Raw genomic sequence first — 48870 nt, forward strand, 5'->3', positions numbered from 1 at the left:
AGAGGGGATTAAACGAGCATACCAATGGACTGTTAAGACAATTTTTCCCCAAGGGAACGAATTTTAAAATCGTTAAGCCAGAGGAGGTGGAAAGAGCCGTAAACTTGATTAACAATCGTCCTCGAAAATGTCTTGACTATCAGACCCCCAATGAGGTATTCTATAAAGGTAGATCAGACAGTGATGCAATTCAGACTTGAATTAGCCAAGTAAAATTACCAATCGTCAATCAAAATCATCAGCGTCAGCGAGACTACAGGAGTTATTATAACGAAGAAACTAAAAATATTATTAGTGAACATCTAAAGGAAGATATAGAACTGTTTGGATACTCTTTTTAGTAAAAGATAGCTTTAGATACTTATGCAACTTACGGCCTCCCTTGTCCTTTACAAAAATGACCCAGAGATAGTTACTCAAGCAATTAAATCTCTGTTCAGCACACCCATAGAAATTAATTTATCAGTAGTAGATAACTCTCCTACTGATGAACTAAAAAAAATCTTTGATGATTTTCAGGAATACGATATAGATTATTACTTCAATAATGGTAATAACGTTGGTTTTGGTCAAGCACATAACCTAGCTATTACTAGAGCTAAAAAATATGATTATCATTTAGTTATCAATCCAGATGTCTATTTTGATAATAATGTGATCACTGAACTTATTCACTACCTCGATAAACATCAAGAGGTGGGATTGATTACTCCAAAAATATCTTACCCGAGCGGGGACATCCAATACCTTTGCAAGCGTCAACCTACGGTTTTGACTTTATTTATTAGACGTTTTATTCCTAAAAAAATGCAGTTTCTTTTCAAAAAGAGATTAGACTGGTATGAAATGCGAGATATCAGCTATAACCAGATAATAGAAGTACCGATTATTAGTGGTTGTTTTATGCTATTTAACAGAAAATATTTAGATGATATTGGCTACTTTGATAAAAATATGTTCATGTATTTTGAAGATTATGATTTGACCCTTAGAATGTCTAAAAAATACAAAACCATACTTTACCCCCATGTAAATATTTATCATCATTGGGCAAGAGGAGCGCACAACTCTACTAAACTGGCAATAGTTTTTGCTCAATCGGCTGTGTATTTTTTCAATAAACATGGTTGGAAACTTTACTAAACTTAATTGAATAATTAATAATGAAAAACGTTTTAGTTACAGGTTCTACCGGCTTTATTGGCAGCCACTTACTGCCAACTTTACATCAACATAACTGCCAGATAACAGCTGCAATTCGCCAGAAATTTGAGTTTCCTGCATCCCTGTCAATTAAGGCTATTCAGGTGGGTGAAATTGATGATATGACCGATTGGCAAGAAGCATTGCTAGGCATTGATACCGTTATTCATCTAGCAGGACGCGCTCATATACTTCATGAGACTATATCCAATCCAGAAGCAGCATTTATAAAAGTTAACACTAAGGGGACTATTAACCTAGTGAAGCAGTCGCTAAAAGCGGGAGTTAAGCACTTTATTTTTGTCAGTTCTATTCATGCTATGGCTGCCGAAAGTGATAATATTCTTAACGAAAATTCTCCCTGTCACCCCGATAGTCCCTATGGTCGTAGTAAACTGCAAGCAGAACAAGCTTTAATTCAACTAGCAAAAGATAGTGACATGACTTGGACGATCCTTCGTCCTACTCTAGTTTACGGACTAGGCAATCGTGCTAATATGGAGCGCTTGATGAAACTAATTAAACGGGGATTACCTTTACCTTTTGGTGCGATCAAAAATCGTCGTAGTTTTGTCTTTGTGGGTAACTTAGTTGCTGCCATTATTACCTGTTTAGATCATCCTAATGCCGCTAATCAGATTTTTTTAATTAGCGATAACCAAGCTGTTTCTACTCCCCAATTAATTCGACTCATTGCTCAACAAATTCAACAACCCTGTCAATTGCTGCCCGTCCCCACTACCTTACTTAGATTCTTAGGTTATCTGGGTGATAGGGTAGAATCTATAACAGGGAAAAACCTCCCTTTTAATACCTATAATATCGATCGCTTGCTTGGTTCTCTTGCCGTTGACTCTAGCTATATTCAAAAAACCCTGAATTGGCAACCTCCCTTTACTTTAGAGCAAGGATTAGCCCAAACAATTCAGCCAGAAAATTAGTGATCAGCTTGTCAAAAAGACTTCATAATTCAAGTTCCGCTTTGACAAAATCGGCAGTTTTATGGAGAGAAAACCCTACTTTAGCGGCTATCATCTGCATAGCGCGATTATCCCTTAAAATTTCCCCTTCGATTCCCTCTAATCCTTCCTTTTTGCCAATAGTGACTAAACGCTGTAGTAATTCTGTACCAATTCCTTGACCTTGATAGTCATCCCTAACTAATAGGTCAAATTCCGCCACATTAACGCCATGCAGTTTATTTAAGCGTCCTATAGCGATAATTTCTAGCTCTTCCGTCTGATCTTTATTAATCTCTACCACTAAGCTCATTACTCGATCGTAGTCGATAAAACAAATGCGCGTAAGACGATCATAAGCGGTTTGGCGATCGAGATTGACAAGGTGAAAATAACGATAATAAATAGTTTCTTCCGAGAGATAATGGTGAAATTGTCGCACTAAAGGCTCATCCGCTGCCCGAATCGGACGAATTAGCACCTTTAAGCCTCTTTTCGTCGTCCAAAGCCCTATATAATGTTCGGGATAGGGACGAATCGCCGGATGAGATAACTTTTCTGGGGTAGTAGTTGGAGGATGAAGAAGGATAGAGGCGGAAAGGGCGATTAATTGCTCTGAATCGGCAAAAAAGGGATTAATATCGATAGTTTTAATGCGAGGTTGTTCACTAACCAGGTGACTAAATCTAACGATTATTTGCTCCAAATTCGCTAAATTAAGCGATTTAAGCCCATTTGTCCCGTTAAAAGCCCGATAAATCTTGGTTTTTTCTAAAAGTCGGCGAGCGAGATTAGTATTTAAAGGAGGTAGAGCGGTGGCGTAATCTTGAAAAATATCGACTAAACGGCCACCAGTACCGAAAATTATCACCGGTCCGCACTGATCATCGTAATTAGAGCCGATAATTAACTCATATCCTCGATCGATTTCTAACATCGGTTGAATAATCACCCCGAGAAAATGCTCCCCACCTACTTGTGCGCTAACATTAGCTTTGATCACCTGATACGCTTGCACCACTGCCCTAGGGGAAAAAAGCGGCAATTGTACCCCACCCACCGCGCTTTTATGGATAATCGTCCTCGAATGCAGTTTCATCACCACGGGATAACCGAGAGATTCAGCGAGATTAACTGCTTCTGCGGCACTTTCGGCGACTTTAGTGACAATAACAGGGATTCCATAAGCTTTCAGTATATCTAAAGACTCTAGCTCACTGAGAATTGTTCTATCCCCTGCTTGCTCAATAATCTGGCTCACTAAAACTCGATCGGAGCCATTTTCCTGAGAATTGGTTAAAATTGGCGTTTGATAAAGACCGCGCAGATTCTCTTCATATTTCCAGAGCAAATTAAACACCCGGGCTGCCGAATCGGGATAGCGATAGGTGGGGATACCCTGCTGATTTAATAACGCTACTCCCTCTGCAATGCCCTCTCCCCCCATCAAACTTGCTAAAATAGGTTTTTTGCTGTTTTGAGCAATTAAAGCGATTCTACGGGCAATTTCTCGCAGATCGGTGTTAAAGCGAGGCGAGAGAATCATCAACACCGCGTCGGTATGTGCATCCGCTAAAGCGATCTCTAGGGCGCGAGCGTAGCTATCGGGATCGCTGCTGCGACGCAGATCGATGGGATTTTGGGGGACGATATCCGCGGGAACAAGAGGCGCTAGTTTTCCGATCGTTGCGGGGGTAAGGGTTGCCAGTTGTCCATCTTCCGCCAGTAAAGCCGAGGCCGCTAAAAGAGCGGGAGCCACACCATTGCTGATGATTGTCAAGCGTTTTCCCCGGGGAAATCGGGGAATTTTCGCTAAAACTTGCGTGATATTCAAGAGATCGGCCAGTCTTTGTACTTCCACGATGCCACAGCGAGCAAAGGCAGCGGAGAGAGTTAGCTGATCGCTGGTTAATTTGCCAGCATGGGAAAGAGAAGTGGGGTCAAAGTCGGTACTGTGGCGACTAATGGCGATAATTGGTTTATTTAGGGCAACTTCTCGGGCTGAGGACAGAAAAGAGCGGGCATTATTTAGGGATTCCAAGTAGATAACGATGCTTTTGGTTTGGGGATCGTCTCCCAAATAATAGAGTAATTCGCCCCAATCCACATCTAAAAGGACTCCGAGGGAGATAAAGTGACTAAAACCGACATTTTCGCTTAAACTCCAATCAAGCACGGAAGCAGCGATCGCACCACTTTGACTAATCAGGGCAATTGAACCGGGTTTCGGCAGGATGGGGGAAAAGGTGGCGTTAAGATTTTGGCTTATATTGCAGATTCCTGAGCTATGGGGACCGATGATGCGTAATTTTTGACCAGCGATCGCTTTAATTTCCCTAAGTAAATTTTCCCCCATCTGGCCGGTTTCCCGAAAACCCGTGGAGAGAATCAGGGCGCATTTAACCTTTTTTTCGACAGATTGGGCGATAATAGCGGGAATTTCGGGGGCAGGGGCGGTGATAATTACCAGATCGATCGCCGCCTGGATATCCTCTAAACTGCTATAGGTGGGAAGATCGAGCCAGTTTTCGGGGTGAGGATTAACTAGATAAAGGCGGTGCTGACCGGGATTATGATGGAGATTATGTAAAAGAGTGCGATCAAGTTGGGGATTTTGGCGATTAAATCCCACCACAGCGATGTTTTTTGGCTCAAAAAAGGCTCTTATGGTTTGATGTTCGCCACCACGAGGCTCTAAGATGGGATTTAACATAAGTAAGCTAGGAGGCATTTAAACTGGGTATTGTTAAGTGAGCTAAAAAAGCGGCTAACCCTTACTTTTCCAGTGTTCTGTGGCGTTCCCCGATCGACCTAGACCAATTCTAGCTGTTTAATCAGGGTTCGATCGGTGTAATTAATTTTGTCTAGGCAGCGATCGGCAATAAAACAGCCCTAGCCGATGAACATTTTCCCCAAGAGATCTAGTAAACTAACTGATGCTGTAAATATTTAGAGACAGACGATGGAACTGGAATATCCCGAGGATTTGAGATACCTAGAAACCCACGAATACGTCAGACTCGAAGGTGAAATCGCTACCTTGGGAATTAGTGCTTTTGCCGTCGATCAATTGGGTGATATCGTGTTTCTAGAATTGCCCGAATTGGGAGAGGCGCTGGAAGTAGGTAGTAGTTTCGGCACGATTGAATCGGTAAAAGCGGTAGAAGATCTTTATCCTCCCGTCTCGGGAACCGTAGTTGATCGCAATCAAGCGATGATTGACTCCCCCGAATTAATTGCCGATGATCCCCACGGGGAGGGTTGGTTATTAAAAGTGCGGGTAGAAAATCCCGATACTGCCTTGGCTGATACCCTCTCCGCTAGTGAATACCGCGCCCAAGTAGCAGGAGAAAGTTAACTAATATTAACAACACGGAGCCAGACCCTCACACTATCATAGGCATAGAAAGAATTAAAAATCCAGGAAGCGATCGAGTCTTCCTGATTTTTGTCTCTAAACCGTGCTGAGACGAAATTCTTGCCCGAATCGAGTCAGGTTTCACTATTTACCCAATCTATGCTAAATCCTAATCTCGCGGCGATCGAACTTTCCAAAGAGGAGATTCAACGCTACTCTCGACACATTATTCTGCCCGAAGTGGGCTTAGAAGGTCAAAAAAAACTAAAAGCCGCCAGTGTTCTCTGCATCGGCACCGGGGGACTCGGTTCCCCGCTTTTACTCTATCTAGCGGCGGCTGGCATCGGTAGAATCGGTATTGTTGACTTCGATATCGTCGATAGTTCCAATCTGCAACGTCAAATTATTCACGGCACTTCTTGGGTAGGCAAACCGAAAATTGTTTCCGCTAAGGACAGAATTCTAGAAATTAACCCCTATTGTCAGGTGGATTTGTACGAAACCCGCATAAGTTCCGAAAATGCCCTTGACATTTTAGCCCCCTATGATGTAGTCATCGACGGGACGGATAATTTCCCCACCCGTTATCTGACTAATGATGCCTGTGTTCTTCTCGACAAACCCAACGTCTATGGCTCAATTTTCCGCTTTGAAGGACAAGCAACCGTTTTTAACTACCAAGGCGGTCCCAACTACCGCGATCTCTATCCCGAACCGCCACCACCGGGGATGGTTCCCTCCTGTGCCGAAGGCGGCGTTTTAGGGGTTTTACCCGGAGTAATCGGCACAATTCAAGCCACAGAAGCCATTAAAATTATCCTCGGCGCTCCGGATACCCTCAGTGGTCGTTTACTGCTTTACAATGCTTGGGAAATGAAATTCCGCGAGTTAAAATTGCGTCCGAATCCTATCCGTCCCGTCATTGAAAAACTAATTGATTACGAACAATTCTGCGGTATTCCGCAAGCGAAAGCACAAGAAGCAGCAGAACAGCAAAAAATGACAGAAATGACCGTAGTAGAGTTAAAAGCACTAATTGACAGCAATGCCAATGATTACATTCTCATCGATGTGCGTAATCCCAACGAGTACCAAATCGCTAAGATTCCCAACTCGGTATTAATTCCCCTACCCGATATCGAAAATGGTGCGGCAATTCCCAAAATTAAGGAATTAGTCAACGGTTATCGTCTTATCGCCCATTGTAAGATGGGGGGACGTTCCGCTAAAGCCCTCGCTATCCTCAAAGACGCAGGTATCGAAGGAATTAACGTCAAAGGTGGTATCAGCGCCTGGAGTCGTGAAGTCGATTCCACTGTACCAGAATACTAATTTTGGTCCCTGGGTTTTGGGGTGTTAGGGTTTTGGGGTATTAGTCAAATTCCCCCATCTCCCCATTCCCCCATCTCCCTAGGGTTGATTCAAGGTAGGGTTGATTCATGAATCAACCCTACCCCATTCCCCCATCTCCCCACTTCATAATTCATAATTTCCTCCCCCCATTATTGCCCGTGAATCTGTTAAAATCAAGGCGAGTTAGCCTTAAAATCTTCGGTGTGAGCAAACGATGAAAAACCATATTAAAAAAATTGCTAGTTGGAGCGCGATCGCTACTATTTCCCTTGGCTTAGTAGAAATGAACCGAACAGCGATCGCATTTGGCAATAATAATCAATTTAGTGCCTGTATCAGTCAGATTGTCCGCACGGGAGTCAGTCCCCAAGATGCCGCCACCGCTTGTTCAGAAGCATTAATTCCTAAAGAATTATCCCGCTGTGTGGTAATGATTAAATCCAAAACCCCGATCGATGGTAATCTGGCTCTGCAAGCTTGTTTTCAAGTGCGTCGTCCCATCGACCTAGGTCACTGTGTGGTCGATATCCATCGCGCTGCCCCCTTATTTGCCGCTAATTCCCTCAAACAAACGGAAACAGAAACAGCCAAGGAACCCGATAAATTAGGGATTTCTAAACAGGTTTTAGATTCCTGTCGTCAAAGTTTATTACCCGGGCGCTTTTCCGAGTGCGTTATCGCTGTCAGTCGTGGTGTGGACAAAAATAACCCCTCCCAAGCTTTACAAACCTGTTTAAGTGCCGAGGATTTCCCCAGAGATCTATTCCCCAGTTATCCCCAAAATCAAGACCAGAGACTTTAATCAAGATTATTTGGCTCTCTTATTTTGGTAATATACGGAAGAACCAGAAAACGTTAAAGATTGAACCATCAATCAGACGAGTTCGGCGGCTTAGGAAAGGTACACTTAACCGTAATATTTAAATTACTTTTAGCGGTTCCTTTAGTAATATAAGGGATTCCTACCTCACCGCCGATTTCCACACCAAATTGTAAAGTGACTTCCTCAATGTTGGCAATGGCTAAATTGCGAAAAGCGTTTAAAGTGTAAGTAGTGTAAGTACGAATTGTATCTTCAATTGTCTGAAAATTCTGCAAAATTTGCTGTTTATCTGGTATAGAAGTTCCCCCTTTAGCAACTCTTCCCTCGGTTTTTACTGTCTCGGCAGGAATTTCTAGGTCATCGGTGGACTCTATATAAATTAGGGTGTTTTCGTCAATTTGGATCGGAGTTAGTCGAGTCATAAATAATGCAAAAATTGAAAATTAACTTTTTTCTTAACTATTTCTTGGCTCTCCCGTACTTGTGATGATAAGAAAAGATTATCTAAGGGAGGGCCTATGCTTTCCTTGCAGTTTACCAAAAAATAACCTAACATAAAAAACATTTCTATCCCTTGCTGACTGTCTATGGCTCGCTACGCCCTTGTCATCGGCATTAACCATTACGATAACCCCAATTTCCTGCCATCTTTGAGTAAACCCGCCAAAGATGCGGAAGCTGTTGCTAAATTCTTGGAGAATACTGGGACATTTGCCAATGTAGAACGCCTACCCAATTGCTGGATTGCCGCAGAAAAACGCTACGAAGTTGTTCCAGGAAAGGTAACGGGGAATGAAGTCTTGCAGGCCTTAAAGAAAATCTTATCGGGAGAGCAGACCAAAAATCAAGAAGTCTTGATCTACTTTTCAGGACACGGGTTTCGCCTGATCAATCGCATCGGTGACGGGGAAGCCTATCTCGCCACCTCCGATAGCCAACCCGACGGCAAAAATGCCATTTCTTTAGACCGAGAACTCAATCCTTTATTACGGCGTTCTAATTTGAGTAATCTGGTAGTAATGCTAGACTGTTGCCATGCGGGGGCGTTATTGCCCGAAAATCGGGAATTAAATCGCACTTTGCTAGAACCTAGCCTCTCAGCGTTTAAGGAGAAGCAAGATTACTACCTAATCGCCGCCTGTCGGTCAGAACAGGTGGCTTGGGAAGATAAGAAATACAGTTTGTTCACCGCCGCCTTACTGAAAGGATTGTCCCAAAAAGAGGCGGACCCAAAAACGGGAGAAATTAGTGCCGATCGCCTGTTTGATTTCGTTTCGCGGGAATTGCGCGGGAAGGGTCAAGAACCGATTCGCATGGGAGTTGGGCGATCGCTAATTCTGGTCAAATATGGGGCGCAACCTCAAGTTAAAGAGGTGAAACCGTTACTAGATGAGAAGGGAGAATTGCGCTGTCCCTATCAAGGATTGCTGGCGTTTACTAAGAAGGAACGCCCATTTTTCTTCGGACGCAAGCGAGTGGTGGACGACATCAAATCTAAGCTGGATCGGCTAAATTTTGTCCCTCTGATTGGTGCTTCTGGAAGTGGGAAATCTTCGGTAGTTCTGGCGGGATTGATACCCTGGTTGGAAGAATTAGGATGGCAAATTCTCGAACCGATCAAGCCTGGATTTAAGCCGTTGACAATGTTGGAAAGCCTGCTGTTACCCTATTTTCGAGATGATCAACAATTGCTGGATCAATGTATCAATAATCAAGACAGCGAAGGCTTAAAACCGCTATTAGAGCTTTTTCCCCGCGAACACAAATTCTTGCTGGTGGTAGATCAGTTTGAGGAATTATTCACTTTTGCTCTAGCGGAACAGCGCGATCGCTTTATTGAATTGATTACTCAAGTTGCCACAATTCCAGACTCTCCTCTGGCAGTTGTCGCTACCATGAGGGCGGATTTCATTGAACCCTGTTTGCGTTACGATTCTTTGCGACAACTGATTCAAAATAACGCCGAATACCTGCCAGATCTAAGGGGATTAGATTTGCTAGAAGCTATCACCGAACCAGCCAAACTGCAAGGCTATGAAGTTACTAATGATTTACTCAATAAAATCCTTGAAGATATTAAACAAGAACCAGGATTTTTACCATTATTAGAGTTTGCTTTAACCCAGCTTTGGCAGAAACGAGATGAAGCAAACCATCGGCTGACTTTAGATACTTATGAGGCGATAGGTGGGATAGTAGGAGCGTTAAATTGTCAAGCTGATAAAGTCTATCAATACAAGGATTATGAAAAAGACTCACCGCAGCAGGAGCGAACGGAAGCAGAAAAAGCTTTAATTAAGCGAATTTTCTTGAATCTTCTGCAAATAGGAGATGGGGAAAAAGATACCAGATTGCGTCAATCAAAAGCCTTTATCTTGTCTTTAGCTGGAGATAATCAAGAAGGACAAAAAGTTTTAACAGAACTAATTGAAGGAAAACAAGGATTAGTAAAAGGTCGCCTTTTAGTAACGGGAAAAACTGAACGAGAAGAAGAAGCTTGGGTAGATTTAGCCCATGAAGCTTTAATTGAAAAGTGGGACAACCTGAATCAGTGGCGAAACGAAAATCGACAGGGAAGAGAATTAGCCAAACAGGTGGATAAAGATGCCAAAGACTGGCAAAAAAGTCACAAATCCCAGTATTATTTGTGGTCGGGTGACAAGTTAGCAGATGCGGAGAAAGTCCTGCAAGAATATAAAGACATAGTGAAAACCACGGACTTGGCTCAAGAGTTTCTCCAAGCTAGTAGCCAGCAAGAATTATATAATTACCTCCGCAGTTCAGACATTGATAATTTAGAGCGAGAGACATTAGAAAAGGAAGCAGCCAACAAATCATTTTTAAACCGAGAAAAGTTGAGAAACTTACTCGAATATGAGCAGGAAAAAGCACAGATAAGGCTGTCAGCTTCCTGGTTACTGAAGCAGTGGGGAGAGGAGGTTCCTATCTGGACAGCAGAGGTTGATAAGCAAGGAAATATTGCCCTCTCAATCATCGCAGAAAACGACCTGCCAACCACAGTAATCGAAGAGTTAGAAAGTGGAATAAACCTAGAAATGTTGGAAATTCCCGGTGGTGAATTTTGGATGGGTTCTCGTGAAGGAGAAGAAGGAGCATATCCAAATGAACGCCAGCCACATAAGGTCAAGATTTCTACCTTCCTCATCAGTAGGGATGCAATAACTCAGTCCTACTGGTGGGTGGTGGCTTCTTCTTTCCCCAAAGTTGAACTAGATCTCAATCCAGATCCCTCACAATTTAAAGGCGACCTTCGCCGACCTGTGGAATCTATCACTTGGTATGAGGCGGTAGAATTCTGCCAGAGGCTATCGCGCTGGTCTCTGGAAAAAGGCCAAGGCTATCAATACCGCTTACCCAGTGAAGCAGAGTGGGAATACGCCTGTAGGTCAGTTATCAGTGAAGAATCAATTCAAAATCTAAAATCCAAAATCCAAAATCCGGCCTATCCTCCCTATCATTTTGGGCAGAAAATTGACCCAGCTTTGGCGAATTATGCAGAAACCGCTCGTGGAAGGACGACTCCCGTAGGAAGGTTTCAAGCGGCGAATAGTTATGGACTCTACGATATGCACGGGAATGTTTGGGAATGGTGTGCAGACCACTGGCATGATAGTTATGAGGGTGCGCCTGATGATGGCAGTGCCTGGCTGAGTGAGAACGAGAATAATTATCGGCTGCTGCGCGGTGGTTCGTGGAGCTACAACCCGCAACACTGCCGTTCTGCCACCCGCCACCGCAACTACCCCGTCAGCAGGACCTACAACATCGGGCTGCGGGTAGTTGCGTCGTCGAGGACGGTTTATTCAGTTAACAGTTAACAGTTTGCTTGTGCCAAGGCTCTGGCTTAGTATATAACATCTAGCGAGCAGACTACCTGAATAATTAGCGAGCAGGATGCTCGCATTCCCTTAAATCTAAGGCACTAAATTAGCTGTTTCAATCCAGTATTATGCTATACTTATTACAGGTATAAACTCGTAAATTGGAGGAAAAAGCCATCAATAATGATACCCACTCCCGAACAGATGCTTACTTGCATTAGAATGTGTCAAACCCTGTCTAACTTCTATACCGATATTCATCTATTTCGGTATGATGAAAAAAGAAAGGAGATTTATATACTAGCAGGTGAAACTCTTAGCTTTATCATATTAACTAACGGAAATGTGGAGTTTGAAGATGAATCATCAACCTGATTTTTACCAAATGTCTCGCCCAGAATTAAGAAAATATGTCCTCTCCCATCGAGAAGATGATGAAGCCCTAAGAATTTATATGGATAGAATGCGAACTGAATCAGGTGTAACTAGATTTACCCTTACTCCTAGTCAAGAAGATATGAAGAAATTAGAAGAATTTCTCAAGGCAAAAATGGATAAATAAAATCAATTTAACTTGCTTGTACCAAGGCTCTGCTTTAATGTATGCTTCAGGTAGAACCTGGGAACGAGATGAAAAAGACGAATCACCGATTCTTCAACAGTACCAAAATCGCTGCATCTCTAATAATCATCAGTTATAATAAAAATGCCAGCAAAAGATATTTATCATGATACCGTGAGAACTGCCTTAGACAAAGATGGCTGGACAATTACCCATGACCCCCTAATTATTCGCTGGGGAAAAAGAGATTTATATATTGACTTGGGAGCAGAAAAAATTATTGCCGCCGAAAAAGACAATCAAAAAATTGCCATTGAAATTAAAAGTTTTGTTGGCAAATTATCTATCGACGACTTAGAAAAAGCATTAGGACAATATATTTTATACTATGATTTATTGACAAAACTAAAATCTGAAAGAACTTTATATTTAGCAATTCATCAACAAGCTTTTGCCGATATTTTTGAAGATCCTATTGGTCAAGTTTTATTAGACAATAAACGATTAAAATTATTAATTTTTGACGAAATTGAGGAGGTTATTTTAAGATGGATAGTTTAGAAAAAATGAGAAAAATTATTATTGAATCTCTCCGTTATTATGCAAACTTGCGCTATGCTACTGGAGAGGTAAACCGCCTCCTCATTATTGACAAAGACTCTGATAACTATCTAATTCTCTTAGAAGGTTGGGATAACCGAGAAAGAGTACATGGCTGTTTACTGCATTTACAAATTATTAATGGTAAAATCTGGATACAACGAGACGGAACCGAAGACGGTATTGCCACTGATTTATTAGCCGCCGGTATTCCTAAAGAGCAAATTGTCCTTGCCTTTAAACCCGAACATATTCGACCCTATACTGAATTTGCTGTAAAGTAAGCTATAGAATGAAATTCTAGAAGGTTATGAGTATGGTTCTGGTATCCAACGGGCAATCAGCTATTATTCGTACAGAGCGTGGATTGACAATCGCCGGTACGCGAATTACCCTTTATGATGTTATGGATTACCTAAAGGCTCAGTATCCCCCCAAGCTGATTCGTGAAAAACTTGGTCTTAATGATAGACAGATTGATTCAGCCCTAGCATACATTGAGACTCATTGTACTGAGGGGGAGAGAAATTTTCCGTCTTTATACCTTTATCCTCTTCCTACCCAACCAGATTCTTGAGGCTATTTTTTTCTCTCTTATCTTCCCTCAAAAACCCTATATATATGGGCGCACGGATTCCCATTATATAAAAAGTCTAAAGCAAGTCTCGCCATTTGTCAAGGGTTTTGACAATAATTTTCCGGTTGCCGTTTGCCAAGCTCAGAACTAGGATAGGAAAGAATAAGGTATTATTGCAGCCAGAGAGGCTTAGACTGTGACCAATGTAGCGATCGATGTCCGATTAACCGAGACTTCTCTGTGGCAATGGCAAACATGGCAAGGATTGCCCTATCTTACCTGTAATCTCTTAGAGGACTGGTCCCACGGCTTTTTTACCCGTCATTATTACCCCCAAACCCCGGAAGCTTTTACGGCTGCTCTAGGGGCAAATGTACCAGTTTATCGGGTCAAACAGGTACATGGCGATCGCCTATTAAATCCCCAAGGGATTACTAACCCAGAAATAGCCGAAGCGGATGGAATTATTACCGATGCTTCCGGTCAAGGGATTTGGGTGGCCAGTGCTGATTGTACGCCTGTACTAATAGGCGATCGCTCTAGCGGTGTTGGGGTGGCGATTCATTCTGGATGGAGAGGGACAGCTAAGGGAATAGTTGTCAAAGCAGTTAAGCAGTTATTAAACTCCGGTAGTTGTTTAGATAACTTAGTGTTGGCCCTGGGGCCGGCAATTGCCGGGGAAGTGTATCAAGTAGATAGAGAAGTTGCCGCAGAAGTGGGTTTAAGTTTATTTCCTCAAGAAACCAATCCCGACCAAATTCTGGCGAATTTATTTAACCTCTCCCCTTCCCCCTTATTTGCTGACGAGGAAAAAGGAAAAGTTCGCTTGGACGTGCGAAGGGTGATTTATCATCAACTACAACAGTTAGGAATTAGAGATCAACAAATTGCGATCGCTCCTTTTTGTACCTATCAACAAGAGGAGCATTTTTTCTCCTATCGTCGGGAAAAAGCCAAAAAAATCCAATGGTCTGGCATAGTTAGTCGTTAATGATTACTGCACACTGATAACTGAAAAATCCCCCCTCTCCCATGCGTATTGTTTTTTTCGGAACCCCGACTTTTGCCGTCCCCACCCTCAAAAAATTATTAGCCAATCCCGATATAGAAATAATTGCCGTCGTTACCCAACCGGACAAGCGCCGGGGAAGGGGTAATCAATTAATCCCCTCACCGGTGAAACAAATAGCCATAGAACAGCAAATACCAGTTTTACAGCCTAAAAGTGTGAAAAAAAATGCTAAAACCTTAGATTTTCTCAGACAATCGCGAGCGGATGCCTTTGTAGTAGTTGCCTACGGACAAATCCTCTCCCCAGAAATTCTAGAGATGCCGAGATTAGGCTGTATTAACGTTCATGGCTCAATTTTACCGAAATATCGGGGAGCAGCCCCCGTGCAGTGGTGCATCGCTAGGGGAGAAAAAGAAACCGGCATTACCACCATGTTAATGGATGCGGGCATGGACACCGGACCGATGCTACTCAAAGCCTACAGCCCGATCGCTCTTTTTGACAATGCCGAACAGGTGGGAGCAACCCTAGGCCAAATGGGGGCGGATTTGCTACTAGAAACCCTCTCTAAGCTCGATCGAGCAGAAATTACCCCAATTCCTCAAAATAACGATGATGCCACCTATGCCCCTTTAATTCAAAAATCTGACTATCTAATCCACTGGCAAGATTCGGGCCGGACAATTCACGATCGAGTCCGGGGTTTTTATCCTCATGCGCTAACCACTTTCCGGGGACAACCCTTTAAAGTGATGGCCACTATTCCCCTAGACGATCCGGAGCAACTGCCTCGAGAATTACAGACAAAAGACCTTTCTCATCTAAGCGGAGAAGTGGGATCGATCGTGGCTCTCTGGAAAAATTTCGGGCCGGTAGTGCAGACGGGAGCGGGTTTATTATTATTAAAAGAAGTGCAATTATCGGGAAAACCTCCGCGTTCTGGTGGGGATTTGGTCAATGGTTCCCGTTTAACTATTGGTGAGATTTTCGGTCAATAGTTTTCGGGGTATGGCTTTCCTTTGCTCCTCTATGCTTCACCGGCGAAGATTTTTTTTAACTTGCGAAAGCGATCGGAATAACTTCTTAATACTTCGATCGCAAACATGGGGGTTTCCTGCACGGCAAATAAAAACTGCGGTTGATTGAGATAGGCTAATTTACAATCAGTTTTGGCAATAGCTGTGGATTCTCGCAGTTTATCCCCATGCAGGAGCGCTCCTGCTCCGAATACGTCCCCTTTTTGTAGAGTTTCTATCAATTGCCCCTTGATATACATCTCCACCTCTCCACTAAGAATACCGTACATTAACTCGCCCTCCGTGCCATCGGCAAAAATAACCTCACCAGCTGGAAAAGTGCGATCAGGATGATTTTCGAGAATTTTAATCGTTTCTACGGGACTTAACATGATTTAACAAGAATTTTTCGGGTTATCTCTCCCATTTTCCAATACATTGAACTCCCCGATCATCGTTTTTGTATCTAAGAATACTTGAAACTTCTCTACCTGAAAAAGATTCGGTTTGACTTTCAGAAATGCTTTGTTTAATCCTTGTCGGGGAGGGAAAATTTCCGTCTTCATACCTTTATCCTCTTCCTACCCAACCCGATTTTTGAGTCTATTTTTTTCTCTCTTATCTTCCCTCAAAAACCCTATATATATGGGCAAACGGATTCCCATTATACATAAAGTATAAAGCAAGTCTCGCCATTTGTCAAGGGTTTTTCTGAAAATCTCCCCACTGCCTTGACAAAACACTGGGGTTAAAACTGTTCGATCGCTGCTTGCGTGATTTCTGCGATCGCGGCTAAACTGGGACTGACTTGGCCGATATCGGTGGACAACCAGAGAAGATACTCCACATTACCCGCAGGTCCGGTAATGGGAGACCAAGTTAAACCCCTATAGAACCATCCTAGGGCTTCTGCGGCCTGTAAAACCTGAAAAATTGCCCCTGCTTGGTCTTGGTAGTCGCGAACTACCCCTTTTTTGCCGACTTTTTCCCGTCCCACCTCGAATTGGGGTTTGACCAATAAAATCGCCTCTCGCGGTGGATTTAATAGCGTCCACAGGGTCGGTAAAACTTTGGTCAGGGAAATAAAGGACAGATCCATAACTGCTAAATCGGCGGGTTTTTCCTGTCCGTATAACTTTTCTGGGGTTAAATAGCGAAAATTAGTTCTTTCTAGTAAAATAACTCGTTGATCCTGCCGTAAACTCCAGGCCACTTGTCCATAACCCACATCGACCCCATAAACCCGTTTTGCTCCTTTTTGCAAGAGACAATCGGTAAATCCCCCCGTGGAAATGCCTCCATCTAAACAAATGCGATCGCTGACATCAATGGCAAACAATTCTAAGGCCTTGGCTAATTTTTCGCCCCCCCTTGACAAATAGGGCAGTTTCTGCTTAACCTCGATCGCCGCTGACCGATCGATTTCTGTGGCCGGTTTATCGATGATTTGGTGATTGACTTTCACTTCTCCAGCGCGAATTAATCGCTGTGCCTGTTGACGGGAATCACAGAGATTTTTGGCTACCAATAATAAATCTAATCTTTCTTTCGGCAAGGAAGGCCTCCCAATAATCAGCGCCTAATTCTAAAAAATACCTTATTTTTCCCCAAGCAATCCCAGAAGGAAGATTATAAGTAAAGATAGGGACAAGCGGAACCCATCAGCCAAATTTTCGCTGCCATCACGATATTTTATGGATAAAGATACTCGATTCGCCATTTTAGTCATTGGCATTCCCTTTCTAGGACTAGCTTACTGTGGCTTGATCTTTGCCGTGATGATTTATTGGGTGTGGGCCCGGGAACATCCCGTAACCATGGCCACTTTTTTCGTCCTTGCTCCTTCTTTGATTTCTGGCTCTATCTGGCTGTTAGCTTCCTATAAAGCCCGTCAAAAGCAGCGTTTGGGTTTATAGTTGAATGTAGAGGCCGATGGCATTCGTCCAAAAAGAATCAACTGGATTTTAGAACTTGGTTTAGGTCTTTAGTGTCAACCTCGGACTAACCGATGGCGATCGCTGTCAGGGATTGGGAAAAAAACCAAAAAGTTTAGCAGCCCCTCCTAAAATGGCGACAACTAGGGCGATAAAAATCCCCCGGTTGGTAAATTCCTGATAAGCAACCCGTGTCGTTAGTCCTTTAATTTCCGTAGTTAGTCGCTCATCTAAAGCTTTAATGTCCCCTCTGATCTCCGATTGTCCTATTTCTACTTTGGTTAACCGTTCATCGATTTTGTCGAATTTTTGATTGACATCTCTTTGTAGGGAGTCTATTTTCCCCTCGATCCTTGTCAGAACAGCTTCTAGGGAATAAGTAACGGTTTCGTTAGCCATTTTCTGTCTCCTATATTTTCTTTAATTGCGATCGCTGGTGAGATTGGGGATACCTAAATATGTCAGTTGTCTTGGCATGGTGCGATCGCTCCAGCTAGTTGTGCAAGTGAGCAGTTAAGGGATTGACATAGCTTTAATGTTTGCGATGGGTTCATTCTCGGTTCCCTGTAGCCTGTTTCCCAATTGCTCACGGTTTGCACTGTCACACCTAACCGTTCCGCTAGTTTTCTTTGAGTTAACCCAGCGTTTTCTCGTAATTTCTGCATACGCTGTCCTAGTTCCCTATCCGTCATTATATCTCAAAAATCATCTAAAAATACTGTTGACATTATATAACTATCATTATACATCAAGAATATAAAGGAAGACGACCGCCCTTCGCTGACTTGCTGCTAACAAAACAATGAAGTTGTTGAATAAATCGGTTTTACTTACCGTTTCTGACTTAGTGCGTCCAAAAAGAATTAATAATCATTCTTTAGTCAGAATCAGAGCAGCACAAGGCTGACATTTAGGGGCTGGGCGCGATAGGATAAAAAAGTGCTAGATAAAAACCCCTCTCCCTTACAGTCCCTAGTTGCGGGTCACTGGTTCAAGCTCATCTGTGGAGCTAGTTACCAAGATTTGCCCACGATTCGCAACCTCGCCTTGGCCTATACTATCGCCGGGGCTGATTGTATTGATGTGGCTGCCGATCGAGCCGTGATCCTTGCGGCCAAGGAAGGCATCGAAACGGCGGAAAAAATCGCCGGATTCTCCCCAAATCGACGACCTTGGTTAATGGTCAGTCTCAATGACGGTGAAGATCCCCACTTTCGCAAAGCTGTCTTTAACCCGCAACTCTGTCCGGTCGATTGTCCCCGTCCCTGCGAAAAAATCTGTCCCGCTTATGCTATTGATGGGGGGGGAGTGATTGAACAGCGCTGTTATGGTTGCGGTCGCTGCTTACCCGTTTGTCCCCCGCAGATAATCGAGACAAGATCCCGTGTCTGTCAACCCGCAGAAATCATCCCCTTAATTATCGAAATGGGAGTCGATGCGATCGAAATTCATACCCAAGTCGGTCATGGAGAGGAATTTGCTCGACTCTGGCAAGCGATCGCACCTTTAACTAAAAACCTAAAAATCCTCGCCATAAGTTGCCAAGATGATGAATATATCATTGATCACCTCCACTATCTGCGAGAAACCATTTCACCCCTAAGCTGTCCTCTGATTTGGCAGACGGACGGCCGACCGATGAGCGGCGATATCGGCAAAGGGACCACCCACCCGGCCATTGATATGGCCAAAAAAGTCCTTTCCAGCAATCTAGCCGGATTTGTGCAGTTAGCCGGGGGAACCAATGACCACACCGTGACCAAATTACAGCAACTGGGACTGAGAAAAAAAATCGCTGGTATTGCCTATGGAAGTTACGCCCGTTCATTGATTTTGCCAATTTTAGAGCATTTAGACCAGCCTAACCTTGAAAATGACCCCCAATCTTACCAAGAAGCCCTTAAAGCCGCTTCTATGGTGGTTGCTCAATTAAAAGCCTAGCCTTGGTCAAAAAACTATAATATTTTTTTAATTGACAACTAACCCATAAATGTGTTAGACCCCAAGAAAATCTTGGAAATAAAAACGGCCAATTATCGCCAAAACCCTTTACTATTAATGCCAGAAACCCTACCCTCCTCTCGGATGCCAGTGACCGACGATTTAAACAAACTCTTGGCAATTCTACCGGCTCGGATTCGCGGCAAAATCGAGGAACACCCGCGGCAGCATCAACTAATCGAAGTAGTTATGGATTTGGGACGCATACCAGAAGCGCGTTTTCCCGATGGGGCGATCGATCTGGGAGACGAACCGATCTCAAAAGAAGAAATCCAGTATTCGATCGCCAGGGTGGGCAGTTTTAGCGGCGATAATCGCGCTGGGATTGAACGCACCCTGCACCGGATCAGTGCCATTCGCAATCGAGACGGGGAAATTATCGGTTTAACCTGTCGTATCGGTCGGGCTGTTTTTGGTACGATCACCCTGATTAACGACCTAGTGGAAACAGGAAAATCCCTGCTGCTGCTCGGTCGTCCGGGGGTAGGAAAAACCACCGCTCTCCGGGAAATAGCCCGAGTTTTAGCCGACGATCTTAACAAACGGGTAGTAATTATCGACACCTCCAACGAAATCGCCGGAGATGGAGATATTCCCCATCCGGCCATCGGTCGCGCTCGTCGGATGCAGGTGTCCCGTCCGGAATTGCAGCATCAGGTCATGATCGAAGCAGTGGAAAACCATATGCCAGAGGTAATCGTGATTGATGAGATCGGTACGGAATTAGAAGCTCTGGCCGCTCGCACGATCGCCGAACGCGGGGTGCAGTTAGTGGGAACGGCCCACGGCAATCAACTGGAAAATTTAATTAAAAACCCGACTTTATCGGATTTAGTCGGGGGAATTCAGGCAGTAACTCTCGGAGACGAAGAAGCACGCCGCCGGGGTTCTCAGAAGACCGTTTTAGAACGCAAAGCACCCCCCACCTTTGATATTGCCATCGAAATGTTGGAACGTCAGCGCTGGGTCATCCACGAGGACGTATCTACTACTATCGACCAACTGCTGCGGGGACGGGAAGCAATTGCCCAAATCCGTTGGGTAGATGAGGAGGGAAAAGTACAGGTCGCTCAGGAAGAACCAAAACCGGAAAACCTCACCCCTTTGCGCGGCAATTATCTGCCAGAAATGGATAAACCCAAGGGATGGCGGGCCGATGGCCGGATGACCCCCGTGGCCCGTTTCCCTGCGGGCCCTCTCAACCGGGAAAACGATTTTGATCGCCTCCTCGAACAATCTTGGCTACAGGAGGAACCGGAAACGGAAAAAGTCCGCGTCCCCGGTCCCAATGGCGAAGATTGGCCGGTTTATGTCTATCCCTACGGAGTCAGTCGCGCTCCGATCGAGCAGGTAGTACAGGCCCTAGATTTGCCGATCGTTTTGACCAAAGATTTACAGGAGGCCGACGCGGTGCTGGCCCTGCGTTCCCACGTTAAAAATCAGTCAAAATTGCGGCAAATTGCCAAAGTAAGACAAATTCCCATCCACGGCATCAAATCCAATACCCTGCCCCAAATTTCTCGCGGTTTAAAGCGGATTTTGGGCATTGATGACCCGATGAATCAGGAAGGTGCGGATCTGCGTTTATTTGCCCGCAGCGGTAATGATGACGAGATCGAAGCTTTGGAGGAGGCCCGGTTAGCGGTGGAACAAATCGTTATCCCTACCGGCCAACCGGTGGAGTTACTGCCCCGCTCGGCGAAAGTGCGGAAAATGCAGCACGAATTAGTGGAACATTACCGTCTCCAATCCGATAGCTTCGGAGAGGAACCGAATCGCCGTATTCGCATCTATCCAGCTTAGGAATCGGGAATTTGCAGCGACGCACCCTCATCATTATCGGTACAGGGGCGGCGATCGGTGCGGTGGCCTCCCTGATTATCCATCGTCCCCAATCGGGGGCGGAATTGCGGGCTAAAATGCCCCTAGCTGAAAGAATTAAGCTCTGTCTCGATCTGGCTAGTTTAATTCTAGCCAGATCGACTATCTCGATGGTTATTTGGGGAATTCTCTATCCCTATCTTACCCATCCAGAGCCATCGGGTTTTAACAATGCCTTGGCTGAATACCAAGATTTACCCTTTTTGATGGGGGAAGTGGCAAACTATTAACTGTTACCTTTGAATGGGAAAAGACTGTGGATATTCGCTTAATCGTTGTCGATGTGGATGGAACGATCGCCGGGGATAACAATCAGGTTGATCCGGCCGTGGTGCAAGCTGTCTCGGCCGTCCAAAAAAAGGGGATTTCCGTCGCTATTGGCACTGGTAGGATGTACCGCTCGGCTTTACGCTTTCATAAACGCCTTAAATCCACTTTACCTATAATTGCTTACAATGGCGCTTGGATTCAAGATCCTGTTTCCCAAGTTCACCATCGACATACCCCTATTTCCCCCGACTTGGCGATCGATCTTTTGGATTATCTCGAACAACCCCAATGGAAGGAGAAAATCTCCCTTAATTTTTATATGGACGATGTGCTTTATGTGCGGCAATTAAACGCGGAAACGGAATTCTATCGCCAGCGATCGGGTATTATTGCCGAAGCAGTGGGGGATTTACGCAAAGTCGCCCACAAAACCACTAAAATCCTGGCCATGGGGGAAGATAAGCAATTTATCGCCGAGATTTGGCAGCATTTACAGCAACGCTATCAAAATCAAGATTTATACTTTACCCAATCGAGTCCGACTTTTTTTGAAGTTACCCACGTTGAGGCTACCAAGGGAAGCGCCACCCAATTTTTGGCCGAAGATATCCTAGGATTACAACCAAAAAACGTTATGGCGATCGGTGATAATTTTAATGATGTTTCTATGCTCACCTATGCGGGTGTCGGTGTCGCTATGGGTAATGCTCCCCAAGCCGTTAAGGATCAAGCCGATTGGGTTGCCCCCAGTGTAAACTTAAATGGGGTGGCTGCGGCCTTGGCAAAGTTTGTTTTGATTTGAGCAAGATTTGACTTTTTACTGGAAAACCAACATCCTTTTCACCGAGAAAATTATGACTATTAATACGCAAACTGTTACGATTTCTAACAAAGATATTGACATAGATGCCTATTTAGCCATTCCCGATCGAGTGGGAATTTATCCAGCAATTATCGTGATTCAGGAAATATTCGGCGTAAATGACCATATTCGAGATGTCACCCGCAGAATTGCCCAAGAAGGCTATATAGTGATCGCTCCTGCCATTTATCAGCGATTTGCTCCTGGTTTTGAAACGGGGTACAGTATGGCAGATATCGAAATCGGTCGTCAGTACAAGGAACAAACCAAAGCAGCCGAATTAATCAGCGATATCCAAGCCACCATCGATTATCTTTATAGTTTGCCACAGGTGCAAAAAACCGGTGTCGGCACGATCGGTTTTTGTTTTGGTGGTCATGTGGTTTATCTTGTCTCCACTCTAGAGGATATCAAAGTTACTGCCTCTTTTTACGGTGCAGGAATCACCACGGGAACCCCCGGGGGTGGTCAAGGGACAGTGAAGGTGACTCCCCAAATCAAAGGGACAATCTACGCATTTTTCGGGGTGTTGGATACCAGTATTCCTCAAAAGCAAGTGGATGAGATAGAAAACGCATTAACCCGTTATCAAATCCCCCATCGAGTTTTCCGCTATGAAAACGCCGACCATGGCTTTTTCTGCGACCAAAGGGCTAGTTATAATGCTAAGGCGGCCAAATCTGCCTGGGGTCATGTGCTAGAGTTATTTAGCCTTCTTAAATCTTAATGGTCTGACTCCTCAAGCTTCAGCTTACACTGGAAGCAGCTCGAAATCATACTTGTAACTATTCTATTTATCATGACACCGAACCCAGCCTTTTCCATGGACGATTTTGCCAAAGCTCTTGATCAATACGATTATCAATTTGAAAAAGGGCAAATCGTGCGCGGGAGAGTCGATCAACACACCTCCGATGGAGCATTCATCGATATTGGCGGCAAATCCTCCGCTTTTATTCCTTTAAGGGAAATTTCCCTCGAAAATGTTATTTCTATTGCTGAAGCTTTACCCATAGGTGCAGAATTCGATTTTCTGATTACCCGTGGACAGGACGCGGAAGGACAAGTTACCCTGTCTCTGCGGCAATTATTACTACAAAAAGCTTGGGAAAATGTCAGGGAAATCTCTGAAAGTGGCAAGTCGGTACAGCTGCGCGTCACGGGGGTGAATAAGGGGGGAGTGACGGGAGAAGTGGAAGGATTAAAAGGATTTATCCCTCGCTCCCATTTAATCGAAAAAAATGATTTAGATTCCCTGATCGGACAACTTTTAACCGCAACTTTTATTCAAATCGATCAAGAAAATAATAAATTAGTTTTATCTCAGCGAGAAATTGCTCGCGCTAACGCTATCAGTCAATTAGCTGTGGGTAAATTATTAAGTGGCACTGTGGTTAAATTACAACCCTACGGTGTCTTTGTCGATTGCGGTGGAGTGACGGGATTACTCCATGCTAAACAGGTGACAGGAGCCTCTTTTAATTCTCCCATGACTTTCTTTAGAGTTGGTCAAGCAATTCAAGTGGTAGTCGCGGAAATTGACGAATATAAAAACCGCATTTCCCTATCCACAAAAATCCTCGAAGCACACCCCGGCGAAATTCTCGAAAACTTTGCAGAAGTCATGGAAACAGCAGCAGAAAGATTAAAACAAGCTCAGGGAAAAACCCCAGAAACTTAGTGTAGGGTGGGTTAGGCGACAATAATTTAGATACTTTACCACCTATTTAGTATTCGCCGTAACCCACCATCAGTTATCAGTTATCAGTTATCAGTTATCAGATGTGAGTTTTAAGTGGACAGTCTTAAGTAGGAAATTGCCGTTTTCTTTTCGCTGATTGCTGTTTTTTACTTTTTCCTTGATCAAGATGTTTCAAGAAAAGATGTTTCAAGATCGGATAGCAATTTTAGGGACTATGCACGGAAAAGAGCGGGTGATTGCACCGATTTTAGCGCAAGAAATAGGCCTTAAGGTGATTGTACCCGATAATTTTAATACCGATCGCTTTGGCACTTTTACCCGGGATATTAAGCGCATCGGGACACAAATTGAAACCGCTCGCAGGAAGGCACAACAAGCGATCGAGCTTTCGGGATACGATATCGGAATTGCTAGTGAGGGTAGTTTTTATCCCTATCCTAACTTGCCGTTAGTTTCCTGTAATCGTGAATTGATTTTATTACTCGATCGAGTCCATAATCTAGAAATAATTGGTCAAGCAATAGTCACGGAAACTAATCACGCTCACCAAACTGTCACTAATCTAGCAGCTGCTTTAGAATTTGCCGAAAAAATAGGGTTTCCTAGTCATGGTTTAGTGGTGATGTTTGATAAAAATTCTCTCGACTCTGAGCATATTTTTAAGGGAATTACTGACCAGAAAAATTTCGTTAAAATTGTTGAAGATATTCTTGACAAAAACGGCAAAGTACACCTAGAAACCGATATGCGCGCTATGCACAATCCCACGCGGATGAAAGCAATTGCAGCTGCGACAGCAAATCTTGTTCAAAAACTTAATCAATTATGCCCTAATTGTGGTTGTCCGGGGTTTGATATTATCGAAAGAACATCGGGTTTACCCTGTGGTTTATGTCACTTTCCCACCTCTTTAATTAAACTGGAACTATACGGTTGTCAAAGGTGTGATTATCGAGAGGAAAAACTCTTTCCCAACGGTGAAAAAACCGCCGATCCGATGTATTGTCAATATTGTAATCCCTAAAGATAGCTTTTCTATGGAAAGAATTTTAGAACCAGAAGTAATGGATGATCGGGAAGAAGCGATCGAATATGATGCCATGGACTTCACGGAAGTTAATACTAATTTCGCCAAAGAAGCCGTACAATTAGCCGGTATTAATGCTAGGGTCTTAGATGTAGGAACTGGTACTGCACGCATTCCGATTATACTCAGTCAACTACGTCCCCAATGGCAAATTATCGCTATTGATCTGGCCGATTCTATGTTAGAAATTGGTCAAAAAAATATCCTTAATGCTAACTGTCAAGAACAGATCAAATTGGAGAAAGTTGATGGAAAAAATCTTCCCTACCAATCCGAGCAATTTGATTTAGTTATTTCTAATAGTTTAATCCATCATCTCGAAAATCCTCTGCCTTTTTTACGCGAAATTAAGCGAGTTTTAAAACCGAATGGGGGCATTTTTTTAAGAGATTTATTCCGTCCTGATTCCGAGGAAATAATCCAGGGGATGGTGAGGGAAATCGATCCTAATTTTTCTCCCCGACAAGCGCAACTATTTAAAGATTCTCTCCATGCCGCTTTTACCCTAGCAGAAATTGCCGATTTAATCCAGCAGTCGGGATTAAAAAATATTAAAATTTATCAGTCTTCTAATCGTCATTGGACAGCCATAAAAACAAGTAAAAACTAATCACTAAATCAGGGGAAAATTGAGTCATGAAAGTTGGATTTTTGGGAACAGGATTAATGGGAACGCCAATGGTAGAAAGATTATTAAATCAGAAAATTTCTGTTATTGCCTATAATCGCACCTTAGAAAAATTAGCACCTTTACAGCAGTTGGGAGCCAAAACAGTTAACTCTCCTGAACAAGTAATTCAGGAGGCAAATTGTCTGATTTTAATGTTAACTAATGCCGCCGCTATCCAAGAGGTTTTAGGATTAAATTACGAGCAATCTAACTTCAATAATCGGACTATTATCCAGATGGGAACCATTGCCCCTTCTGAAAGTAAACAACTGCGAGATCAAATTGTGGCTAAAGGGGGAGAATATCTAGAAGCACCCGTGTTAGGAAGTATTCCCGAAGCTAAAAAGGGGACTCTCTTAGTTATGGTGGGAGCAACGGAGAAACAGTTCCATCAATGGTCAAATTTATTAGCACATTTTGGTCAAGAACCGATGTTAATCGGGGAAGTGGGAACCGCTGCGGCATTAAAATTAGCTTTAAATCAATTAATTGCCACTCTAACCAGTGCTTTTGCTTTGAGTTTAGCTTTTTTATCCCAGCAAGGAGTAGATCTAGAAAAATTCATGACTATCCTGCGTCAAAGTGCCTTATATGCGCCTACTTTTGACAAAAAATTAACCAGAATGTTAGAGAAAAATTATGCTAACCCTAACTTTCCCACTAAACATTTACTCAAAGATGTCAATCTCTTTTTAGAGGAATCGGAGAAGTTAGATTTAACCACTTTTCCCCTAACAGGAGTAGAGCGTCTTCTGGAAAAAGCTTTAGCAATGGGATTAGCAGAGGAAGATTATTCAGCTTTATATGAGGCGCTGAAAAAAGAATTATAAACCGCTTACCCACATCAAAAAGACTCTCTTTGGTTTGTGTAGGAAGAAAAACCGATAAAAGGCTTTAAATTTTCCTTAAGCTTTGTTGAGGTGGACAGAAGAGGGGGTTAGAGTGGGAAGTGATGGAATTTTGGGCATATTTTCCTATGACGTTGACTGAATTTGGATTATTAGCGGGTTTACTTGTCCCCGGTATCCTGCTCTCGATTTTGGTGATGGTGAGTTTTGCCAAAGGGGGTTAAAAACTGATAGAGACACCGATGAAAGTGTCTCTATCTTTTTGGGGTGAGGATTAATCTATTTTTGGTTTTTTGCCCAATTTAATTGATTCTGTAGCTAACAAAATTGATTCTAAATGATGGCGCTTCTCCACTTGACCGAGGAAATAACCCGTCATCATCGCTGAAGCGAGAAGATTCGCCAAATTCTCGCGGTCAGTGGTAATTTGTACCGCAAAATCCTCTGAGGGCAACATTCCCACCAATCCCCTGACGTTTTGCGAGATAATATCTTTAATTTCGCTACTGACGGATTGGGCTATTCTCTCAAGGGTTTCAGGATGCTGCTGCTGGAGATACTGCATCAGACAGTTATCATTTTGTTCTTCGGTTTCCCAGGGAAAAAAATCAGGATTAAAAGTCATCAGAACTTCCACGCTGTAGTGGTTATTGGATCTAGGTTAACAAATCGCTCTTCTTGATTGCCCGAAGTCCCCCCTATCTTCTTCAAGTTTAGCTCAGTGATCAGAAATATTTACCCTTAATATACCCTCTCCCTCCTTATTCCTGATCGGTAGCTTCTAGAATACCCTGTTCCCTAAGATTGTCAACCTCGAAATATTGATGAAATTTATCGGTTAGTTCTAACCAGTAGGATCTACCTTCATTTTGCTTGCGTTTTCTCACAAATCCTCGTTCTACCAAGTCCTGAACCTGTTGATAGGCCGTACTGCCGCGTAAATTAATTAAATCCGCTTGTAAAATCGGTTCTTTTATTGCGATCGCTGCTAAAGTGCGGAGGGTTCCCGTGCCTAATTCGGCCGGGATCAGGTCTTCGATCAAATTCTGATAAGCTGACCGCAATTGTAAACTATAACCGAGGGGGGTTTCCACCACTTCCAAGGCACTATCCCGGTGGGCATAATCGGACATTAACTCGATCATAGCATCTTCCACCGTCAAGCGATCGCTGTTGGTTAATGTCACCATCTCGGTTAAGGGGACAGGCTGCCCTTTTAGGTAAAGTATCGCTTCTAGACGGGTAGCTAGTCTGATCTCTTGGTGGGCTTCCGCGCTCAATCTCGACTACCTAAGTTTAGACACTAAGCTAATATTCTACTAGAAAACGAACGAGAAAATTATGGAAACTTTTTGGAGTCAGGTTTTAGACTTTTGTTATCAGGCTACCGAGCAGGTGGGCGATCGCCTAGTAGCTGATTTTGGCAAATTACAGGCCACCAATAAAGCAGATGGGACTTTAGTGACGGCTGCCGACCGTTGGTCCGATGGCGAATTGCGATCATTAATTGCCCGCACTTTCCAGGATCATGGAGTCTTAACCGAGGAAACTACCCATATTTTCCCGGATCAAGAATGGTCTTGGGTAGTGGATCCAATCGACGGCACGACTAATTTTACTCGCGGTATTCCCATCTGGGGCATTTCCCTGGGACTTCTCTACCGGGGGACTCCTGTGTTCGGATTTGTTTATCTCCCCTGCCTGAAACAGTCCTATTATGGTTATTGGTACGGTGAGACGGGTTTAACCGGTCCAGAGGGGGCCTACTGCAACGGTCAACCGATTCACACCAGTGACGATTTTCCCAGCAAAAATCATCTGTTTAATCTCTGCGCTCGTAGTACAGGTGTATTAAAAAAACCCTTTCCCTGCAAAGTGCGGATGATAGGAGTGGCTAGTTATAATCTGCTTTTGGTTGCCGATGGCACTGTCTTGGGAGGAGTGGAAGCAACCCCGAAAGTCTGGGATATTGCTGCGGTTTGGGCAATTCTACAGGCCGCTGGCGGAGTATTTATCTCTTTAGGAGAAAAGATTTTTCCCTTGCAGGTGGGGGAAAATTATAGTGATCGATCCTATCCCTGTTTAGCCGTGGCTCGATCGAATTTAGCGCCAGTTTTCTTGCCTTTAGTCGGTTTTCTCAAGGATGTTGCTTGAATGGAGAATTGCTCAGGTTAGAATAGCTGCATTTATTGGTTTTATCTCTATTTAGGGCTTGCTGAATAAATCTAAAAACCTTGTTGGATAATATCTTTAAGCTTGTTTGAAATCAAAAACTGCCAGCCCTTGGAGTGATCAGGGGGGAAATTTAGGCACTTTTTGCCTGAAAATTAGGTAATTGACCCCCTGAAAATCGGTAAAACCCTACATTCCACACCCTACACCCCACACCCTGCCCCCACGAATTTATTTCATGAGTTTTGATACTTCCTCTCTCAGCGAACGCAACGATAAAGCCGAAGTCTATCAGCCGGTAATTATTCGCCTCGAAAATGTGTCTAAAATCTACGGCAGTGGCGAAACCATAGTTAAAGCCCTCAATAACATCAATTTAAGCCTAAAAAAAGGGGAATATTGCGCTATTATGGGGGCTTCAGGTTCGGGAAAATCCACAGCCATGAATATTATCGGCTGTCTTGATCGTCCCACCTCGGGGTCTTATTATCTAGAAAATCTGGACGTTTCCACGCTGCCGGATGGGGATTTAGCTCAGATTCGCAATCGTAAAATCGGCTTTGTTTTCCAGCAATTCCATCTTTTACCCCAGATGAGTGCGCTGGAAAATGTCATGTTACCGATGATTTATGGTGGGGTTTCTCCTCAAGAAAGAAAGGAAAGAGCGATCGCTGCTTTAACGAGGGTAAAATTAGATAATCGACTGCACAATAAACCCAATCAATTATCGGGAGGACAACAGCAGCGCGTCGCTATTGCTAGGGCAATTGTCAATCAACCCATATTATTACTTGCTGATGAACCGACGGGGGCCCTAGACTCGAAAACTACCCAAGAGGTGATGGCTATTTTCTCAGAATTGAATAACAGTGGTATTACTATCGTGATGGTAACTCACGAGGCTGATGTGGCGCGTCACTCTCAGCGCATTATTTGGTTTAAGGATGGTGAAGTGGTTTATCCTAATCTCGCACCGACGGATTTACACGAGGTGATTGGGTAGGGTAGGGATTTTTCAGTTATCAGTGAAAAGAAAACGGCAACTTCCTAATTAGATATCTGTTAGGGATTGGGAAGAAAACCAAAAAGTTTGGCTGCCCCTCCTAAAATGGCAACAACCAAAGCGATTAGAATCCCTCGATTGGTAAATTCCTGATTAGCGACTCTTGCAGTTAATCCTTTAATTTCTGTGGTTAGTCGCTCATCTAGGGCTTTAATCTCCCCTTTTAACTCTGATTGTCCTATCTCTAGCTTGTTAACATCCCTTTGTAGAGAGTCTATTTTTCCCTCAATCCTTGTCAGAACAGCTTCTAGGGAATAAGTCACGGTTTCGTTAGACATGGGCTAAACTCCTATATTTTGCTATGTTGCAATCGCCTTATTTAGGGGTTGCCACTGAGTAGAGAAAATCTGATGCTGACGGTGATTATTGCCCCGATACCGGCACTAATTCCCCCAACAATCAGAGGTAAAATTAACCCTCGAAATCCCTGTAAGTCAGAAACAGACTTAACTAAAACAGATTGTTCATTTTCTACTTTTTCTAATCTTTTATCGATGCCCTCAATCTTAAAGCCTAAGGCTTTAATCTCCCCTTTTAACTCCGATTGTCCTATCTCTAGCTTGTTAACATCCCTTTGTAGAGAGTCTATTTTTCCCTCGATCCTTGTTAGAACAGCTTCTAGGGAATAAGTCACGGTTTCGTTAGACATGAGCTAAACTCCTATATTTTGCCATGTTGCGGTCTCGCGTAGCGAGCGCGTTGCGACCGCCTAATCTTCTTTGGGCGCGATTGCTCCAGTGGGGACTAATTCTGATAATTCTACAGGCTGTACTCAGTAGCGATCGCATTAAAATAATCACACAATCAATTAAAAGTATAATAATACTAAATCCATTGAGTACAGGCTAGTTATGAGGAGAGGCACTCATGCAATAGGCAATAGGCAAAAGAGGGAATAAATAATCATTCTTTAATAACCGGATTTAATATTAGTAAAAATTATCAATTGAATGTTAAGAAGTGCGGAAATTGGGATTTAATACTGCTCACTTAAAACTCAAATCTGATAACTGGTAACTGGTAACTGATAACTGGTAACTGGTAACTGGTAACTGATAAATCCTTAGATTTCGGGGGCTTTTAGGGAATAAAGGGAGAAACTAGCGGTTTTTGCCTTTGCCTGTTGCACTAAACTGGGTACAGAATTACGCGCTAGGGCGGTTAATTTATTGGTAGTAGCATCGTAAATCGTCGTGGCCACTTTGGGATAGAGTCCAATGCCGATAATTGGCACTAATAGAGAGGCGATAATAAAGACTTCCCGGGGTTCCGCATCCACTAGGGCATGGTGTTCTTCTAATTCCTTATTTTCCGGCCCGTAGAGAATTTCTCGCAACATGGACAAGAGATAAATCGGAGTGAGAATGACACCGATAGCCGCTAAAAAGACGATAATAACGCGGAAAGTGGGACTATAGGCATCACTGGTGGCAAAACCGATAAATACCATTAATTCCGCCACAAAACCGCTCATCCCGGGCAAAGCGAGGGAAGCGAGGGAACAGGTAGTCCACATGGCAAAAACTTTCTTCATTTTCTTGCCGACACCGCCCATCTCGTCTAACATCAGGGTATGGGTGCGATCGTAGGTACAACCGACCATAAAGAATAAACTCGCCCCAATCAGTCCGTGGGAAATCATCTGTAACATCGCCCCGCTTGTACCAATATCGGTAAAGGAAGCCATACCAATCAGGACAAATCCCATGTGAGAGATGGAAGAATAGGCAATTTTGCGCTTAAGATTGCGTTGGGCAAAGGAGGTTAAGGCGGCGTAGATAATATTAACTACCCCTAAAATCACCAAAACGGGGGCGAAAACGGCGTGAGCATCGGGTAACATCCCCATATTCATGCGTAGGAGCGCATAACCACCCATTTTAAGCAAAATTCCCGCTAGTAACATATGGGCAGGGGCAGTGGCTTCGCCGTGGGCATCCGGTAGCCAAGTATGAAGAGGGAAAATCGGCAGTTTTACCCCGTAGGCAATCAGAAAACCAGCGTAGAGGAATAATTGCAGTTTCAGGGGGAAATCCTTGCCAGCAATAGTCACCATGTCAAAGGAGACGGTATCGCCATAAAAAGCCATCGTCAGCGCCGCTACAAGGATGAATAGAGAGCCTCCGGCGGTGTAAAGGATAAATTTGGTGGCCGCGTAGAGACGGCGTTTACCGCCCCAAATGGAGAGGATCAGATAGACGGGGACTAATTCTAATTCCCAGACGAGGAAGAACAGTAACAAATCCTGTACGGCAAACACCGCAATCTGTCCCCCGTACATCAACAGCATCAGGAAGTAGAATAGTTTCGGTTTAAAAGTCACCGGCCAAGCCGCTAAGATAGCTAGAGTGGTAATAAATCCCGTTAAGATAATCAGAGGCATGGAGAGGCCATCGGCTCCTAAGGACCATCTTAGGTCAATTTCGGGCAACCATTGGTAACTTTCCACTAATTGCAGATTGGGATTAGCGAAATCGTAACTGCTATAGAAAGCGTAGATAATTAGGGCAAAGTCGATTAATCCCACCGTCAGAGCAAACCATCTCACGGTTTTACCGTCTTTATCGGGAATTATGGGAACCAATAAAGCGGCGACGATAGGAAAAAGGATGATGACAGTTAACCAAGGAAAGTTCGTTAGATTCATCGGCTGTTTTAATATTTATTTAATCGTCAGAATCGAGAAATTAAGCTAGGGCTTTTTGGCGGTTTTACCTAGCAAAACCGCCTTTTTTTCGCTTGTTCTCGCGGTTACATTTGACTGTACCTAAATCAATCTAGCAATTATTTTCCTGTCCTTGTCTGTTAATATTGTTAAGTTTCAAGAGACTTCTGGCCTAATTAGGGTTTGCTAAAAAAGTTTTTCGGTGGGGGCAGGGTGTGGGGTGTGGGGTGTAGGGTTTTATACCATTAACCCATCCTACAAATAATTGTGCCTCCCTACTTAATCGGGCAAATCAAAGAGAACCCCCGTCATATAACGCTCTGCCCATTCCCAACCGAAGGCTTTTTCTAGTACACGACGAGTTTTATCGTTTTTTTGCTGTTGACTACAATAATCCCGTTGTCCCTGTAAATAAATGCGCGCTTCTTCCCCGGAAAGGGGCTGACTTTCCTTAGCACATTTGCAGTGAATTGTCAAGAAATCTGTTACTTTTTGTAAAAATTGTCGTTCCTCGGCGGCGGTTTCGGGACGAATAAACAGACAATATTGGGAGAAAATATGACCCCAAGGCGGCAAATCACGAGCTTGGGCGAAATCGACCGCAGGTAAAGCCGCTAAAGCTTGATTATAGGCACTAGAGAGGGTTTTATCGCCACTGGTGGGAGAAAGATCCACAATAGCGGCACTGATTCCCGCTTTGCCGGAGACTATATCACATCCAAACATCGGCAGCGGATATTCTGGACGGGGGAACATGACACAGTGAAGTATATCCAAACCATTGCCCAGTTTAGCCAGTTCTAGGTGCATTTTGCGGAACTGGGGAGTTTGATAGCAGCGATTCTCGATAATTAATTTTTCCCCTTCTAAACGTCCCTCCACATAGCCTAAACCTTCCGGCAACTCAAAGGGCGACAAATCAAGATAATTTTCCCAGTGGGAGAGAATTGCTGTGGCTAATTGTCCAATCAGGGGATGAAGCAACGGTAAAATTTCAGGGTTGGTAACGGCTATCATAGGTCAGTTATCAGTAATCAGTAATCAGTTATCAGTTATCGTCTCCCTATCTCCCTATTTTCCTATCTCCTGACATCTAAAATCCACTTTACCCCATGGAGCGATCGAGATTAGAACTGGGAAACATAAAATTAACTTTTTGATCCTTCTCCCAATTTACCCTATGGTTAGCAGTGCCGCTCGTCCAAGACCTTCCTTAAAAACCCTCTGGCAAAAGATAGAATCTTCTCCGTTGCCAGAAACCGAGGAATCGATTATTTTAAGAATTCTGGTGCAAGCTTTAGTAATCGTCGGTATTATCGCCACCGATGTGGCTACCGATAGTTATACCAGTATTTGGGCTGTTCCTCTCAGTATTATCGGCGGAATCTGGAGTTGGCGACGCAGGCAAAAGCGCAATATCGGGGCAAAATTTTGTATAGCGATCGGAATGTTGGTAGTTTTGGCGCTATTCTTGGGGGATATCGTTGCGATGCAGGATAGTCGTATTGCTCTAACACAATTACTAATTCAACTGCAAATTCTCCATAGTTTTGACCTGCCCCGACGCAAAGATTTAGGGTATTCTATGGTAATCGGTTTAATTCTCTTGGGAGTCGCCGGGACAATCTCCCAAACCCTCGCTTTTGCGCCTTGGTTAATCCTATTTCTGTTTTTATCCCTACCTACCCTAGTTTTAGACTATCGTTCTCGTTTAGGTTTAGATAATCTCAATCAGAGTCTCCCTTTCTTCTCAAAGAAATCCCCGCGTCTAGCCACAAAAAAATTAGTTTCCCCGCAAAATTCCCCCCTTTCTCCCAAACGTTTTGGGATTTTCTTTCTGACAATTCTCCTCTTGGGATTGACAATTTTTGCTCTGATGCCGCGTTTTCCGGGTTATCAAATTCAATCTTTTCCCGTCAATAGTCCAGCAGGTATGGAAAATCAGGGTTTTGAACAGGGAAACCGACAAATCGTTAACCCCGGCTATGTGCGCGAGGGTGAAACGGGGAATGGTGGCGTAAATGGCGGTAATAGTCCCACTACAGGGTCAGGACAGCTAGATCTTACCTTTTATTACGGTTTTAACAGCCAAATCAACCAAAATTTGCGAGGAAGTATGACTCCCCAGACAGTCATGCGGGTACATTCTCAAGCCCCCGGATTCTGGCGCGCCATGGCCTTTGATCGCTATACTGGTCAAGGGTGGCAAATCTCGCGAGATCAAGAAGTAGAGGATTTAAATCGCAGTAGTTGGTCCTATCGCTTTTTTGTGCCGCTACCCGCAACCCAGGCCAAAACCCATCAGGTAGTCCAAACCTACAGCATTGTCTCCAGTTTACCGAATATTATCCCTGCTCTTACTTCGCCCCAGTTTCTCTTTTTTCCCACTCGACAGGTATCTTTGGACCGAGAAAATAGCTTAAGGTCGCCGGGGGGGTTAGCGGAAGGACTAACTTATACTGTAATCTCACAAGTGCCGGAACGTAATCGCAGCCAATTGCGATCGGCCCCAGAAACCTACCCTAAGTCTATTCTCAAGCATTATTTACAAATTCCTGCCGAAATTGCCCCGAAAGTCAGCCGAAAAACCGAGGAATTGCTGGCCAAATCTCCCAAACCTTTAACCTCTCCCTACGAGAAGGCCCTATATTTGGCCCAAGCATTGAAGCAAAACTATGAATTAAAAACCGATTTGCCCTTTTTAGCCGAAAATGAGGATTTAGTCTCGGCCTTTTTGTTTCGTTTTCAGGGGGGTTACGCCGATCATTTTTCCACCGTGTTAACGATTATGTTACGCTCGATCGGTATTCCTGCCCGATTAGCCACCGGTTTTGCCCCTGGCCAGTTTAATCCTTTCACTGGCTTTTATGTTGTCCAAAATACGGACGCTTACGCCATCACAGAGGTGTTTTTCCCGGGTTACGGTTGGTACACTTTCGATCCTATCCCAGGCCACGAATTAATTCCCCCATCCTTTGAGGAAGCGGAACCTTTTAGCGTCCTCAAGCAATTTTGGCAATGGGTGGCCGGATGGTTGCCTTCTCCAGTCACGGGTTTTCTCGGTCTGATTTGGGAAAATGTTATCGTTACTATCGGTCAGTTATTGACCTGGTTATGGCGCTTTATTTCCGGCAGTCTTTTCGGGGGAATTCTCGGTGGTTTAGTCGGGGTCGTCTTCGCCTACGCTGGTTGGTTAGGATGGGGACAGTTCCATCGTTGGCGTCGGGGTCGCAAGTTAGCAAAACTACCACCGATCGAGCGTTTATACCAGCAAATGTTAGGAATCTTAACAGAAGCCGGTTATGGTAAACATCCCGCTCAAACCCCTTTAGAATACGCCACCGCCGCCCGCCGCGTCCAACCGCCGCCAGTGGCGAATATTATCGAGGAGATTGCTCGCGCCTACGTTGATTGGCGTTATGGCGGGAAATCGGCTAATATTGAGAGTTTACGCCGACGTTTTCGAGAGTTGCTCAAGCTAGTGAAAAAGTGAGCTTGAGCCTATAGTTAGGGTTTGCGGCAAAAAGTTTTTCAGCAAATCCTAAATAATTAGTCTTTAATAACTGGATTTAGTATTACTTGGCGATCCTTTGATAAATGGCGATCGCATTGCGCTAATCCGATGGCTTCGACTAAAATAAATATGCTAGGATTGGGGTAATTTATCTGGATCAAGTTATTCCCTAGCTTAAATAAATACTCATTCCTCCACTGACAAGATATCATCATGGATCTACCAGCCTTTGATCATAACCTTCATCAGTCCGATACTACCCACACTTTACATACTCATGCGGATTCGTCGCTGGATTTGCACGACCACCAAGATTTGTTAAGCGACCCTAATTTGGGAGTTCACCACGATCCCTTTGTCCCATCTAATATCAGCATTTATGAGCCTCATCATATCCATAATGCTTTTGAGCATCAGGGTTTAGCAGATTATCAACCCCATCACGCTAATGGTTTATTAGACCATCAATATTCTCAAGTTGATCATCCTTCTCATTTTGATCAAGGTTTTGAGAACCAGCACTTAGCAGATTATCACCCTCATCATGCTAACAGTTTCCCAGACCATCAATATTCCCACGCAGATCATACTTCCCATTGGGATCATCTTTCACAGCGATCTGGTTCTGAGACGGCTTCTGAGTTATTAAGTAAAGCCAATGAACTAGAGAAAAAAGCTAACGATAGTTTAAGTAGTTCTCAGAGTCACAGTAAAGAAGCCGATTGGCATCGTGAGCATAAAAACCAGTCAGATGCCTCTAGTCATGGGAAAGAAGCCCAAAATGCGATGGCTGAATCTGAGAAATATCAGGCGGAAGCTCAAAAGTTAAGGGAACAGGCGAAAAAAGTTTAAGTTTCAGCCTTGAAAAATCTCGTATTTGCTCAAAAGTAATTATCATTAACTTATTGTGGATAATTTTAAAATATGCCCTTAGATAAGATAGCTGCTGATGCCTTAATTTATGCCGGTGGTGCAGCTTTTAGTGCGCTGGTATCGAGTGGAAATAATGCTTGGTCAGCATCAGAAAATCGTAAATCTTCTGAAAGTATCAGTCGGCTAAATCGGGATTCTTCCGAAGAAATTGCTCGATTAAGTAGAAAGCATTCCGCAGAATTGCAATATAATCAATTAAAATTTTCCGTATTGCAACAAAGAGAAAATCAAGAATTTCAAAGAGAATTAGCTGAACTTAACCACGAAAGAGCGAAGGAAATTGAGGCTTTTCGGGCGCAGGTTAACTTTGCGATTAATCAAAAAAATCTGGATTTTCAAAAATGGCGTTTTGAGCAGGAAAAGAAGATTCAGTATGATATTTTGCAGTTACAGCAAGATTTTCAGCGTGATTTGACCCAAATTCAGCATCAAAATGCTTTAATACAAATGCGGGAAAGGCTTAGGGAAGATAAATCGCCTATCGCCAATTTAGCATCTGATTTACTGGAAAATTCTTTCGCTCATGGCATAATGCCTTTAAAAGTGCTACTTGCACCCCCTAGCTTAGATTACGATCCCAGTTCAGGCAAACCCTATCAAGCTAGTTATGAAGGGTTTTTGTCTAAGGAAATTGAGCAATTTCTTCATCAGGGTTATTTGAATAGTAAGCAATATCCTGTCCAGTTATTAGATAAAGCTTGGGAATCCAATAAGCGGGGCGGGGGGTCGGCTTTGCAAGCGCTTCATGCACAATTAAAAAGTATTCCTATTTTAGTTTTAGAGTCTGAAATTCCCTTGGGGGAACTCAATTTTCGTGCGGGTTATTGGTCGGGGGGCGATGTTTCTTACACGCAGGCGACGATTTTATCTGGTCAGTCTGTTGCTGATTTACTGAATAATTCAGCGAAAAAAAGGGCTTTGGAGTGGGAAATCACTCGCCAGAAGTTACAATCTCTGGGTAAGGATGAAGCCTATATTAAAAATATGGGCGGGGTGAACGAGGAGAATTTACAAATTTTCTACAAGGAGTTAGCTGAAAAAGAAGAGTTAGAAAAGCATGGCATTGATACTTCTAATCTGCCAATCGGCAAAGAGTATAAAATTACAGACCAAGACTACAAGAGTTTTTATAGCTATCTGGCAGTATGGCACTGTTTAGTCATTGGACTTTATGCGGATATTCTCTTTCTGGGAAATTCTTGGGAAAATACGCCTTTGTTACCGAGCTTGATTCCCTATTTGTTGGAAAAGTACAAGAATCATTCTTTTTTAACGTCGGAGTTTTGGCAGATGGGAATTTCAACCGTTGTCAAAGCTTACGGGCAGTTTTACGATACTTTAAAATCGGATGCTCCCTCTTGTTTGCCTGAAATCCGCATGAAGTTGGCGTTATCTTTGGCTAATTTACCAAGTCAGTATCAGTATTTGGCTTTAGAGCAAGGTAATAAGGCTTTTTCAGATTGGTTACGAGCTAATGATGCGCCTTCGGACAAGGTTTTTGATCTCGACAATGACGCTGATTGTCAGCTTTTGAAACGGATTATTTATCAAGAAGATAAGCCGTTTTTAGAGTCTTTGAAGTTGTTATTAGAGAAGGTTAAGGATGCGGACGGGATTGATGGGAGCCAAAGTGCGGGGATTAATAGTCTTTTGGCAGGTTGGCAATTCTTGAATCGTTTTGGTAATATTCCCCACTTACCCGCAATGGAAGTAGTAAGTGAGCCGATGGTTGTGGAGGAAAAACTCAAACATGAGGAAAAGACGATTACTCCTATCGCAGACTTTACTAAATTAGATTATTTGTTGTCTCAACAAGCGTGGAAACAAGCAGAAGAAGAAACTCTTGCAATGATGTTTAAAATCGTGAATAAGAGTAAGCGAAGTGATTATCTAAGTGGGCAAGACTTTCTGGATTTTCCTCGTATTGAGTTAGAAATAATTGACCGATTATGGAGAAAATATAGTGATGAAAAATTTGGATTTTCAGTACAGAAAAAAATCTGGATAGAGATAGGCGGTGGAAGAGGAGTAGTCTATTACCACGGCAGGGTTTACTCACTGGATCAGAATACTTTGCGTAAATTTGGAGAAAAATTAGGTTGGAGACGCGAAATTGATAAAGAAAATTGGTCTTTTGATCTAACTAATAATCTTATAGAAGCACCACAAGGACACAGGCCATGCCTAATAATGGGGTCACCTTCTGACGGTGACGGTATTGATGTGACCGGTTTGATATCTCTTTACTCCTCCTTAAATTATGAGGAACAAGAATAATAGCTTTCTCTCATTAATAAGACATGGGTATTTTGAGAGTTCACAGAATGATTGTTGTTCCTTAGTAGGTTTTCGTGTTGTTTGTGTTCCATAGAATTTATCACGGCTTCCATGCTTGTGAGTTAATCCGCAAGCGCCGGATCGAAGCTCGACGGGCCGAGATTGCTACTAACGCTCAGGAAGTGTTTAGGGTTTGCTGAAAAAGTACGGGCGAAGCATTCGGATAGAAAATCTCCGGTTTCACCGATAGGTTACTGCCCGAATGCTTCGCCCCTACAGGGCGCGGGCCGATGAAGACGCGATGACTAAACGCTTTGTTATCGATACCAATGTTATTATCAGTTAATATCGAGAGATTACGCCAACGTTTTCGAGAGTTGCTCAAGCTAGTGAAAAAGTGAGCTTGCAGTTATCTTAATGGTGAGGTAGGAAGTTTTCGTTTTGGGGAGTCGATCGCCGGTCGTCCATAGCAAATTAGGTTACACTTCATCTTGATGAGAAAGGCTATAAACAAGACTATGTTAAGAAATGTAACCAAGGACGAAACCCTTACTGTTGCCTTGTCTGCACAGTTAACTTTATTTTTGTCCGACTACCGATAATTCTCAGCCAGTAATTTATAAGCAGATCAATGTCATCTTGTCAAGTATTTGAACAATCAATTCAGATTAAAGCTAGTGCCACGACGGTGGAGCGTTGTATCACGGATTTAGAGTTAATGCGTCGTTGGTTGAATCCGGTGTTAGTTTGTGAACCTATCGGCGATTGGAAGACCGATATCGGTGGGAGAAGTCGTTTTTTGATTCAAATTCCCCTAATTCAGCCAACGCTAAAAAGTACGGTGATTGAGAGGGAACCGGGGTTAATTGTCTGGCAATTTGAAGGCTTTTTTCGCGGATGCGATCGCTGGGAATGTCAACCCAATGATGACGGCACTTGTTTAATCAATCGTTTTGAGTTTGCGATTCCTAATCCGGTTGTGGGGTGGGGATTCCAGCAATTCGCCGCCAAATGGACTAAAAAGGATATGGAAGCGCAATTAAGAAGATTAAAACGAGTAGCCGAGGAAATTTATCTACTTTCAGCAACAAGTTAAGCTGATGGGGTGGTAAGCGGGGGGTTTTGGGGATGGGAGAATACCCTCACCCCCAACAGCTAACCCCTGATCCCTAATCGATCGAGATCGACTGGGGACTGTTGCCGTTATCCTGATTATTGTCGTTAAAACTGACTAATCCCTGCTGTTCTAACCATTTTTTGAGGGGATCGTCCGAAAGTTTCAAGCGCAGTAATCCAGAGGCAAAACCACCGAAAAAAGCGATCGGTTGTTGAATCAGTTCTTTAACAACGGGTTGTAATTCATCGAGAAACATCTTATTCTATCTCCTGATATTGTCACACCTATCAATGTTAAGTTAATTGAAGTGATTCTGTAAGACTAGCATGACTGAAACTTCCGACACGGTGAAAAAATCTTTCCGGCTAACCCCGTTTATTTTCCTGGGAATACTGCTCATCTGGCTAGGAATTAGGTTAATTGCTCCCGATAGCGTTAGTTTATTCGCCGGTACTCGTCCCGATTATTTGGGAGTCAGGGAGGGTAAACTGGCTCCTTGTCCAGTCACTCCTAATTGTGTTAGTAGTCAGAGTCAGGATCAGGCTCATTCGATCGAACCCCTTAGTTATCAGGGTAGCGGTGAAAAAGCGATCGAGCAATTAGCTAAAATTATCGCCTCCCAACCGAGAACTAAAATTATTAACCAAGATAGTAACTATCTCTACGCCGAATTTAGCAGTCAATGGATGGGATTTGTCGATGATCTAGAATTTTCTCTTAATCCTAGCAAAAATGCGATCGATGTTCGCTCCGCCTCCCGGTTAGGAGAATCGGATTTAAATGTCAATCGAGAACGAGTGGAAACCCTGAGAAAACTCTTTTCAGTGATCAGTAAACAGTAAACAGTGAAAAGTAATCGGGTGCATCTCAATTTTGTAGAAATATCTATACTACATTTGGGCGCACGCGATGCGCCCCTACCATTGGTGCGATAATATTATTATTGTAGGGGCGAATTGCATTCGCCCTCTTTAAATGACTTCTGCTGCTCACCTATATGTCAGAGAAAGTCACCAATAGGAGATGCACCCAATCAGTAATCAGTAATCAGTAAACGGTGAAATGACTCAGAGAATACTGACTCGGAGAATAATATAAGAAAAATTATGTTTCGTCCCCAACCGATACCAGCAAAAGCAGGACAGGAATCCGTCTGGGATTATCCTCGTCCCCCGCGCCTAGAATTATCGCCTAAACACCTAAAAATTATCTTTAATGGGGTGATAATTGCCGATACTAAAAGCAGTTATCGAGTTCTAGAAACCAGTCATCCTCCAGTTTATTATCTACCGCCCCAAGATATTAAAATGGAATACCTGCAAGCCACAGCAGAAAAGTCTTTTTGTGAGTGGAAAGGTCTAGCGGGATATTACAATATCACCGTTGGGGATCAACAGGCAATTAACGTCGCTTGGTATTATCCAGATCCGACACCAGAGTTTCAAGCAATTAAGAATTATCTGGCTTTTTATCCCGCCAAAATGAGTGCTTGTTATGCCGATGGGGAATTAGTACAACCGCAACCCGGCAACTTTTACGGGGGATGGATAACCTCCGATGTGGTTGGTCCATTTAAAGGCGTTCCCAATAGTTGGGGCTGGTAATCACGTTAAGTAAGTAGGGTTTGCTGAAAAAGTTTATTGGTGGAGTCAGGAGCCGGTCGTCAGGAGATTATTTTTATTTATTCTTCCCACACCCCACTTCCCCAAAACCCCACACCCCACACCCCACACCCCACACCCCACTTCCCCAAAACCCCACACCCCACACCCCACACCCCACACCCCACACCCCACACCCCACACCCTACACCCTACACCCCACATCCCCTTAACTCCTAGTTTCTACTTTTTACGAGAAATTATGACTATATCCCAACCCGATCTAGAACCCACTTGGATGACGATTATTCGCCTCTTGCGCTGGGATAAACCCGCCGGTAGGTTAATTTTGATGATTCCCGCTTTATGGGCGGTATTTTTGGCGGCAGACGGGGTGCCACCGCTACCCTTGATCGGGGTGATCATTTTGGGAACTTTGGCCACTAGCGCCGCTGGCTGTGTGGTTAACGATCTTTGGGATCGGGATATAGATCCACAGGTCGATCGCACTCGTAACCGTCCTTTAGCGGCCAGAGCTTTATCGATCAAGGTTGGTTTGATTATCGCTCTAATTGCTTTCTTTTGCGCCGCAATTTTAGCTTTATATCTGAATTTCCTGAGTTTTTGCCTATGTTTAGCCGCCGTTCCCTTGATTATCTGCTATCCTCTCGCCAAGCGTTTTTTTCCTGTACCCCAATTGGTTCTTTCTCTCGCTTGGGGTTTTGCGGTTTTAATCTGTTGGAGTGCCGTCACCGGGTCGTTAGATAGTAATACATTTATATTATGGGGAGCGGTGATTTTTTGGACATTGGCATTTGATACAATTTATGCTCTGTCCGATCGAGAGGATGATCTCAAGGTTGGTATTAACTCTAGTGCCATATTTTTCGGCAAATACGCCCCGGAAGCCGTGGGGGTCTTTTTTGCCATAACAGTAGGTTTATTGGCTTGGGAGGGGCAAAAAATGCAGTTATCAGCCTCTTTTTGGCTAGGGTTGGGTCTAGCGGCGATCGCTTGGTTGCGTCAATACTGGTTGTTACGTCAATCGGATTTACCCAAACCAGTTTATGGTCAAATGTTCGGTCAAAATGTTTGGGTCGGTTTTATTTTATTAGCGGCTATGATTGCGGGGAGTTATTTTTAAATAAGTAAATCGAGTAATTTTTGACTCTTTCGGTCTTCCCAAGCGTTTTTTAAGCTCGATCACTATAAAATCAAGTTAGTAAATTACCGCCCCTTAACTAATGTCTAACTCGAAATCCGATAACGTTTGGAATCACAAACCCCGTTGGTGTCAACCTTGGTCGATTTTATTGACAGGAATTACCCTAATTGCTGGGTGTTGGTTTTTAACTCAGCGTCTCTGGTTAACCCTACTCCTATCTATTCCTATACTCCTCTGGTGGTTTGTCTTCCTAATTCTTTATCCGCGGACGCTGCAGCAACAGTTAAACACAGAAAGAATCGGGGAAAGCATTGATTAAAACAGGAAAGACAGGACAGGGATTTTTATCCTGTAATTGACTACTTTCATCTCCGCGAAAAGTGTTCCAACGGAAGGGAGCTTTTTTTTCACTCGACATCCATAAAAGTCTTTTTGCTCGCGTCATCGCTACATACAAAAGTCGGTATTCTTCAGCTTTTTTAAGTTGTCCAGCTTCTAACCAAGCGCTTAAAGGTGGGGGAATAATTGGTATGCTGTCGGGGTTTAAATAGCGTTGATGAACCGCTGCTCGAATTTGCGCCCGGGCCACTTCTGCGAGGGTAAAATCTCCCAAAAATTTCGCCCCATTGGGGACCCAAGGTTTGCCTGGGATAATATCTTCGTGAAGAAAGGGAATAAAAACATAATCCCAGTCTAAACCCTTGGCTTTGTGCATAGTAATAATCGTCAGTTGTCCGGGACGAGTATAACAATCGTCGTTATCTTCTTCCACTCCTTCAAAGCGCTCAGAGGCGATAATTTCATTAAGAGTATTAATTGTATTTTTGAGAGAACTATTACCAGCAGTTTCCTGATAAATACGGGCGGTTAATTTTTGCAAAGTTGCTAATTCTGACCCCGAATATTGGAGAGTCATAGCGAAAAAAGACAGGAGTTGATAATGGGGTAATTCTAATCTAGCTTTTAGTAAACTGCAGCAATAACGACGGGCGATTTTTTCGTTAGATTTCAGTTCAGGATCGAGGGGAGTGGGATAAAGAAATTGTTCGGGATAGGTAACTAAAGGATTTAAGTCTTGGGCAGTAATTAAACCCCTCAATTGTAGCACTTCTAAAGCCGCTTTGAGATAATCGGGAGAGTGGGGACGTTCTACAAAAGCCAATAGTTTCAGCATTTCGGCGGGAATTTGGGAAAAGCGATCGATCTCGTTAGCTTCAAAAATTCTGATTTGATAACTTTTATAAAAATGGGCGAATTTTTGAGCAAAAAAGTGTCCTTGTCGATTTTCTCTAACGAGGATAGCGGCATTATGTTGAGGGTTTTCTTGAAGTAATTTAACTAGACGTTTTTCAATTAATTCTACTGTTTGATAAATGTCATCGGGTTGATAAATTTCTAATCCTTTTCCCTCCTTGACTGGATTAGGTTGGGGATCTTCGGCGCTGACGGGAAGAATCGCTTGAACTCGAAAAGGAGCCTCGGTAACTTTATGATTATCTTTTCCCTGTTTCCAATCTCGATCGACCCATTGTAAAACTAAATTAGCAGCTTCAATAATTTTAGTATTGCTGCGACCTGCTTGGTTCATAGTCGATAAATTGCCTTCGCTTTGACAACTTTCACAAAACCAATTAAAGTAAACAGGATCGGCGGGGGTAAAGGTGGAATTAATGGCTTGATTGGGATCGCCGACGCGAATTAAATTAGGTATTTCCCCGTCATTATTTTTTGCTAAAATAGTAATTAGTTTTTCTTGGAGAGGACTAGAATCCTGTGCCTCATCTTCAAAAACTCCAAAGACAGATTTTTGCCATTGTCGGCGAATTTTTTCTTCCTCTAATACCCGCAAGGCTCCTAAAATCATGTCATCATAATCTATATAGTTTTTCTGACGCATCAGGATTTCATACTGTTGGTACAAACCACTAGCAATAGCGAGAATTTGATAATTATCGTCGGTATAGTGGCTTAATTCCCAAACTTGCTGCGGTGATAATCCCGAACTTTTTAGCTCATGAATGGCCGTATAGGCAAGACTAGGTAAAATTTCGGTTCTCAGCACCGATTGACGGCGTAATCTTTCTGTTTCTTCCCCATCAAATTCTACTCCTTCTAATAACTTTTGATAACGAATTGGATCAGTAATTAGCCATTTTTCCACCGAGTTTCTAATAATTCTATGGCTAGGAGTCGGAATAACTAATGTAGAAGATTCGAGGTCTAATCCCGATAATTCTGGGTAACGACGGGCTAATTGTAGGGCCAGTCCGTGCAGAGTTTGGACGCTGAAACCTTGGGCCGAAAGTTGTAAATCTTGCAAACGTTGTTTAATTTTAGCTTTAATACTAGCGGCAGCCGAGCGGGTGTAGGTGACAATAATTAACTGTTTTTTAGCATGAAGTTGCTCACGAGCAATAACCATAGCGGCAGCTACGGCCAAACTGTGGGATTTTCCTGCCCCCGGCACCGCAGAAATGGCCATTTTTCCCCCTTGCCAATCGGCTAATTCCTGTTGTCCGGCTCGCAGTTGTTGCCGGAGATTGACCAGTAAACTTTCTCGATTAATTACTTTAGTTTCGCTCATTATTCTACGCCAATTTTATTTTTAGTTTAATTGTATTACTAATTATAGTTTCTTCTTAAACCAATTGCTGTAAAAGTTAGCTAGAGATAACTAGAATGGGGAGATGGGTTTTTTCAGTGAACAGTAAACAGTAATCAGTGAAAAGAAAGTAGCGAAGTTTTCACCTAACACTGTCCACTTAAAACTGTAATCTGATCACTGATAACTGATAAGTAGGTAGGTATTGAAAACTTTCAGATCCCCCCGCCTATCGGCACCCCCCTTATCAAGGGGGGCAGGGGGGATCGAACCTAAAATCCATTTGTAATTTAATTATAACCAGCTACTTAACTGATCACTGATAACTGATATGTAGCCAATTTTGTTGTACTTCTACCCGAATTTTGCCGGTTAAGGAGGAAGTGGCATCGCGATTAACACCAGTAATGAGATTAACCACTGACTCAACTTCGGCAAAATTAGGCGATGAGGGTAAATATTGAGCTAAAAATAAACGAATCACTCGTCTTTGTATCGCTAGAGGTAGAATTTGTAAAGGGGAGCGATCGAGTCTTTGTTGATCTAGATCGATAACTTGACGAAAAATATCCCGGGCAATACTATCTAAATAATCGCTTTCTGCTTCCAAAATTTCGGCAGTTTGGGCGAGATGTTTTTCAATTTGGGGGTTTAAATTAGTTTGCAGGTACGGTAATAATTCCAGACGGATGCGATTGCGAGCATAGCGTAAATTCTCATTAGCTCGATCATACCAGATCGGTAATTCTCGACTTTGACAAAAAGCGAAAGTTTCCCCGCGAGTGACATTTAAGAGGGGACGGACTAAAAAAATATCTGAGGTTAAACTTGTCAACCAAGTTAAGGCAGAAAGTCCATCACTACCCGCCCCGCGCATGAGATTATAAAGAAAAGTTTCCGCTCGATCGCTCCTCGTGTGTGCCGTGAGAAGATAATTAAAACCCTGTTCTTGGGCGATTGTTTGTAAAGCTTGATAACGCCATTGTCGGGCCTTGGCTTCCGTTTCCGCCATGGGGGGTGCGGTGGTAATATAAACAGGTAATTGCCAAATTTCGGCGATTTTCTGCACATGATCCACTAATCCTCGGTCGGAGGACCAACGGTGATCACAATGAGCGATCGCCAGTTGCCAACCCCAACGAGGGCGCAAATCCAGCAATAATTGACCTAAACATAGAGAATCCTGACCTCCCGACAATGCCACTAACAGAGACGCATTTTTAGGTAGTAATTGTCCCTTTTTCACCGTGGTTTCCAGACGAGTATGGAGAGGTGTCCAAAAATTAGCCAAAATTTTTAGATTTATTTACTTGACAAATGACAGATAACTAGAAAAAGAGAAGGGAGAGGGAATTATGAATTATGAATTATGAATTGGGAAGTATTTTCAGTGAACGGTAAACTGATAACTGATAACTGATAACTGATAACTGATAACTGATAACTGATTTAACCTTGCCAATTAACCCAATCTTGTGGTTTTAGGAAGACATCATAGAGTTTTGCTTCTGGGGTATTGGGTGCAGGTTGATAACAGTATTCCCAACGGACTAAAGGAGGTAAAGACATCAAAATTGATTCGGTACGACCGTTAGTTTGCAACCCAAAAATTGTGCCACGATCATAAACTAAATTAAATTCTACATAACGACCGCGACGATAGAGTTGAAACTGACGTTCTCTGTCACCGTATTCCGTCGAGTGCCGTTTCTGGACAATGGGAACGTAAGCGGGTAGAAAAGCTCGGCCACAGTCATTAATGAAACTAAAAATTTCTTCCCAGTTGCGGGGTTGTTGGGGAGATAATTTTTCTGAATAGATAGCGGCATCACTTTCGGCAAAGGGACCCCGATAGAGAGGGTCTAAACCGTCTTGGTAATCAAAAAAAATCCCGCCGATGCCTCTGGCTTCCTGACGATGATTGAGATAAAAATATTCATCACACCAGCGTTTAAAAACGGGATAATATTCGGGATGATGTTGGTCGCAAACCTGTTTAAAAGTGCGGTGAAAATGACTAGCATCTTCTTCAAAGCCATAGTAGGGAGTTAAATCGGCACCACCGCCAAACCACCAAACTGGGCCAGCTTCAAAATAGCGATAATTGAGGTGAACCGTGGGAATATAAGGATTGCGAGGATGCAAAACCATCGAGGTTCCCGTGGCGTAAAATTGATGACCGGCAGCCTCGGGCCGTTGTTTGGCAATGCTAGGAGGTAATTCTTTCCCCCAAACTTCCGAAAAATTCACCCCTGCTTGTTCAAAAATTGCCCCTTCCCGCAAAACTCGCGAACGTCCGCCGCCACCTTCAGGCCGTTGCCAACTATCTTCGATAAATTTTGCTTGTCCATCCACTTCTTCTAATCCCTGACAAATTTCATCCTGTAGGGATTTCATAAATTCACTGACGCGGCTACGGCTGTCACTGGCCGGCAAATTGGCAAGGGTGGGGGTTGTGGTGAATGCAGTCATACTCAAGGATCAAAATTGATAACTCAGTGATTATATTACTACCGGGTGATGAAACGGCCGCTCTTCGATACTTAACTTAACATTTAGAGGGATTGGCGGTGGGGAAGTGGGGAGCGCCGGAGCGCATATTAGAGTTAGTCCCGCTCCGGGGACAATAACACAGATACCCAACTTCTACCACCATGTCCTCCCGTCGAATCATCATCGGTGACGTTCACGGTCAATACGATGCTCTTTTGCAGCTAATGGAAGCAATCGCGCCTCAAGAAAAGGAACTGGTTTATTTCTTGGGCGATTTAATTGATCGTGGTCCTAATAGCGCCCAAGTGGTTGAATTTGTTCGTCAACACCGCTATCGTTGTCTATTAGGCAATCATGAACAGATGCTGCTAGAAGTATTGGGCAGCCAAGGAATGATGGGGGAAATGTTGCCGGCTTGGCTTTATAGTGGCGGTCATGCTACTCTCGTGAGCTATAACCACAAAATACCGCAAGATCACATCGATTGGCTGAAAACCTTGCCTCTTTACCCCGATTTAGGCGATATTTGGCTGGTTCATGCCGGTGTTTATCCCCATTTACCCCTAGAACTGGACTTCCCCGTTGACAAAAAGCCATAACCTATGCTGTAGGAGGGATTAAGAGAATTTCCGCCGCCCCGTTACTGGGTACAAATCAGGGAAACTCCCAATAAATCTAACGCTTTTTGTTGCAGTTGAGTCGGTCGAG

General features: G+C 43.4%; 51 protein-coding genes and 2 pseudogenes. 35 read left to right on the plus strand and 18 right to left on the minus strand.

Annotated features, from left to right (window positions below; all coding sequences use genetic code 11):
- The 3 genes from IM507_RS10360 to IM507_RS10370 form a co-directional block, all read left to right on the plus strand.
- Positions 1-200: transposase (locus IM507_RS10360; RefSeq protein ID WP_420372228.1), on the plus strand; the 200-nt coding region annotated here is incomplete at its 5' end.
- A gap of 163 nt (positions 201-363) precedes the next feature.
- Positions 364-1143, plus strand: a complete 780-nt coding sequence (locus tag IM507_RS10365) for a glycosyltransferase (protein WP_002773616.1) — start codon at positions 364-366, stop codon at positions 1141-1143.
- Positions 1144-1163: 20 nt separating this feature from the next.
- On the plus strand, positions 1164-2144 hold the full coding sequence (locus IM507_RS10370) for an NAD-dependent epimerase/dehydratase family protein (protein WP_002737701.1): 981 nt from the start codon (positions 1164-1166) through the stop codon (positions 2142-2144).
- Positions 2145-2166: 22 nt separating this feature from the next.
- Here the strand turns inward: IM507_RS10370 and IM507_RS10375 are convergent, their stop codons facing one another.
- Positions 2167-4875 (minus strand): bifunctional acetate--CoA ligase family protein/GNAT family N-acetyltransferase, encoded by a 2709-nt coding sequence (locus IM507_RS10375; RefSeq protein WP_287636967.1) that lies wholly within the window; start codon positions 4873-4875, stop codon positions 2167-2169.
- 249 nt (positions 4876-5124) lie between these two features.
- Between IM507_RS10375 and gcvH the strand changes: the two genes are divergently transcribed.
- The 3 genes from gcvH to IM507_RS10390 all read left to right on the plus strand — a co-directional run bounded on the left by gcvH (position 5125) and on the right by IM507_RS10390 (position 7675).
- Complete coding sequence (gcvH, locus tag IM507_RS10380; protein ID WP_002737085.1) at positions 5125-5520, plus strand: glycine cleavage system protein GcvH; 396 nt, start codon at positions 5125-5127, stop codon at positions 5518-5520.
- A gap of 159 nt (positions 5521-5679) precedes the next feature.
- Positions 5680-6852, plus strand: coding sequence for a molybdopterin-synthase adenylyltransferase MoeB (gene moeB, locus IM507_RS10385; protein ID WP_123230551.1), 1173 nt, complete (start codon positions 5680-5682; stop codon positions 6850-6852).
- A 235-nt stretch (positions 6853-7087) separates the two neighbouring features.
- Positions 7088-7675, plus strand: a complete 588-nt coding sequence (locus tag IM507_RS10390) for a hypothetical protein (RefSeq protein WP_002736844.1) — start codon at positions 7088-7090, stop codon at positions 7673-7675.
- A 68-nt stretch (positions 7676-7743) separates the two neighbouring features.
- On the opposite strand, the gene IM507_RS10395 is transcribed toward IM507_RS10390, so the two are convergent.
- Entirely contained in the window at positions 7744-8118 is a 375-nt protein-coding gene (locus tag IM507_RS10395; protein ID WP_069475301.1) for a CU044_2847 family protein, read from the minus strand.
- Positions 8119-8283: 165 nt separating this feature from the next.
- Here IM507_RS10395 and IM507_RS10400 point away from each other — a divergent pair, with 165 nt between their 5' ends.
- From IM507_RS10400 to fmt, 8 genes and pseudogenes are all read left to right on the plus strand, one after another.
- Positions 8284-11535, plus strand: coding sequence for an nSTAND1 domain-containing NTPase (locus IM507_RS10400; protein ID WP_287636971.1), 3252 nt, complete (start codon positions 8284-8286; stop codon positions 11533-11535).
- A 186-nt stretch (positions 11536-11721) separates the two neighbouring features.
- Positions 11722-11913 (plus strand): DUF6888 family protein, encoded by a 192-nt coding sequence (locus IM507_RS23675; protein ID WP_465246295.1) that lies wholly within the window; start codon positions 11722-11724, stop codon positions 11911-11913.
- On the plus strand, positions 11897-12100 hold the full coding sequence (locus IM507_RS10405; RefSeq protein ID WP_002758886.1) for a DUF6887 family protein: 204 nt from the start codon (positions 11897-11899) through the stop codon (positions 12098-12100). The genes IM507_RS23675 and IM507_RS10405 overlap by 17 nt, the downstream gene beginning before the upstream one ends.
- Positions 12101-12244: 144 nt before the next feature.
- Positions 12245-12661, plus strand: coding sequence for a XisH family protein (locus IM507_RS10410; RefSeq protein WP_002737523.1), 417 nt, complete (start codon positions 12245-12247; stop codon positions 12659-12661).
- On the plus strand, positions 12649-12984 hold the full coding sequence (locus IM507_RS10415) for a XisI protein (RefSeq protein ID WP_002736025.1): 336 nt from the start codon (positions 12649-12651) through the stop codon (positions 12982-12984). The genes IM507_RS10410 and IM507_RS10415 overlap by 13 nt, the downstream gene beginning before the upstream one ends.
- A gap of 32 nt (positions 12985-13016) precedes the next feature.
- Positions 13017-13232 (plus strand): annotated as a pseudogene (locus IM507_RS10420) (DUF433 domain-containing protein); the annotation flags it as partial.
- Between the two features lie 241 nt (positions 13233-13473).
- Positions 13474-14268 (plus strand): peptidoglycan editing factor PgeF, encoded by a 795-nt coding sequence (gene pgeF / locus IM507_RS10425; RefSeq protein WP_002736685.1) that lies wholly within the window; start codon positions 13474-13476, stop codon positions 14266-14268.
- A gap of 41 nt (positions 14269-14309) precedes the next feature.
- On the plus strand, positions 14310-15287 hold the full coding sequence (gene fmt, locus IM507_RS10430) for a methionyl-tRNA formyltransferase (RefSeq protein WP_002736870.1): 978 nt from the start codon (positions 14310-14312) through the stop codon (positions 15285-15287).
- A gap of 29 nt (positions 15288-15316) precedes the next feature.
- On the opposite strand, the gene IM507_RS10435 is transcribed toward fmt, so the two are convergent.
- From IM507_RS10435 to IM507_RS10445, 3 genes are all read right to left on the minus strand, one after another.
- On the minus strand, positions 15317-15697 hold the full coding sequence (locus IM507_RS10435; RefSeq protein WP_002735463.1) for a cyclic nucleotide-binding domain-containing protein: 381 nt from the start codon (positions 15695-15697) through the stop codon (positions 15317-15319).
- A 3-nt stretch (positions 15698-15700) separates the two neighbouring features.
- Positions 15701-15871, minus strand: a complete 171-nt coding sequence (locus IM507_RS10440) for a type II restriction endonuclease (RefSeq protein WP_123230526.1) — start codon at positions 15869-15871, stop codon at positions 15701-15703.
- Positions 15872-16053: 182 nt separating this feature from the next.
- Positions 16054-16860, minus strand: a complete 807-nt coding sequence (locus IM507_RS10445; protein ID WP_123230527.1) for a TlyA family RNA methyltransferase — start codon at positions 16858-16860, stop codon at positions 16054-16056.
- Between the two features lie 139 nt (positions 16861-16999).
- Here IM507_RS10445 and IM507_RS10450 point away from each other — a divergent pair, with 139 nt between their 5' ends.
- Complete coding sequence (locus tag IM507_RS10450; protein WP_002736250.1) at positions 17000-17221, plus strand: hypothetical protein; 222 nt, start codon at positions 17000-17002, stop codon at positions 17219-17221.
- Positions 17222-17326: 105 nt separating this feature from the next.
- On the opposite strand, the gene IM507_RS10455 is transcribed toward IM507_RS10450, so the two are convergent.
- Positions 17327-17638 (minus strand): DUF4164 family protein, encoded by a 312-nt coding sequence (locus IM507_RS10455; protein ID WP_002737935.1) that lies wholly within the window; start codon positions 17636-17638, stop codon positions 17327-17329.
- 62 nt (positions 17639-17700) lie between these two features.
- Positions 17701-17931, minus strand: coding sequence for a helix-turn-helix domain-containing protein (locus IM507_RS10460; RefSeq protein ID WP_016516364.1), 231 nt, complete (start codon positions 17929-17931; stop codon positions 17701-17703).
- Positions 17932-18178: 247 nt separating this feature from the next.
- On the opposite strand from IM507_RS10460, the gene ldpA reads away from it, so the two are divergent.
- From ldpA to IM507_RS10505, 9 genes are all read left to right on the plus strand, one after another.
- Complete coding sequence (gene ldpA / locus IM507_RS10465) at positions 18179-19180, plus strand: circadian clock protein LdpA (protein ID WP_287636974.1); 1002 nt, start codon at positions 18179-18181, stop codon at positions 19178-19180.
- A gap of 51 nt (positions 19181-19231) precedes the next feature.
- Positions 19232-21043: a R3H domain-containing nucleic acid-binding protein gene (locus tag IM507_RS10470; protein ID WP_042790683.1), complete on the plus strand. Its 1812-nt coding sequence runs from the start codon at positions 19232-19234 to the stop codon at positions 21041-21043.
- An 11-nt stretch (positions 21044-21054) separates the two neighbouring features.
- A complete protein-coding gene (locus IM507_RS10475) occupies positions 21055-21351 on the plus strand; it encodes a hypothetical protein (protein ID WP_123230528.1) in 297 nt (98 codons plus the stop codon).
- Positions 21352-21377: 26 nt separating this feature from the next.
- Positions 21378-22193: a Cof-type HAD-IIB family hydrolase gene (locus tag IM507_RS10480; protein WP_069475444.1), complete on the plus strand. Its 816-nt coding sequence runs from the start codon at positions 21378-21380 to the stop codon at positions 22191-22193.
- A 52-nt stretch (positions 22194-22245) separates the two neighbouring features.
- On the plus strand, positions 22246-22980 hold the full coding sequence (locus tag IM507_RS10485) for a dienelactone hydrolase family protein (protein ID WP_130756434.1): 735 nt from the start codon (positions 22246-22248) through the stop codon (positions 22978-22980).
- A gap of 96 nt (positions 22981-23076) precedes the next feature.
- Entirely contained in the window at positions 23077-23934 is an 858-nt protein-coding gene (locus tag IM507_RS10490) for a S1 RNA-binding domain-containing protein (protein ID WP_287636977.1), read from the plus strand.
- A gap of 187 nt (positions 23935-24121) precedes the next feature.
- Positions 24122-24979, plus strand: coding sequence for a DUF6671 family protein (locus IM507_RS10495; protein WP_042790682.1), 858 nt, complete (start codon positions 24122-24124; stop codon positions 24977-24979).
- A 13-nt stretch (positions 24980-24992) separates the two neighbouring features.
- Entirely contained in the window at positions 24993-25652 is a 660-nt protein-coding gene (locus IM507_RS10500) for a class I SAM-dependent methyltransferase (protein WP_193979201.1), read from the plus strand.
- A gap of 26 nt (positions 25653-25678) precedes the next feature.
- A complete protein-coding gene (locus IM507_RS10505) occupies positions 25679-26542 on the plus strand; it encodes an NAD(P)-dependent oxidoreductase (RefSeq protein ID WP_123230531.1) in 864 nt (287 codons plus the stop codon).
- 292 nt (positions 26543-26834) lie between these two features.
- Here IM507_RS10505 and IM507_RS10510 read toward each other — a convergent pair whose 3' ends face one another.
- A complete protein-coding gene (locus tag IM507_RS10510) occupies positions 26835-27185 on the minus strand; it encodes a DUF760 domain-containing protein (protein WP_002735620.1) in 351 nt (116 codons plus the stop codon).
- 136 nt (positions 27186-27321) lie between these two features.
- Complete coding sequence (gene scpB, locus IM507_RS10515; RefSeq protein WP_002748674.1) at positions 27322-27840, minus strand: SMC-Scp complex subunit ScpB; 519 nt, start codon at positions 27838-27840, stop codon at positions 27322-27324.
- A 61-nt stretch (positions 27841-27901) separates the two neighbouring features.
- Between scpB and IM507_RS10520 the strand changes: the two genes are divergently transcribed.
- On the plus strand, positions 27902-28714 hold the full coding sequence (locus IM507_RS10520) for an inositol monophosphatase family protein (protein ID WP_123230532.1): 813 nt from the start codon (positions 27902-27904) through the stop codon (positions 28712-28714).
- 256 nt (positions 28715-28970) lie between these two features.
- A complete protein-coding gene (locus IM507_RS10525; protein WP_002737635.1) occupies positions 28971-29735 on the plus strand; it encodes an ABC transporter ATP-binding protein in 765 nt (254 codons plus the stop codon).
- Positions 29736-29794: 59 nt separating this feature from the next.
- Here IM507_RS10525 and IM507_RS10530 read toward each other — a convergent pair whose 3' ends face one another.
- The 4 genes from IM507_RS10530 to IM507_RS10545 form a co-directional block, all read right to left on the minus strand.
- Entirely contained in the window at positions 29795-30073 is a 279-nt protein-coding gene (locus IM507_RS10530) for a hypothetical protein (protein WP_002735949.1), read from the minus strand.
- Positions 30074-30114: 41 nt separating this feature from the next.
- Complete coding sequence (locus tag IM507_RS10535; protein WP_123230534.1) at positions 30115-30444, minus strand: hypothetical protein; 330 nt, start codon at positions 30442-30444, stop codon at positions 30115-30117.
- A gap of 414 nt (positions 30445-30858) precedes the next feature.
- A complete protein-coding gene (gene ndhD1 / locus IM507_RS10540; protein WP_072923547.1) occupies positions 30859-32442 on the minus strand; it encodes a photosynthetic/respiratory NAD(P)H-quinone oxidoreductase subunit D1 in 1584 nt (527 codons plus the stop codon).
- 297 nt (positions 32443-32739) lie between these two features.
- A complete protein-coding gene (locus IM507_RS10545; RefSeq protein ID WP_123230535.1) occupies positions 32740-33477 on the minus strand; it encodes a phycocyanobilin:ferredoxin oxidoreductase in 738 nt (245 codons plus the stop codon).
- Between the two features lie 163 nt (positions 33478-33640).
- Here IM507_RS10545 and IM507_RS10550 point away from each other — a divergent pair, with 163 nt between their 5' ends.
- From IM507_RS10550 to IM507_RS10560, 3 genes are all read left to right on the plus strand, one after another.
- Positions 33641-35953 (plus strand): transglutaminase TgpA family protein, encoded by a 2313-nt coding sequence (locus IM507_RS10550; RefSeq protein ID WP_287636975.1) that lies wholly within the window; start codon positions 33641-33643, stop codon positions 35951-35953.
- Between the two features lie 234 nt (positions 35954-36187).
- Positions 36188-36826, plus strand: coding sequence for a hypothetical protein (locus IM507_RS10555; protein ID WP_008201542.1), 639 nt, complete (start codon positions 36188-36190; stop codon positions 36824-36826).
- Between the two features lie 72 nt (positions 36827-36898).
- Positions 36899-39184, plus strand: a complete 2286-nt coding sequence (locus IM507_RS10560; RefSeq protein ID WP_123230538.1) for a GUN4 domain-containing protein — start codon at positions 36899-36901, stop codon at positions 39182-39184.
- 175 nt (positions 39185-39359) lie between these two features.
- Here IM507_RS10560 and IM507_RS10565 read toward each other — a convergent pair whose 3' ends face one another.
- On the minus strand, positions 39360-39569 hold the full coding sequence (locus tag IM507_RS10565; RefSeq protein ID WP_159252977.1) for a hypothetical protein: 210 nt from the start codon (positions 39567-39569) through the stop codon (positions 39360-39362).
- A gap of 246 nt (positions 39570-39815) precedes the next feature.
- On the opposite strand from IM507_RS10565, the gene IM507_RS10570 reads away from it, so the two are divergent.
- Entirely contained in the window at positions 39816-40280 is a 465-nt protein-coding gene (locus IM507_RS10570) for an SRPBCC family protein (RefSeq protein WP_002736419.1), read from the plus strand.
- Between the two features lie 73 nt (positions 40281-40353).
- On the opposite strand, the gene IM507_RS10575 is transcribed toward IM507_RS10570, so the two are convergent.
- Complete coding sequence (locus IM507_RS10575; RefSeq protein WP_002737727.1) at positions 40354-40557, minus strand: hypothetical protein; 204 nt, start codon at positions 40555-40557, stop codon at positions 40354-40356.
- A gap of 70 nt (positions 40558-40627) precedes the next feature.
- Between IM507_RS10575 and IM507_RS10580 the strand changes: the two genes are divergently transcribed.
- The 4 genes from IM507_RS10580 to IM507_RS10595 all read left to right on the plus strand — a co-directional run bounded on the left by IM507_RS10580 (position 40628) and on the right by IM507_RS10595 (position 43386).
- Positions 40628-41143, plus strand: a complete 516-nt coding sequence (locus IM507_RS10580; protein WP_002737526.1) for a DUF1499 domain-containing protein — start codon at positions 40628-40630, stop codon at positions 41141-41143.
- A 264-nt stretch (positions 41144-41407) separates the two neighbouring features.
- A complete protein-coding gene (locus tag IM507_RS10585) occupies positions 41408-41905 on the plus strand; it encodes a DUF427 domain-containing protein (protein ID WP_002735494.1) in 498 nt (165 codons plus the stop codon).
- 259 nt (positions 41906-42164) lie between these two features.
- Positions 42165-43046 carry a 4-hydroxybenzoate solanesyltransferase gene (locus IM507_RS10590; protein WP_069475459.1) on the plus strand — a complete coding sequence of 294 codons (882 nt, stop codon included), beginning with the start codon at positions 42165-42167 and terminating at the stop codon, positions 43044-43046.
- A gap of 100 nt (positions 43047-43146) precedes the next feature.
- Positions 43147-43386, plus strand: coding sequence for a DUF6737 family protein (locus IM507_RS10595; RefSeq protein WP_002736158.1), 240 nt, complete (start codon positions 43147-43149; stop codon positions 43384-43386).
- On the opposite strand, the gene IM507_RS10600 is transcribed toward IM507_RS10595, so the two are convergent.
- The 3 genes from IM507_RS10600 to hemF all read right to left on the minus strand — a co-directional run bounded on the left by IM507_RS10600 (position 43351) and on the right by hemF (position 48141).
- A complete protein-coding gene (locus tag IM507_RS10600) occupies positions 43351-45651 on the minus strand; it encodes an ATP-dependent helicase (protein WP_123230540.1) in 2301 nt (766 codons plus the stop codon). The genes IM507_RS10595 and IM507_RS10600 overlap by 36 nt on opposite strands.
- A 334-nt stretch (positions 45652-45985) precedes the next feature.
- Entirely contained in the window at positions 45986-46960 is a 975-nt protein-coding gene (tilS, locus tag IM507_RS10605; protein ID WP_123230541.1) for a tRNA lysidine(34) synthetase TilS, read from the minus strand.
- A gap of 158 nt (positions 46961-47118) precedes the next feature.
- Positions 47119-48141 (minus strand): oxygen-dependent coproporphyrinogen oxidase, encoded by a 1023-nt coding sequence (gene hemF / locus IM507_RS10610; RefSeq protein ID WP_002738246.1) that lies wholly within the window; start codon positions 48139-48141, stop codon positions 47119-47121.
- Positions 48142-48323: 182 nt separating this feature from the next.
- Here hemF and IM507_RS10615 point away from each other — a divergent pair.
- Positions 48324-48731, plus strand: a pseudogene (locus tag IM507_RS10615) (metallophosphoesterase family protein); the annotation flags it as partial.
- Positions 48732-48870: the final 139 nt, after the last annotated feature.

The organism is Microcystis sp. M20BS1 (assembly GCF_020245305.1).
GTDB lineage: Bacteria > Cyanobacteriota > Cyanobacteriia > Cyanobacteriales > Microcystaceae > Microcystis > Microcystis ichthyoblabe_A.

Coding starts and splice junctions, on each gene's coding strand:
- IM507_RS10365 (WP_002773616.1), top strand. CDS start 364: ATGCAACTTACGGCCTCCCTTGTCCTTTACAAAAATGACCCAGAGATA.
- IM507_RS10370 (WP_002737701.1), top strand. CDS start 1,164: ATGAAAAACGTTTTAGTTACAGGTTCTACCGGCTTTATTGGCAGCCAC.
- IM507_RS10375 (WP_287636967.1), bottom strand. CDS start 4,875: ATGTTAAATCCCATCTTAGAGCCTCGTGGTGGCGAACATCAAACCATA.
- gcvH (WP_002737085.1), top strand. CDS start 5,125: ATGGAACTGGAATATCCCGAGGATTTGAGATACCTAGAAACCCACGAA.
- moeB (WP_123230551.1), top strand. CDS start 5,680: ATGCTAAATCCTAATCTCGCGGCGATCGAACTTTCCAAAGAGGAGATT.
- IM507_RS10390 (WP_002736844.1), top strand. CDS start 7,088: ATGAAAAACCATATTAAAAAAATTGCTAGTTGGAGCGCGATCGCTACT.
- IM507_RS10395 (WP_069475301.1), bottom strand. CDS start 8,118: ATGACTCGACTAACTCCGATCCAAATTGACGAAAACACCCTAATTTAT.
- IM507_RS10400 (WP_287636971.1), top strand. CDS start 8,284: ATGGCTCGCTACGCCCTTGTCATCGGCATTAACCATTACGATAACCCC.
- IM507_RS23675 (WP_465246295.1), top strand. CDS start 11,722: ATGATACCCACTCCCGAACAGATGCTTACTTGCATTAGAATGTGTCAA.
- IM507_RS10405 (WP_002758886.1), top strand. CDS start 11,897: ATGAATCATCAACCTGATTTTTACCAAATGTCTCGCCCAGAATTAAGA.
- IM507_RS10410 (WP_002737523.1), top strand. CDS start 12,245: ATGCCAGCAAAAGATATTTATCATGATACCGTGAGAACTGCCTTAGAC.
- IM507_RS10415 (WP_002736025.1), top strand. CDS start 12,649: ATGGATAGTTTAGAAAAAATGAGAAAAATTATTATTGAATCTCTCCGT.
- fmt (WP_002736870.1), top strand. CDS start 14,310: ATGCGTATTGTTTTTTTCGGAACCCCGACTTTTGCCGTCCCCACCCTC.
- IM507_RS10435 (WP_002735463.1), bottom strand. CDS start 15,697: ATGTTAAGTCCCGTAGAAACGATTAAAATTCTCGAAAATCATCCTGAT.
- IM507_RS10440 (WP_123230526.1), bottom strand. CDS start 15,871: ATGAAGACGGAAATTTTCCCTCCCCGACAAGGATTAAACAAAGCATTT.
- IM507_RS10450 (WP_002736250.1), top strand. CDS start 17,000: ATGGATAAAGATACTCGATTCGCCATTTTAGTCATTGGCATTCCCTTT.
- IM507_RS10455 (WP_002737935.1), bottom strand. CDS start 17,638: ATGGCTAACGAAACCGTTACTTATTCCCTAGAAGCTGTTCTGACAAGG.
- IM507_RS10460 (WP_016516364.1), bottom strand. CDS start 17,931: ATGACGGATAGGGAACTAGGACAGCGTATGCAGAAATTACGAGAAAAC.
- IM507_RS10485 (WP_130756434.1), top strand. CDS start 22,246: ATGACTATTAATACGCAAACTGTTACGATTTCTAACAAAGATATTGAC.
- IM507_RS10490 (WP_287636977.1), top strand. CDS start 23,077: ATGGACGATTTTGCCAAAGCTCTTGATCAATACGATTATCAATTTGAA.
- IM507_RS10495 (WP_042790682.1), top strand. CDS start 24,122: ATGTTTCAAGAAAAGATGTTTCAAGATCGGATAGCAATTTTAGGGACT.
- IM507_RS10500 (WP_193979201.1), top strand. CDS start 24,993: ATGGAAAGAATTTTAGAACCAGAAGTAATGGATGATCGGGAAGAAGCG.
- IM507_RS10505 (WP_123230531.1), top strand. CDS start 25,679: ATGAAAGTTGGATTTTTGGGAACAGGATTAATGGGAACGCCAATGGTA.
- IM507_RS10510 (WP_002735620.1), bottom strand. CDS start 27,185: ATGACTTTTAATCCTGATTTTTTTCCCTGGGAAACCGAAGAACAAAAT.
- IM507_RS10520 (WP_123230532.1), top strand. CDS start 27,902: ATGGAAACTTTTTGGAGTCAGGTTTTAGACTTTTGTTATCAGGCTACC.
- IM507_RS10525 (WP_002737635.1), top strand. CDS start 28,971: ATGAGTTTTGATACTTCCTCTCTCAGCGAACGCAACGATAAAGCCGAA.
- IM507_RS10530 (WP_002735949.1), bottom strand. CDS start 30,073: ATGTCTAACGAAACCGTGACTTATTCCCTAGAAGCTGTTCTGACAAGG.
- IM507_RS10535 (WP_123230534.1), bottom strand. CDS start 30,444: ATGTCTAACGAAACCGTGACTTATTCCCTAGAAGCTGTTCTAACAAGG.
- ndhD1 (WP_072923547.1), bottom strand. CDS start 32,442: ATGAATCTAACGAACTTTCCTTGGTTAACTGTCATCATCCTTTTTCCT.
- IM507_RS10545 (WP_123230535.1), bottom strand. CDS start 33,477: ATGATAGCCGTTACCAACCCTGAAATTTTACCGTTGCTTCATCCCCTG.
- IM507_RS10550 (WP_287636975.1), top strand. CDS start 33,641: ATGGTTAGCAGTGCCGCTCGTCCAAGACCTTCCTTAAAAACCCTCTGG.
- IM507_RS10555 (WP_008201542.1), top strand. CDS start 36,188: ATGGATCTACCAGCCTTTGATCATAACCTTCATCAGTCCGATACTACC.
- IM507_RS10560 (WP_123230538.1), top strand. CDS start 36,899: ATGCCCTTAGATAAGATAGCTGCTGATGCCTTAATTTATGCCGGTGGT.
- IM507_RS10570 (WP_002736419.1), top strand. CDS start 39,816: ATGTCATCTTGTCAAGTATTTGAACAATCAATTCAGATTAAAGCTAGT.
- IM507_RS10575 (WP_002737727.1), bottom strand. CDS start 40,557: ATGTTTCTCGATGAATTACAACCCGTTGTTAAAGAACTGATTCAACAA.
- IM507_RS10580 (WP_002737526.1), top strand. CDS start 40,628: ATGACTGAAACTTCCGACACGGTGAAAAAATCTTTCCGGCTAACCCCG.
- IM507_RS10585 (WP_002735494.1), top strand. CDS start 41,408: ATGTTTCGTCCCCAACCGATACCAGCAAAAGCAGGACAGGAATCCGTC.
- IM507_RS10590 (WP_069475459.1), top strand. CDS start 42,165: ATGACTATATCCCAACCCGATCTAGAACCCACTTGGATGACGATTATT.
- IM507_RS10595 (WP_002736158.1), top strand. CDS start 43,147: ATGTCTAACTCGAAATCCGATAACGTTTGGAATCACAAACCCCGTTGG.
- IM507_RS10600 (WP_123230540.1), bottom strand. CDS start 45,651: ATGAGCGAAACTAAAGTAATTAATCGAGAAAGTTTACTGGTCAATCTC.
- hemF (WP_002738246.1), bottom strand. CDS start 48,141: ATGACTGCATTCACCACAACCCCCACCCTTGCCAATTTGCCGGCCAGT.